Annotated in this window: 52 protein-coding genes, 1 tRNA gene and 1 pseudogene (1 of these 54 cut by a window edge); 33 read left to right on the top strand and 21 right to left on the bottom strand. The window is 63.3% G+C overall.

The window, feature by feature from the left end; all coding sequences use genetic code 11:
* On the top strand, positions 1 to 647 hold the 3' portion of the coding sequence (gene coq7, locus N7333_RS10435) for a 2-polyprenyl-3-methyl-6-methoxy-1,4-benzoquinone monooxygenase (RefSeq protein WP_279858815.1). The gene continues 1 nt to the left of window position 1, outside the view; only the last 647 of its 648 coding nucleotides appear in the window; only part of the start codon is in view: it crosses the left edge, with 2 bases visible at positions 1 to 2; the stop codon is at positions 645 to 647.
* A gap of 49 nt (positions 648 to 696) precedes the next feature.
* On the opposite strand, the gene N7333_RS10430 is transcribed toward coq7, so the two are convergent.
* A complete protein-coding gene (locus N7333_RS10430) occupies positions 697 to 1119 on the bottom strand; it encodes an OsmC family protein (RefSeq protein ID WP_004373482.1) in 423 nt (140 codons plus the stop codon).
* 233 nt (positions 1120 to 1352) lie between these two features.
* On the opposite strand from N7333_RS10430, the gene crp reads away from it, so the two are divergent.
* The gene (gene crp / locus N7333_RS10425; RefSeq protein WP_004373483.1) at positions 1353 to 1997 is read left to right on the top strand and encodes a cAMP-activated global transcriptional regulator CRP; all 645 of its coding nucleotides are present in this window, start codon (positions 1353 to 1355) and stop codon (positions 1995 to 1997) included.
* Positions 1998 to 2041: 44 nt separating this feature from the next.
* Here crp and trpC read toward each other — a convergent pair whose 3' ends face one another.
* The 6 genes and pseudogenes from trpC to rpe all read right to left on the bottom strand — a co-directional run bounded on the left by trpC (position 2042) and on the right by rpe (position 7629).
* Positions 2042 to 2881 carry an indole-3-glycerol phosphate synthase TrpC gene (gene trpC / locus N7333_RS10420; RefSeq protein ID WP_004373484.1) on the bottom strand — a complete coding sequence of 280 codons (840 nt, stop codon included), beginning with the start codon at positions 2879 to 2881 and terminating at the stop codon, positions 2042 to 2044.
* Complete coding sequence (trpD, locus tag N7333_RS10415; protein ID WP_129482591.1) at positions 2878 to 3924, bottom strand: anthranilate phosphoribosyltransferase; 1047 nt, start codon at positions 3922 to 3924, stop codon at positions 2878 to 2880. The genes trpC and trpD overlap by 4 nt, the downstream gene beginning before the upstream one ends.
* Positions 3921 to 4517: an aminodeoxychorismate/anthranilate synthase component II gene (locus tag N7333_RS10410; protein WP_004373486.1), complete on the bottom strand. Its 597-nt coding sequence runs from the start codon at positions 4515 to 4517 to the stop codon at positions 3921 to 3923. Before N7333_RS10410 ends, trpD begins: the two co-directional genes overlap by 4 nt.
* Positions 4518 to 4530: 13 nt before the next feature.
* Positions 4531 to 6021, bottom strand: coding sequence for an anthranilate synthase component I (trpE, locus tag N7333_RS10405; protein WP_129482590.1), 1491 nt, complete (start codon positions 6019 to 6021; stop codon positions 4531 to 4533).
* Positions 6022 to 6087: 66 nt separating this feature from the next.
* A pseudogene (locus N7333_RS10400) lies at positions 6088 to 6958 on the bottom strand (phosphoglycolate phosphatase).
* Positions 6955 to 7629: a ribulose-phosphate 3-epimerase gene (gene rpe / locus N7333_RS10395; protein ID WP_090434731.1), complete on the bottom strand. Its 675-nt coding sequence runs from the start codon at positions 7627 to 7629 to the stop codon at positions 6955 to 6957. Before rpe ends, N7333_RS10400 begins: the two are co-directional and overlap by 4 nt.
* 387 nt (positions 7630 to 8016) lie before the next feature.
* Here rpe and N7333_RS10390 point away from each other — a divergent pair, with 387 nt between their 5' ends.
* Complete coding sequence (locus N7333_RS10390) at positions 8017 to 8994, top strand: alpha/beta hydrolase family protein (protein ID WP_129482589.1); 978 nt, start codon at positions 8017 to 8019, stop codon at positions 8992 to 8994.
* On the opposite strand, the gene N7333_RS10385 is transcribed toward N7333_RS10390, so the two are convergent.
* Genes N7333_RS10385 through N7333_RS10375 form a run of 3 tightly spaced genes read right to left on the bottom strand, consistent with a single transcriptional unit; the run spans position 8991 to position 11446 of the window.
* Entirely contained in the window at positions 8991 to 9752 is a 762-nt protein-coding gene (locus N7333_RS10385; protein ID WP_129482588.1) for a DnaJ domain-containing protein, read from the bottom strand. The genes N7333_RS10390 and N7333_RS10385 overlap by 4 nt on opposite strands.
* A complete protein-coding gene (gene murU / locus N7333_RS10380) occupies positions 9753 to 10424 on the bottom strand; it encodes an N-acetylmuramate alpha-1-phosphate uridylyltransferase MurU (RefSeq protein WP_129482587.1) in 672 nt (223 codons plus the stop codon).
* Positions 10421 to 11446 (bottom strand): phosphotransferase, encoded by a 1026-nt coding sequence (locus N7333_RS10375; protein WP_129482586.1) that lies wholly within the window; start codon positions 11444 to 11446, stop codon positions 10421 to 10423. Before N7333_RS10375 ends, murU begins: the two co-directional genes overlap by 4 nt.
* Before the next feature lie 124 nt (positions 11447 to 11570).
* On the opposite strand from N7333_RS10375, the gene N7333_RS10370 reads away from it, so the two are divergent.
* The 12 genes from N7333_RS10370 to N7333_RS10315 all read left to right on the top strand — a co-directional run bounded on the left by N7333_RS10370 (position 11571) and on the right by N7333_RS10315 (position 26393).
* On the top strand, positions 11571 to 14336 hold the full coding sequence (locus N7333_RS10370; protein ID WP_129482585.1) for an LPS-assembly protein LptD: 2766 nt from the start codon (positions 11571 to 11573) through the stop codon (positions 14334 to 14336).
* A complete protein-coding gene (locus N7333_RS10365) occupies positions 14317 to 15609 on the top strand; it encodes a peptidylprolyl isomerase (RefSeq protein WP_129482584.1) in 1293 nt (430 codons plus the stop codon). Before N7333_RS10370 ends, N7333_RS10365 begins: the two co-directional genes overlap by 20 nt.
* Positions 15610 to 15707: 98 nt before the next feature.
* On the top strand, positions 15708 to 16721 hold the full coding sequence (gene pdxA, locus N7333_RS10360) for a 4-hydroxythreonine-4-phosphate dehydrogenase PdxA (protein ID WP_279858812.1): 1014 nt from the start codon (positions 15708 to 15710) through the stop codon (positions 16719 to 16721).
* A gap of 216 nt (positions 16722 to 16937) precedes the next feature.
* Complete coding sequence (gene rsmA / locus N7333_RS10355; RefSeq protein WP_004373502.1) at positions 16938 to 17747, top strand: 16S rRNA (adenine(1518)-N(6)/adenine(1519)-N(6))-dimethyltransferase RsmA; 810 nt, start codon at positions 16938 to 16940, stop codon at positions 17745 to 17747.
* A gap of 29 nt (positions 17748 to 17776) precedes the next feature.
* On the top strand, positions 17777 to 18157 hold the full coding sequence (apaG, locus tag N7333_RS10350; RefSeq protein ID WP_004373504.1) for a Co2+/Mg2+ efflux protein ApaG: 381 nt from the start codon (positions 17777 to 17779) through the stop codon (positions 18155 to 18157).
* Complete coding sequence (locus N7333_RS10345; protein ID WP_004373506.1) at positions 18157 to 18975, top strand: symmetrical bis(5'-nucleosyl)-tetraphosphatase; 819 nt, start codon at positions 18157 to 18159, stop codon at positions 18973 to 18975. Before apaG ends, N7333_RS10345 begins: the two co-directional genes overlap by 1 nt.
* 41 nt (positions 18976 to 19016) lie before the next feature.
* Positions 19017 to 19346, top strand: coding sequence for a thiosulfate sulfurtransferase GlpE (gene glpE, locus N7333_RS10340; protein WP_004373510.1), 330 nt, complete (start codon positions 19017 to 19019; stop codon positions 19344 to 19346).
* A gap of 282 nt (positions 19347 to 19628) precedes the next feature.
* Positions 19629 to 21551, top strand: a complete 1923-nt coding sequence (locus N7333_RS10335; RefSeq protein ID WP_004373511.1) for a PrkA family serine protein kinase — start codon at positions 19629 to 19631, stop codon at positions 21549 to 21551.
* Between the two features lie 74 nt (positions 21552 to 21625).
* The gene (locus tag N7333_RS10330; RefSeq protein WP_004373513.1) at positions 21626 to 22897 is read left to right on the top strand and encodes a YeaH/YhbH family protein; all 1272 of its coding nucleotides are present in this window, start codon (positions 21626 to 21628) and stop codon (positions 22895 to 22897) included.
* A 10-nt stretch (positions 22898 to 22907) separates the two neighbouring features.
* Complete coding sequence (locus N7333_RS10325; RefSeq protein ID WP_004373515.1) at positions 22908 to 24473, top strand: SpoVR family protein; 1566 nt, start codon at positions 22908 to 22910, stop codon at positions 24471 to 24473.
* A gap of 61 nt (positions 24474 to 24534) precedes the next feature.
* Positions 24535 to 25047 carry a DUF4136 domain-containing protein gene (locus N7333_RS10320; RefSeq protein ID WP_129482582.1) on the top strand — a complete coding sequence of 171 codons (513 nt, stop codon included), beginning with the start codon at positions 24535 to 24537 and terminating at the stop codon, positions 25045 to 25047.
* A 113-nt stretch (positions 25048 to 25160) separates the two neighbouring features.
* Positions 25161 to 26393, top strand: coding sequence for a multifunctional CCA addition/repair protein (locus tag N7333_RS10315; protein WP_129482581.1), 1233 nt, complete (start codon positions 25161 to 25163; stop codon positions 26391 to 26393).
* A gap of 116 nt (positions 26394 to 26509) precedes the next feature.
* Here N7333_RS10315 and folK read toward each other — a convergent pair whose 3' ends face one another.
* Together folK and folB are read right to left on the bottom strand one after the other, a co-directional pair.
* Positions 26510 to 27043 carry a 2-amino-4-hydroxy-6-hydroxymethyldihydropteridine diphosphokinase gene (gene folK, locus N7333_RS10310; protein WP_129482580.1) on the bottom strand — a complete coding sequence of 178 codons (534 nt, stop codon included), beginning with the start codon at positions 27041 to 27043 and terminating at the stop codon, positions 26510 to 26512.
* Positions 27034 to 27390 carry a dihydroneopterin aldolase gene (gene folB, locus N7333_RS10305; RefSeq protein WP_012019870.1) on the bottom strand — a complete coding sequence of 119 codons (357 nt, stop codon included), beginning with the start codon at positions 27388 to 27390 and terminating at the stop codon, positions 27034 to 27036. The genes folK and folB overlap by 10 nt, the downstream gene beginning before the upstream one ends.
* A gap of 75 nt (positions 27391 to 27465) precedes the next feature.
* Between folB and plsY the strand changes: the two genes are divergently transcribed.
* Positions 27466 to 28035: a glycerol-3-phosphate 1-O-acyltransferase PlsY gene (plsY, locus tag N7333_RS10300; protein WP_004373527.1), complete on the top strand. Its 570-nt coding sequence runs from the start codon at positions 27466 to 27468 to the stop codon at positions 28033 to 28035.
* Positions 28036 to 28068: 33 nt separating this feature from the next.
* Here the strand turns inward: plsY and tsaD are convergent, their stop codons facing one another.
* Positions 28069 to 29094, bottom strand: coding sequence for a tRNA (adenosine(37)-N6)-threonylcarbamoyltransferase complex transferase subunit TsaD (gene tsaD / locus N7333_RS10295; RefSeq protein WP_129482579.1), 1026 nt, complete (start codon positions 29092 to 29094; stop codon positions 28069 to 28071).
* 203 nt (positions 29095 to 29297) lie between these two features.
* Between tsaD and rpsU the strand changes: the two genes are divergently transcribed.
* From rpsU to N7333_RS10230, 13 genes are all read left to right on the top strand, one after another.
* Positions 29298 to 29513, top strand: coding sequence for a 30S ribosomal protein S21 (gene rpsU / locus N7333_RS10290; protein ID WP_003290642.1), 216 nt, complete (start codon positions 29298 to 29300; stop codon positions 29511 to 29513).
* 145 nt (positions 29514 to 29658) lie between these two features.
* The gene (dnaG, locus tag N7333_RS10285; protein ID WP_012019873.1) at positions 29659 to 31650 is read left to right on the top strand and encodes a DNA primase; all 1992 of its coding nucleotides are present in this window, start codon (positions 29659 to 29661) and stop codon (positions 31648 to 31650) included.
* Positions 31651 to 31717: 67 nt separating this feature from the next.
* Positions 31718 to 33565 (top strand): RNA polymerase sigma factor RpoD, encoded by a 1848-nt coding sequence (gene rpoD, locus N7333_RS10280; RefSeq protein ID WP_012019874.1) that lies wholly within the window; start codon positions 31718 to 31720, stop codon positions 33563 to 33565.
* A gap of 149 nt (positions 33566 to 33714) precedes the next feature.
* Entirely contained in the window at positions 33715 to 37449 is a 3735-nt protein-coding gene (locus N7333_RS10275; protein WP_279858811.1) for an EAL domain-containing protein, read from the top strand.
* A 16-nt stretch (positions 37450 to 37465) separates the two neighbouring features.
* Positions 37466 to 37542 (top strand) — tRNA-Ile (locus N7333_RS10270).
* Between the two features lie 169 nt (positions 37543 to 37711).
* Positions 37712 to 38107, top strand: coding sequence for a hypothetical protein (locus N7333_RS10265; RefSeq protein WP_096825454.1), 396 nt, complete (start codon positions 37712 to 37714; stop codon positions 38105 to 38107).
* A gap of 201 nt (positions 38108 to 38308) precedes the next feature.
* On the top strand, positions 38309 to 38575 hold the full coding sequence (locus tag N7333_RS10260; protein ID WP_012019877.1) for a helix-turn-helix transcriptional regulator: 267 nt from the start codon (positions 38309 to 38311) through the stop codon (positions 38573 to 38575).
* A complete protein-coding gene (locus tag N7333_RS10255; RefSeq protein WP_279858810.1) occupies positions 38572 to 38883 on the top strand; it encodes a HipA N-terminal domain-containing protein in 312 nt (103 codons plus the stop codon). The genes N7333_RS10260 and N7333_RS10255 overlap by 4 nt, the downstream gene beginning before the upstream one ends.
* Positions 38884 to 38896: 13 nt before the next feature.
* The gene (locus N7333_RS10250; protein ID WP_279858809.1) at positions 38897 to 39904 is read left to right on the top strand and encodes a HipA domain-containing protein; all 1008 of its coding nucleotides are present in this window, start codon (positions 38897 to 38899) and stop codon (positions 39902 to 39904) included.
* A 298-nt stretch (positions 39905 to 40202) separates the two neighbouring features.
* Complete coding sequence (locus N7333_RS10245; protein ID WP_279858808.1) at positions 40203 to 40973, top strand: NERD domain-containing protein; 771 nt, start codon at positions 40203 to 40205, stop codon at positions 40971 to 40973.
* Between the two features lie 30 nt (positions 40974 to 41003).
* Positions 41004 to 41405, top strand: coding sequence for a lysozyme inhibitor LprI family protein (locus N7333_RS10240; protein WP_279858807.1), 402 nt, complete (start codon positions 41004 to 41006; stop codon positions 41403 to 41405).
* Positions 41406 to 41450: 45 nt separating this feature from the next.
* Positions 41451 to 42371, top strand: coding sequence for a restriction endonuclease (locus tag N7333_RS10235; RefSeq protein WP_279858806.1), 921 nt, complete (start codon positions 41451 to 41453; stop codon positions 42369 to 42371).
* A gap of 102 nt (positions 42372 to 42473) precedes the next feature.
* On the top strand, positions 42474 to 43697 hold the full coding sequence (locus N7333_RS10230) for a phospholipase D family protein (protein ID WP_279858805.1): 1224 nt from the start codon (positions 42474 to 42476) through the stop codon (positions 43695 to 43697).
* On the opposite strand, the gene N7333_RS10225 is transcribed toward N7333_RS10230, so the two are convergent.
* A complete protein-coding gene (locus N7333_RS10225; RefSeq protein WP_279858804.1) occupies positions 43694 to 44392 on the bottom strand; it encodes a hypothetical protein in 699 nt (232 codons plus the stop codon). The genes N7333_RS10230 and N7333_RS10225 overlap by 4 nt on opposite strands.
* Positions 44393 to 44526: 134 nt before the next feature.
* Positions 44527 to 45774 carry a type II toxin-antitoxin system RelB/DinJ family antitoxin gene (locus N7333_RS10220; RefSeq protein ID WP_279858803.1) on the bottom strand — a complete coding sequence of 416 codons (1248 nt, stop codon included), beginning with the start codon at positions 45772 to 45774 and terminating at the stop codon, positions 44527 to 44529.
* Positions 45775 to 46333: 559 nt separating this feature from the next.
* Here N7333_RS10220 and egtB point away from each other — a divergent pair.
* Both egtB and egtD read left to right on the top strand, forming a co-directional pair.
* Complete coding sequence (gene egtB / locus N7333_RS10215) at positions 46334 to 47617, top strand: ergothioneine biosynthesis protein EgtB (protein WP_129482566.1); 1284 nt, start codon at positions 46334 to 46336, stop codon at positions 47615 to 47617.
* A 2-nt stretch (positions 47618 to 47619) separates the two neighbouring features.
* Positions 47620 to 48582, top strand: a complete 963-nt coding sequence (egtD, locus tag N7333_RS10210) for an L-histidine N(alpha)-methyltransferase (RefSeq protein ID WP_012019884.1) — start codon at positions 47620 to 47622, stop codon at positions 48580 to 48582.
* A 239-nt stretch (positions 48583 to 48821) separates the two neighbouring features.
* Here egtD and N7333_RS10205 read toward each other — a convergent pair whose 3' ends face one another.
* Positions 48822 to 48980: a YqaE/Pmp3 family membrane protein gene (locus N7333_RS10205; RefSeq protein ID WP_003084988.1), complete on the bottom strand. Its 159-nt coding sequence runs from the start codon at positions 48978 to 48980 to the stop codon at positions 48822 to 48824.
* 197 nt (positions 48981 to 49177) lie between these two features.
* Here N7333_RS10205 and N7333_RS10200 point away from each other — a divergent pair, with 197 nt between their 5' ends.
* Positions 49178 to 49813, top strand: coding sequence for a response regulator transcription factor (locus N7333_RS10200; protein ID WP_279858796.1), 636 nt, complete (start codon positions 49178 to 49180; stop codon positions 49811 to 49813).
* 1 nt (position 49814) lies between these two features.
* Here N7333_RS10200 and N7333_RS10195 read toward each other — a convergent pair whose 3' ends face one another.
* On the bottom strand, positions 49815 to 51446 hold the full coding sequence (locus N7333_RS10195; RefSeq protein WP_129482564.1) for a hybrid sensor histidine kinase/response regulator: 1632 nt from the start codon (positions 51444 to 51446) through the stop codon (positions 49815 to 49817).
* 182 nt (positions 51447 to 51628) lie between these two features.
* On the opposite strand from N7333_RS10195, the gene N7333_RS10190 reads away from it, so the two are divergent.
* On the top strand, positions 51629 to 52000 hold the full coding sequence (locus N7333_RS10190) for a hypothetical protein (protein WP_004373567.1): 372 nt from the start codon (positions 51629 to 51631) through the stop codon (positions 51998 to 52000).
* Between the two features lie 34 nt (positions 52001 to 52034).
* Here N7333_RS10190 and N7333_RS10185 read toward each other — a convergent pair whose 3' ends face one another.
* From N7333_RS10185 to N7333_RS10170, 4 genes are all read right to left on the bottom strand, one after another.
* Positions 52035 to 53135, bottom strand: coding sequence for a GGDEF domain-containing protein (locus N7333_RS10185; RefSeq protein WP_096825449.1), 1101 nt, complete (start codon positions 53133 to 53135; stop codon positions 52035 to 52037).
* A gap of 87 nt (positions 53136 to 53222) precedes the next feature.
* Positions 53223 to 54518, bottom strand: coding sequence for a TRAP transporter large permease (locus tag N7333_RS10180; protein WP_129482563.1), 1296 nt, complete (start codon positions 54516 to 54518; stop codon positions 53223 to 53225).
* On the bottom strand, positions 54508 to 54984 hold the full coding sequence (locus N7333_RS10175) for a TRAP transporter small permease (RefSeq protein WP_012019890.1): 477 nt from the start codon (positions 54982 to 54984) through the stop codon (positions 54508 to 54510). Before N7333_RS10175 ends, N7333_RS10180 begins: the two co-directional genes overlap by 11 nt.
* Positions 54985 to 55141: 157 nt before the next feature.
* On the bottom strand, positions 55142 to 56143 hold the full coding sequence (locus N7333_RS10170; protein ID WP_004373575.1) for a DctP family TRAP transporter solute-binding subunit: 1002 nt from the start codon (positions 56141 to 56143) through the stop codon (positions 55142 to 55144).
* Positions 56144 to 56440 lie beyond the last annotated feature (297 nt).

The following is a 56440-nucleotide window of genomic DNA, read 5'->3' as shown; positions in this document are numbered from 1 at the left end:
TGGCCAGTGAACGCCAGTACTCCCCCGTCGATCGCCTGCTGCTGCAGGCCGATGCTGCGCTACGTACCCTGCTGCCCTTCAGTGGCGCATCCAGCCGTCCGTCTCCGGCCATCGTTCAGGCGGAAACGGATCTGAACCCCGAGGAGAGCCGGCATATCGCCGGGCTGATGCGCATCAACCATACCGGCGAGGTCTGCGCCCAGGCGCTCTACCAGGGCCAGGCGCTGACCGCCAAGCTGCCGGAAGTACGCAGCGCCATGGAGCACGCGGCCGACGAGGAGATCGATCACCTGGCCTGGTGCGAGCAGCGCATCCGCGAGCTGGGCAGTCATCCCAGCGTGCTCAACCCCTTGTTCTACGGCCTGTCCTTTGGCGTCGGCGCCGTGGCCGGCCTGGTCAGCGATCGGGTCAGCCTGGGGTTCGTGGCCGCCACCGAAGATCAGGTGTGCAAGCATCTGGATGAGCATCTGGAACAGATTCCCGAACACGATGCCAAGTCGCGCGCCATCCTCGAACAGATGCGCATCGACGAGGAGCAGCACGCCAACAGCGCCCTGGCCGCCGGTGGCGTGCGCTTCCCGGCGCCGGTGAAGTTCGGCATGACCCTGCTGTCGAAGGCCATGACCAAGAGCACCTACCGCATCTGAAACCAACAAGGGCGCCAATCGGCGCCCTTGTGGTTTACAGCGTAGAGGCCTAGCCCAGCTCGACGATTTCGTAGTCGTGGCTGATAGCCACCCCGGCACGGCCCAGCATGATCGAGGCCGAGCAGTATTTTTCCGCCGACAGCTCCACCGCGCGCTTGACCTGGGCTTCCTTCAGCCCACGGCCCTTGACCACGAAATGCAGGTGGATCTTGGTGAATACCTTGGGCTCCTCGCTGGCGCGTTCGGCGTCGAGGAACACCTCGCAGCTTTCCACCGGCTGACGCCCTTTGCGCAGAATGCTGACCACATCGAAGTTGCTGCAACCGCCCAGGCCGATCAGCAGCATTTCCATCGGCCGAATGCCGAGGTTGCGACCGCCGGCATCGGGCGGGCCGTCCATCACCACGGCATGGCCGCTACCGGACTCGCCGAGGAACAGGGCTTCACCGGCCCACTGCACGCGCGCTTTCATTGATTCAGGCTCCCTGGGTGGAAAGTTCGGCAGGTTAGCACAGCCATGGAATCCCCTGCTGTGTGGCCTGTGCGACAAAGTTCCACGGAGTAGTGTTAGCCAAGTCGCAAAATACGCCCTGGTCATCGTATGTCTGTTAAGCTGACGCCGGAATGCTGGCACACTTGGCCGGATAACCAATAAGAAATTGCCGTTGGATAAAGGCCTTCATTTTTCATATTCGGGACTCGGGCATGGTTGCTATTACCCTCACACCTAAAATCAAGAACCTCGACAAGCTTCTCGCACACTGTCATCGCCGTCGCTACACCGCCAAAAGCACCATCATCTACGCAGGTGATCGTTGCGAAACGCTGTTCTTCATCGTCAAGGGCTCGGTCACCATCCTGATCGAGGATGACGATGGCCGCGAGATGATCATCGCCTACCTCAACTCTGGCGACTTCTTCGGTGAGATGGGCCTGTTCGAGAAGGATGGCGCGGAGAAGGAGCGCAGCGCCTGGGTACGCGCCAAGACCGAATGCGAAGTGGCGGAAATCAGCTACGCCAAATTCCGCGAACTGACCCAGCAGGACCCCGACATCCTCTTCGCCCTCGGCAGCCAGATGGCAGAGCGCCTGCGCAACACCACGCGCAAGGTCGGCGATCTGGCCTTCCTCGATGTCACCGGCCGCGTCGCCCGCACCCTGCTCGATCTGTGCAAGCAGCCGGACGCCATGACCCACCCGGACGGCATGCAGATCAAGATCACCCGCCAGGAAATCGGCCGCATCGTCGGCTGCTCGCGGGAGATGGTCGGTCGCGTACTCAAGTCCCTGGAAGAACAGGGCCTGGTGCACGTGAAAGGCAAGACCATGGTGGTCTTCGGCACGCGCTGAACCCCGCCCCATGAAAAAGCCGGCTTGATTGCCGGCTTTTTCGTTTACTCGGGGTCCTTGCCGACCACCGTCGGCCGCCCACGCTCGGGAAAGAACAAACGCTGCAGCTCGGCCCCGGGGCTCTCAGCCCGCATGAAGGCCTCGCCAACCAGGAAGGCATACACCTCGCTGATCTCCATCAGCTCGACATCGGCGCGGTTGAGAATGCCACTCTCGGTCACCACCAGGCGCTCACGCGGAATGCGCGGCAGCAGGTCCAGAGTGGTTTCCAGACTGACCTCGAAGGTGTGCAGGTTACGGTTGTTGATCCCCACCAGCGGCGTATCCAGAGTATTGAGCGCGCGCTCCAGTTCGTTGCCATCATGTACCTCCACCAGCACGTCGAGGCCGACATCCTTGGCCACCGCGGCCAGTTCGGCCATGCGCACGTCATCCAGGCAGGACACGATCAGCAGCACGCAATCGGCGCCGAGGGCGCGGGCCTCGACGATCTGGTAGGGATCGACCATGAAATCCTTGCGGATCACCGGCAGCGCGCAGGCGGCGCGAGCCTGCTGCAGGTATTCATCGGCACCCTGGAAGAAATCGATATCGGTCAGCACCGACAGGCAGGTGGCACCGCCGGCCTCGTAGCTGCGGGCAATATCGGCGGGCACGAAGTCGGCGCGCAGCACGCCCTTGCTCGGCGAGGCCTTCTTGATCTCGGCAATCACCGCCGGCTGCTTGCGCGCCGCCTGCTCCAGCAGCGCCCGGGCAAAGCCGCGCGGCGCATCGGCGGCGCGGGCGGCCGCTTCCAGTTCGGCGAGGCTGACCTGGACGCGGCGCGCGGCCACTTCCTCGAACTTACGGGCGACGATCTTCTCCAGTACGGTTGGCACGCTCACCCTTCGTTCTCCTGTTTGAATACCGCGGTAAAGGACACCAGCTCCTCCAGCTTCTCGCGCGCCAGCCCGGTGTGCAAGGCATCGTGGGCCAGCTGCACGCCTTCGCGCAGACTACTGGCATGGTCAGCGGCGTACAGTGCAGCGCCTGCATTGAGCACGATCATGTCGGCGGCCTTCTGACCATTCTCGGTCTTGCGCCGCCCCAGCGCGTCGCGGATCAGTTCCAGCGACTGCTCGGCGTTGTCGACGGTCAGGCCGATCAGGCTCTGACTCTTGATGGCGAAATCCTCGGGCTGGATGCGGTACTCGCTGATCTTGCCGTCCTTGAGCTCGGCGACGAAGGTAGGCGCGGCCAGGCTGATCTCGTCCAGGCCATCCTGCGCGTGCACCACCAATACATGCTCGCTACCCAGGCGCTGCAGCACTTCGGCCATCGGCCGACACAACGCCTGGCTGAACACGCCGATGACCTGATGCCTGGCACCAGCCGGGTTGGTCATCGGGCCGAGCATGTTGAAGAGGGTGCGCAGGCCCAGCTCGCGGCGCGGGCCGATGGCGTGCTTCATCGCCCCGTGATGAGACGGCGCGAACATGAAGCCGACGCCCACGCTCTCGACGCAGCGCGCCACCTGCTCGGGCTTGAGCCCCAGGTAGACGCCGGCCGCTTCCAGCAGATCGGCACTGCCGCTCTTGCCGGAGACTGCGCGGTTGCCGTGCTTGGCCACCTTGCCGCCGGCCGCCGCGACGACGAAGGCCGCCGCGGTGGAGACGTTGAAGATATTCATGCCATCGCCGCCGGTGCCGCAGGTGTCGACCAGGCGCTCGGCGTCGATGACCACCGGAGCGGCCAGCTCGCGCATCACGCTGGCGGCACCGACGATCTCGTCGATGGTCTCGCTCTTCATGCGCATGCCCATGAGGAAGGCGCCGATCTGCGCGTCGGTGCACTGGCCGGTCATGATTTCGCGCATCACCGCCTGCATTTCCTCGGTAGTTAGATCGAGCTGGGCGACGATCCGGCCCAGAGCTTCCTTGATATTCATGCGCGCACGCCTCCGGTCTGCTTGAGGAAATTGGCGAACAGTTCGTGGCCCTGCTCGGTGAGGATGGACTCGGGGTGGAACTGCACGCCCTCGACGTTCAGGGTCTTGTGGCGCAGGCCCATGATCTCATCGACCGAGCCGTCTTCGTGCTGGGTCCAGGCGGTGATCTCCAGACAGTCCGGCAGGGTTTCGCGCTTGACCACCAGAGAATGATAGCGGGTCACGGTGAGCGGGTTGTTCAGGCCGGCGAATACGCCCTTGTCCGCATGGAACACCGGGCTGGTCTTGCCATGCATCACCTGGCGCGCACGCACCACGTCGCCGCCGTAGGCCTGGCCGATGCTCTGGTGGCCGAGGCAGACGCCAAGGATCGGCAGCTTGCCGGCGAAATGCAGGATGGCCTCGATGGACACCCCCGCCTCGGTCGGCGTGCACGGGCCGGGCGAGACGACGATGCGCTCGGGCTTCAGTGCTTCGATTTCGGCGATGCTCAGCTCGTCGTTGCGGATCACATGGACGTCGGCGCCCAGCTCGCCCAGGTACTGCACGACGTTGTAGGTGAAGGAGTCGTAGTTGTCGATCATCAAAAGCATGGTACGGCTCCTGTTATTCCTGGGCCTGGACGGCAGTCTGTTCGGCGAGCGCGACGGCGCGGAACATGGCGCGGCGCTTGTTCAGGGTTTCTTCCCACTCCAGCGCGGGCACCGAGTCGGCGACGATGCCGGCGCCGGCCTGCACGTGCAGCTCGCCGTCCTTGATCACCGCGGTGCGGATGGCGATGGCGGTGTCCATGTTGCCGTTCCAGGCGTAGTAGCCGACTGCGCCGCCGTAGACGCCGCGCTTGACCGGCTCCAACTCATCGATGATTTCCATGGCGCGGATCTTCGGCGCGCCGGACAGGGTGCCGGCCGGCAGGATGGCGCGCAGCGCGTCCATTGCCGACAGCTCGGGTTTCAGCTGACCGGTGACGTTGGAGACGATATGCATGACGTTGGAATAGCGCTCGATGACCATCTTCTCGGTGAGCTTGACCGAGCCGATCTGCGACACGCGGCCGGTGTCGTTACGGCCCAGATCGATCAGCATCAGGTGCTCGGCGATTTCCTTGGCGTCGGACAGCAGGTCGTCTTCCAGCGCCTTGTCCGCCTCCTCGCTGGCGCCGCGCGGACGCGTGCCGGCGATGGGGCGCACGGTGACCAGGCCATCCTCGACGCGCACCAGCACCTCGGGCGAGGAGCCGACCACATGAAAGTCGCCGAAGTTGAAGAAGTACATGTAGGGCGTCGGGTTGATGCAACGCAGCGCGCGGTACAGGTCGATGGGCGCGGCCTTGAACGGAATCGACATGCGCTGGGAGATCACCACCTGCATGCAGTCGCCGGCCAGGATGTACTCCTTGATCGCACGGACCGCCGCCTCGTAGTCGCCCTGGCTGTAGCTGGAGCGAAACGCCGGCTCATCGCCCAAAGGCGCAGACAGGTCCACGCCCAGGCGTGGGGTGATCGGCTGGCGCAGCTTGTGCAGGATCTCGCGCAGGCGCGCATGGCCTTGCTCGAAGGCATCCGGCTGCGCCGGGTCGGCCAGAACGATGCCGTGCATCTTGCCGGCCAGGTTGTCGAACACCACCACCGCGTCGGACACCATCAGCAGGATGTCCGGCGTGCCCAGCGCATCGGGATTCACCCCGGCAGCCAGCTTGGGCTCGACGTAACGCACGCTGTCATAGCCGAAGTAGCCCACCAGGCCACCGTTGAAGCGCGGCAGACCAACGATGGTCGGCACCTTGTAGCGCGCCTTGAACTGCTCGACGAACTCCAGCGGGTCGGCGCACTCGTGGCGCTCGACCTCGACGCCGTCGGTGCTGACCACGACATCATGGCCATGCACGCGCAGCACGGTGCGCGCCGGCAGGCCGATGATCGAATAACGGCCCCACTTTTCGCCGCCCTGCACGGATTCGAGCAGGTAGGAGTTGGGCGCATCGGCCAGTTTCAGGTAGATGGACAGCGGCGTGTCGAAATCCACCAGGGTTTCGCAGGCCAGCGGAATGCGGTTGTAGCCTTCGGCGGCTAAACGCAGGAATTCTTCATGGGTCATGATCAGCCTCATGGCTCGGGGAAAACGGTCGGGTGCAAACGGGCCGCGCGCAGCGGCAGGACGAAATCAGGCGCGCCAGCGCCAACGGGCCAGGGCCTTGATGACCTTCATCCAGAGTTTGCAGCTAACCACCACGGTGCGATCTCGACAGGCGGGGGAATAAGGAGAGCGGCCACGGTAGCGCAGCCGCTCGACCTAAGCAACCCGTAGGCGATTCGGCGATTGCCCGCAAGCGGGCTCCTGCGGGCAAATGCAATTACAGCAGCTCGGCCAGGCTATCGACCACCACCGCCGGACGTTCCTCGGCAATCGGCCGGCCATGGTTGTAGCCATAGCTCACGGCGACGCAGGGCACGCCGGCAGCGCGTGCGGCCAGCACATCATTGCGCGAATCGCCGACGAACAGCGCTTGTGCCGCCTCGACCCCAGCCAGATGCATCACCTGCAGCAGCGCAGCCGGGTCGGGCTTCTGCTGCGGCAGGGTGTCGCCGCCAATGATCCAGCGGAAGTAACCGCCCAGGCCGACCTGATCCAGCAGCGGCGCGACGAAACGCTCCGGCTTGTTGGTCACCACCGCCAGCTCCACGGCCGCCGTGCTCAAGGCTTCGAGCAGCTCGTGCACACCGGGGTACAGCGCGGTCAGGTTGTGGCAGTCGGCGTAGATATCGAGAAAGCGTGCCAGCGCCTGCTCCGTCTCGGCCTCGCCCACGGCCGAGTGATCCAGGCCACCAGCCAGGGCGCGCCGAACCAGCACCCGGGCACCGTTGCCGACCCACTCGCGAACCTGTTCCACGCCAGCAGGCGGACGACCCAGCTCGACCAGCATGCGGTCGACCGCTGCGGCCAGATCCGGCACCGAGTCGATCAGCGTGCCGTCCAGGTCGAACATCACCAGGCGCGGCAGCTCACCGCCGCACAGCGCGCGCAGCGGTTTCATCCACGCACCTGGGCCAGTTCGGCGCGCATGGCGTCGATCACCGCCTTGTAGTCCGGCTGGTTGAATATGGCCGAGCCGGCGACGAAGGTGTCCGCGCCCGCCTCGGCGATCTCGCGGATGTTCTGCACGTTGACGCCGCCGTCGATCTCCAGGCGGATCTCGCGGCCGCTGGCGTCGATCAGCGCACGGGCTTCACGCAGCTTGTCGAGGGTACCGGGGATGAACTTCTGTCCGCCGAAGCCGGGGTTGACGCTCATCAGCAAAATCATGTCGACCTTGTCCATCACGTACTTGAGCACGTCCAGCGGAGTGGCCGGGTTGAACACCAGACCCGCCTTGGCGCCGCCGCTCTTGATCAGTTGCAGGCTGCGGTCGATGTGCTCGCTGGCTTCCGGGTGGAAGGTGATGTACGACGCGCCGGCTTCGATGAAGTCGCCGATGATGCGATCCACCGGCTTGACCATCAGGTGCGCGTCGATGGGCGCGGTGATGCCGTACTTGCGCAGCGCTGCACAGACCATCGGGCCGATGGTCAGGTTGGGCACGTAGTGGTTGTCCATGACATCGAAGTGGACGATGTCCGCCCCGGCGGCGAGTACGTTGTCCACTTCCTCGCCCAGGCGGGCGAAGTCGGCGGAAAGGATCGACGGGGCGATGGCGAAGGGTTGCATGGCGCACCTCTGAGTGCTGAATCACGGTGGCGCGCATTGTAGCGGTTGAATGGCTATCTGGCAGCGCCACTGGATCAGGCGCGCCAATTCGTCTCACGGCAGAAAGCCCAGCCGCTTTCCCGGCGTGACCTTTATCCAACTGACAAGACACTGACTCAGGTGGTCACCTTTAACCCTTGGCACCGGACCGTTGCCGCGCTTACTGCCTTCGAGCGCCTCTCGAGACCGCCCGCCCTTACCGCAAGCGCTAATGGGCCAGATTGAATTCATGCGCAGGGAGCATCCCGCCACGTCTTCCCCGACGCTCGAACGCCAATCCTGCGCCAGATGCCTGACAAAAGCCGGGCGCGGCATTAGGCTCAGTTGCAGATCATCGGAGCCTTGAAGATGCGCCCAACTCTGCTTGCCCTACTCGGTTTCTACCTGCTCTCCTGTCTCTCAGCCTGGGCCAAGGAGCCGGCCGAGGACGCGCCGACTGATAGCGCCGACACCCCAGCGGCAAGCGAACGCCCTTTGCTGCCCGAACGCAGCGTCAGCGACGCGCAGACGCTGGAGCAACGCCTGGACAAACGTGAACAGCAAATGCTGCAGGCTGGTGCCGAGAGCTTTCTCGCCCTGTGGCTGCCCGCCAACGTCGGCGAACCCAGCGGCGCGGTGATTCTGTTGCCCGGCGACGTGGAAAACGCCGACGGCGCGGCCGCGGTCGGACCGCTTCGGCGCAAGTTGCCGGATGCCGGCTGGCACAGCCTGAGCATCACCCTCCCCGATCCGGATGGCGACCCGCTGCCGCCGCGTACCGCCAACTCCGAAACGCCCGCACCAGCTGGCGACGAAGCCAGCGACGCGGAGGCGGAAAGCGCTGCCAATGATTCGCCAGAGCCGACAGCCGCACCCGCCGCTCCGGAAATCAGCCCCGAACAGCGGCGCCAGGCGCATGTCGAGCGGGTCATGGCGCGCATCGAGGCGGCCATCGCCTTCGCCGACCAGCAGCAGGCCAAGGAAATCGTGCTGCTGGGCCATGGCAGCGGAGCGTACTGGGCCGCCCGTTACCTCAGTGAACGCAAGCCACAGAACGTGCAGAACCTGCTGATGGTGGCCGCCGAGCTGCCGGCAGGCTTCGCTCCGCCACTGGACGAGTTGGTGGCGCAGCTGCCGGTGGCCACTGGCGATTTCTACTACAAGGATCAGGCGAGCGAGCGCCAGGCAGCCCTCAAGCGCCTGCAGGCCAGTAAGCGTGCCAAGTTGCCTACTTATATACAGGTGGCCATGAAAGCCTTGCCCGGCAACCTGCCGGTTCAGGAGGAACAGTTGTATCGACGCTTGCGCGGCTGGCTGCAACTGCATATCCGCACCAGCGGCGGCTAGCGCAGACCTCGACGCTGGCGCACCACCGCATAGGCCTGATGCAACTGACGGGTGGTTTCGGTCGCCTCGCGAATTCGTTCCGGTGAGGCGCCGGAGCCGGCCAGCTTGTCCGGATGATGGCGGCTGAGCAGGCGGCGATAGGCGCGTTTGATCTGCTCCGGCTCGCTGCCTTCGTTCACCCCGAGCAGGCGCAAGGCCTCCTGGTAACTGCCACCCGCCGGGGTCGGTTGCTGTCCTCGGCGCGGCGCATATTCCTCGCCCAGGACGTCGAGACGGGCACTGTCCCAGCCCAGCCACTTGCCCCACAACAGGATCAATTCACGTTCGCTGGGCGGCACTCGTCCGTCGACCCAGGCCATACGCCAACAGGCACGTAGCAGTTGCTCGGCACGCTCGCGCTGGCGCTGCAGCGGTCGGCGCAGATTGTCGCGCCCGGTCTTGCCACGGGAGAAGGCCTCGATGGCGCGCCGCTGCCCAGCCTCATCGAGCGCCAGACGCTGCATCTCCGAGCGCGCCTGCTGGATGTGGCGCTGCACCACGCGGCCATCGCTCTTGGCCAGACGACCGAGCATCAGAAACAGCAATTCGTCGTCCGCCGGGGCAGCACGTCCGCCAAGGCGCTCGCGCAGATTGTCACAGCCGTGCAGACGCAGGCGGCGATCCAGCGCCTGCCCGAGCAGCCCGCCGAGCAGCGCACCGGGAATGCTGGCCAGCGCCAGGCCTGCGGCAGCCCCGAGCATGGTCGCCGGCCAGAGCACCTAGCGTACCTCCTGCAGCAGGCGTTCCACCTCGGCCAGGCGCTCATGGGTGCCAACGTCGATCCAGCACCCGGCATGGCGCTCACCGCTGACCTGCCCCTGTTGCATGGCCGAGCGCAGCAGCGGCGCCAGCTTGAAAGCGCCTGGCTGGCAGGCGGCGAACAGACGCGGATGCAATACAGCGATACCGCTGTAGGTCAGGCGCTCGCCCAGCGACTCGGCGTCCTGTACCTGACCCATCGCCAGAACAAAGTCTCCGTGCGGGTGATGCGCCGGGTTGTCCACCAGCACCAGATGCGCCAGGCCGCTCATGGGCTTGCGCAGCTCGGCGAACGGGTAATCGGTAAAGATGTCGCCGTTGACCACCAGAAATGGCTCATCACCCAACAGCGGTAGCGCCTTGAAGATGCCACCGCCGGTTTCCAGAGGCTCGCCCTCGGGTGAGTAAACGATGTGCGCGCCAAAGCGCGAGCCATCACCGAGGTAGTCCTCGATCTGCTGGCCCAACCAGGCGTGGTTGATCACCAGCTCGGTGAAGCCGGCGGCGACCAGGGCGCGGACGTGATACTCGATCAACGGTACGCCAGCCGCCTTCACCAGCGGTTTCGGCGTATGCAGGGTCAGCGGACGCAGGCGTTCACCCTTGCCGGCGGCGAGGATCATCGCCTTCATGCAAGTGCCCCTTCTTCTATCGCCAGGCTGGCGAACAGCTCACCCAACTCGGCCAGTTCCGGCCGGCGCGCCAGTACGGCGCGGATGTAAGCGAAGAAGCGCGGCACGTCACCCAGATACTTGGGCTTGCCGTCGCGATGGCAGATGCGCGCGAAGATGCCGATCACCTTGAGGTGGCGCTGCACCCCCATCAGATCGCTGGCGCGCAGGAAGTCCTCCAGCGACGCCTGCACCGGAATACCGGCCGCCCGTGCCCGTTCCCAGTATCCCTGCAGCCAGCCCTGCACCCGCGCCTCGGGCCAGCTGAGAAAGGCATCCTTGAACAGGCAGGTGATGTCATAGGTCACCGGGCCGTATACGGCATCCTGAAAGTCCAGCACGCCGGGATTGGGCGAGCTGTGCATCAGATTGCGCGGCATGAAATCGCGATGCACCAGCACCTTGGGCTGGGCCAGGGCGCTGTCGATCAGCAGTTGGCTGATGCGCTGCCAGGCCGCCTGCTGCTCGGCTTTGAACTCGACCTGCAGGTGGCGCTGCACGTACCACTCGGGAAACAGTTGCAGCTCGCGGCGCAGCAGGGCCTCGTCGTAATGCGGCAGATCGGCGTCCATCGGCAAGAGCTGCTGGGCCAGCAGCGCATCGATGGCATCGGCGAACAGCGAATCGGCATTGGCCTCGTCGATCACCTCGAGATAGGTCTGGCGGCCCAGATCATCCAGCACCAGAAAGCCCTGCTCGAGATTGGCAGCCAGCACCTGCGGCACATGCACGCTGGCACTGGCCAGTAGTGCAGCGATGCGCACGAAGGGCTCGCAGTTCTCCTGCGGCGGCGGCGCGTCCATCAGGATCAGGCTGCGCGCCCCGCTCTGCCAACGGAAATAGCGGCGAAAACTGGCATCGCTGCTTGCGGGGGTCAGCTCGGCAGCCGGCACCGGGCCCCAGCCTCGCTCGGCGAACAGCAGTGGCAATTGCTCGGCGAGCCAGACTTGCAGGTGTTGCAGACGTACATCGTGTTCAGGCATCAAGGGGTCTCCGACGGCGCTAGCCGTTGCGCGGGTCATGCTTTATTATCCAGCATCTTTTTCAGCCCATCGAGAGGCGTGCGGCCCCTGGGCCGGTAGCGCGCAGGAAGCCCGGACTAACAAGATGGCAGTAAAACACCCCGCGTTCCGCAAGAAATTCCCGCTGCTGGTTACCGGCAGTCTTCTGGCCTTACAGCCCGCGTTCAGCCTACAGTCCTTTGCCGCCGAGCAATACGATTGCCAGGCGTCGCCTACGGGCGGCTGGGCCTGTGCGCCAAAGACAGCCACCAGCGCCCTGCCTCCGCGTCCACAGCACAGCCGTAGCGCTGTCAGCACCACCAGCGGCTCTGCCACAGCAACTGCCACCAAGCAGGAACCGGCTCCGGTGTTGGTCACCGAGAGCAAGGGGCGCGCCCTGGCTTCGCGCAGTCCTGATTACAGTCATTTGGACTGGGTCCCGCGCGATAAGTTGACCGCCGCTCAGCTGGCCGAAGCAGGTCCCTACTGCGCGGGCGCCTATATCGAGCCCCTGCGTCCGGGCATGGATGACACCACCCCGCTCGACGAGTCGCCGATGTACGTGTCGGCCAAGGCCTCGCGCTACGAGCAGGAAAAGCAGATCGCCACCCTGGCCGGCGACGTGGTTCTGCGCCAGTCCGGCATGCAGGTCGAGGCCGACGAGGCCAGCCTGCACCAGGCCGAAAACCGCGGCGAGCTGGTCGGCAACGTGCGCCTGCGCGACAAGGGCACGCTGGTGGTCGGTGACCGCGCCGAGCTGCAACTCGACAACGGCGAAGCCCGTATCGACAACGCCGAATACGTGATGCATCAGGCTCACGTGCGCGGCAGCGCGCTCTACGCCAAGCGTGAAGAGACCGCGATCATCCGCCTCAAGGACGGCACCTACACCCGCTGCGAGCCGGGTGACAATGCCTGGCACCTGAAGGGCAACAACGTCACCCTGAACCCGGCGACCGGATTCGGTACCGCGACCAACGTGACACTGCGGGTCAAGGACATTCCGGTGTTCTACACCCCGTACATCTATTTCCCGATCGACGACCGTCGCCAGTCCGGCTTCCTGCCGCCGAGCATGGGCACCTCCAGCGACAACGGCTTCTCGCTGCAGACCCCCTACTACTTCAACCTGGCGCCGAACTACGACGCCACGCTCTACCCCACCTATATGGCCAAGCGTGGCCTGCTGATGGAAGGCGAATTCCGCTACCTGACCGAGAGCAGCGAAGGCCAGGTCGGCGGTGCATGGCTCAACGACCAGGAAGACGAGCGCAAGCTGCAGTCCGAATACGAAGACCAGCGCTGGATGTACAGCTGGCAGCACAAGCAGGGCCTGAATTCGCGCCTGCTGGCCGAAGTCGACTACACCGACATCAGCGACCCCTACTACTTCCAGGATCTCGATACCGACCTGGGTATCGAAACGACCACCTACGTGAACCAGCGCGGCACGCTGACTTATCGTGGCGACAGCTATCGCGCTCGCCTGAATCTGCATGCGTATGAGCTGGCAAACATCACCGACGTAACGCCATACGACCGCCTGCCGCAGATCACCCTCGACGGCAAGCTGCCGTTCAACCCGGGTGGCCTGGACTTCACTTACGGCACCGAGTACGTACGCTTCGATCGCGATCTGCGTTCGGGCTTCTTCATCAACGAAGACGGCGTCGCCGAACAAAGCTGGTATGACACGCGTATTCGCGGCCTGGCGCGTGCTACCGGTGAACGAGTACATCTCGAGCCTGCTGTCAGCCTGCCGCTGGATTGGACCTGGGGCTTTATCAAGCCGCAGGTCAAATACATGCAGACCCATTACGACATCAGCCTGGACCAGCAGGGCAAGAACACTCTGCTTGCCGAGCAGACCTACAAGGGTACGCAAAATCGCGGCGTCGGTCTGTTCAGCGTCGACAGCGGCCTGTACTTCGACCGCAACACCCAGCTGTTCGGCAAGGACTTCCGCCAGACCCTGGAGCCGCGCGCCTTTTATCTCTACGTACCGGAAGAGGATCAGACCGACATTCCGATCTTCGACACTGGCGAGCCGACCTTCAGCTACGCCTCGCTGTGGCGCGAGAACCGCTTCAGCGGCAAGGACCGTATCGGCGACGAGAACAAGCTGTCGCTGGGCGTGACCAGCCGCTGGATCGAGCCCAACGGCTTCGAGCGCCAGCGCTTCAGCATCGGCCAGGCCTTCTACTTCGAGGATCGCAAGGTACAACTGGCAGGTATCGATTACCGCGGCCGCCAGGACGCGACCTCGGACGTATCGCCTTACGCGCTGGAGTACCTGTATCGCTTCAACCGCGACTGGCGCTTCTCCTCCACCTTCAACTGGGATCCGGACCAGCACGCCACCCGCTCGGGCAGCGCAATGTTCCACTACCAGCCGGAAGACAACCCGAACAAGGTGGTCAACCTGGGCTATCGCTATCGTAACGACACCGTGCGCTACGACCGCGACAGCGGCACCTGGACCACCAACCCGGACTATGGCACCCCGGGCAGCCCCAACTACATCAAGAACTACTACAAGATCGACCAGCATGACTTCTCCGTCATCTGGCCGCTGGTTCCACAGTGGAGCCTGATCTCGCGCTGGCAGTACGACTACGGCCGCAACCGTACCCTGGAAGCCTTCGGTGGCTTCGAGTACGACAGCTGCTGCTGGAAGCTGCGCCTGATCAACCGCTACTGGATCGACTACGACGAAGTCAGCCTCAACCCATCGCGCAACGACGAGCCGGACCGCGGCATCTTCCTGCAGATCGTCCTCAAGGGCCTCGGCGGCGTTGTTGGCAACAAGGTGGAAACTTTCCTCGACCAAGGCATTCAAGGTTACCGTGAACGTGAAGACCAAGCTTTCTGATCGCCTGCGCCCCCTGCTGTTGGGCGCGGCGCTGCTGGCGGCAACGGCTCAGGCCCAAGTTCGCCCTCTCGACCGCGTAGTGGCCATCGTCGACAACGACGTGGTCATGCAGAGCCAGCTCGACGCGCGTCTGCGTGAAGTGCAGCAAACCATCGACAAGCGCGGCGGCGCCCTGCCGCCCGAGCACGTGCTGAGCCAGCAGGTGCTCGAGCGTCTGATCATCGAGAACATCCAGCTGCAGATCGGCGAGCGCTCCGGCATCCGCATCACCGACGAGGAACTGAACCAGGCCATGGGCACCATCGCCCAGCGCAACGGCATGTCGCTGGAACAGTTCCGCCAGGCCTTGGCGCGCGACGGGCTGTCCTACGCCGACGCGCGTGACCAGGTACGTCGCGAGATGATCATCAGCCGCGTGCGTCAGCGCCGCGTGGCCGAGCGCATCCAGGTCACCGACCAGGAGGTGCAGAACTTCCTCGCCTCCGATCTGGGCAAGATGCAGCTGTCGGAAGAGTTCCGCCTGGCCAACATCCTCATCCCGGTTTCCGAAGGCGCCTCCTCCAGCGAAATCCAGGCTGCCGACCGCCAGGCCCGCGAGCTGTATCAGCAGCTGCAGCAGGGCGCGGACTTCGCCCAGCTGGCCATTTCCCGCTCGGCCAGCGAAACCGCGCTGGAAGGCGGCGAGATGGGCTGGCGCAAGGCCGGACAGCTGCCGCCACCTTTCGACAGCATGATCAGCCAGCTGAACCCGGGCGAGGTCACCGAGCCGGTGCGCACGCCGGGCGGCTTCATCATCCTCAAGCTGATCGAGAAGCGCGGTGGCGACACCCAGGTGCGTGACGAAGTGCATGTGCGCCACATCCTGATCAAGCCCAGCGAGATCCGCAGCCCCGAGGAAACCCGCCGCCTGGTGGAGCGCCTGTACCAGCGCATCGTCGCCGGCGAGGACTTCGCCGAGCTGGCCAAGAGTTTCTCCGAGGATCCGGGCTCGGCCCTCAACGGCGGCGATCTCAACTGGATCGATCCCAACGCCCTGGTACCCGAGTTCCGCCAGGTGATGAGCGAGACCGCCAGCGGCGAGCTGTCCAAGCCGTTCCAGACCCAGTTCGGCTGGCACGTACTGCAGGTCATGGGCCGCCGCGCCACCGACAGCAGCACGCAGTTCCGCGAGCAGCAAGCTGCCAACCTGCTGCGCAACCGCAAGTATGACGAAGAGCTGCAGGCCTGGCTGCGCCAGATCCGCGACGAAGCCTACGTCGAAACCAAGCTGTAACAGCCGTTCCGAACGCAAGAGCCCGGCCCAGCGCCGGGCTTTTTCGTTCCTGGCCCGGCGGCGTACACTGGCGCCCCGCGTCGTCACCGAGACCGACCATGAATACGCAGCAACGCTTTGCCCTCACCCCTGGCGAGCCAGCCGGCATAGGCCCGGATCTTTGCCTTCTGCTGGCACGCGAGGCCCAGCCCGTACCACTGGTGGCCATCGCCAGCCTGGCACTGCTGGCCGAGCGGGCGCAGCAGCTGGGGCTGGCCATCGAGTTGCTGGCGGTCGGCCCCGAACAATGGCCGGATAGCCCGGCAGCAGCCGGCAGTCTGTATGTCTGGGATACACCGCTTGCCGCCCCGGCGCACGCTGGCCGCCTCGATCCGGCCAACGCCGGTTACGTGCTGGAAACGCTCACCCGCGCCGGACAAGGCTGTCTGGATGGCACCTTCGCCGCGATGATCACCGCCCCGGTGCACAAGGGCGTGATCAACGAGGCCGGCATCGCCTTCTCCGGGCACACCGAGTTTCTCGCCGAACTGACCGCGACCGAGCAGGTGGTGATGATGCTCGCCACCCGTGGCCTGCGCGTGGCGCTGGTCACCACGCACCTGCCGCTCAGGGATGTAGCCGCCGCCATCACCGCCGAGCGTCTGCAGCGGGTGACGCGCATTCTGCATGCCGACCTGCAGGCCAAGTTCGGCATTGCCGCGCCGCGCATTCTGGTATGCGGGCTCAACCCTCATGCGGGCGAAGGCGGTCATCTGGGCCGCGAAGAAATCGAGATCATCGAGCCGACGCTGGAGCGTCTGCGCACCGAAGGCATGAACCTCATCGGCCCGCTGCCGGCCGATACCCTGTTCACCCCCAAGCATCTCGAGCACGCCGATGCGGTGCTCGCCATGTACCACGACCAGGGCCTGCCCGTGCTCAAGTTCAAGGGTTTCGGTGCGGCGCTGAACGTGACCCTGGGCCTGCCGATCATCCGCACCTCGGTCGATCACGGCACCGCGCTGGACCTGGCCGGCAGCGGCAACATCGACACCGGCAGCCTGCAGGTGGCGCTGGAAACCGCCTACCAGATGGCGGCAGCCACCAGCGGCAAGTCACAAGCGGCGAGTTAATGGCGGCCGGCCATAGGGCCCGGCTGCAATCCGGGTCCAGCGCCGCCCTGTTTTCCCGGATTGCATCCGGGCTACGCCTCGCCAGCGTCACAAAATCCGCGCGCGCGACGCGCGTGCCTACAGCCGCAGCGTCTTTCGCTGTTAAACTGCGCGACTTTGCCTTATCGCTCTCGGCTCCTGCTTGATGCTTGCAGCCTGAGGCTTGGAGCTGTCGCCATGTCCGAATACCAACACCGCGCGCGCAAGCGCTTCGGCCAGAACTTCCTGCACGATGCCGGCGTCATCGACCGCATCCTGCGCGCCATTCGCGCCAAGGAAGGCGAGCGCCTGCTGGAAATCGGGCCGGGCCAGGGCGCCATCACCGAGGGCTTGCTCGGCAGCGGCGCGCAGCTCGACGTGATCGAACTGGACCTCGACCTGATTCCCATCCTGCAAGGCAAGTTCGGCGACAATCCGCGCTTTCGCCTGAACCAGGGCGACGCGCTGAAATTCGACTTCGCCCGCCTTGAGGCCGCTCCCGGCAGCCTGCGCGTGGTCGGCAACCTGCCCTACAACATCTCCACCCCGCTGATTTTCCACCTGCTGGACAACGCGCCACTGATTCGCGACATGCACTTCATGCTGCAGAAGGAAGTGGTCGAGCGCATGGCCGCCGGTCCGGGCGGTGGTGATTGGGGCCGGCTGTCGATCATGGTGCAATACCATTGCCGCGTGGAGCACCTGTTCAACGTCGGCCCCGGTGCCTTCAATCCGCCGCCCAAGGTCGATTCGGCCATCGTGCGCCTGGTGCCGCATGAGGTGCTGCCGCACCCGGCCAAGGACCACCGCCTGCTCGAACGCGTCGTGCGCGAAGCCTTCAACCAGCGCCGCAAGACGCTGCGCAACACGCTCAAGCAGTTGCTGCCCGCCGAGGCCATCGAAGCGGCCGGCGTCGACGGCAGCCTGCGGCCGGAACAGCTGGACCTGGCCGCCTTCGTTCGTCTGGCTGATCAGCTCGCCCTGCAGCCCGCGTCCGCACAGGACTAAACTGCCAATACGCTCAACGGATCTCCCGCATGTCCGACCCTCGTTATCAGATCGACGTCAGCGTCACCACCCGCTATCTGGCTGCGCAATCGCAGCCGGAGCAGAACCGTTATGCGTTCTCCTACACCGTGACCATCGTCAACAATGGCCAGCTGCCAGCCAAACTGCTGTCGCGCCACTGGATCATCACCGATGGCGACGGCCGCGTGCAGGAAGTACGAGGCGCCGGGGTCGTGGGCCAGCAGCCCGATATCGCCCCGGGCGCCAGCCACACCTACAGCAGCGGCACGGTGATGGCCACGCAGGTCGGCATCATGCAGGGCAGCTATCAGATGCTCGCCGAAGACGGCAAACGCTTCGATGCGACCATCGCGCCGTTCCGTCTGGCCGTACCGGGAGCCCTTCACTGATGGCCGTCTACGCCGTCGGCGACCTGCAGGGCTGCCTGCAACCGCTCAAGTGCCTGCTGGAACAGGTGGCCTTCGACCCGGCTCAGGATCAGCTGTGGCTGGTGGGCGATCTGGTCAACCGCGGCCCGCAGTCGCTGGAAACCCTGCGTTTTCTCTACTCCATCCGCCACGCCCTGACCTGCGTGCTGGGCAATCATGATCTGCACCTGCTGGCCGTGGCGCACAATATCGAGCGCCTGAAGAAGGGCGACACCCTGCGCGAAATTCTCGACGCACCGGACCGCGACGATCTGCTCGATTGGCTGCGCCTGCAGAAGCTGGTGCACCACGACGCCGAGCGTCAGATCACCCTGGTGCATGCCGGCATCCCGCCGCAATGGAGCCTGGCCAAGGCGCTCAAGCGCGCCGCCGAAGTCGAGGAAGTGCTGCGCGACGATGCCCGCCTACCACTGTTTCTCGATGGCATGTACGGCAACGAGCCGGCGAAATGGAACAAGGACCTGCACGGCGTGACCCGCCTGCGGGTGATCACCAACTATTTCACCCGCATGCGCTTCTGCACCGCCGACGGCACGCTCGACCTGAAGAGCAAGGAGGGCGTGGGCAGCGCACCGCCCGGCTTCGCCCCCTGGTTCAGCCATCCGCAGCGCAAGATGCGCGGCGAGAAGATCATCTTCGGCCATTGGGCGGCGCTCGATGGCAACTGCCAGGAGCCCGGCCTCTATGCCCTGGATACCGGCTGCGTCTGGGGCGGCGCGATGACCCTGCTGAACGTCGACAGCGGCGCGCTTCATCGCTGCACCTGTCCCAAGCAATAAGCGCCCGAGGCACACCCAAGATCACTCGAAGGTCCCCGAACATGAGCGAATTCAAGCGAATTTCCCCGCAACAAGCCCAGGAGCTGCGCAGCAATGGCGCGGTGGTTGTCGACATCCGCGACCCGCAGAGCTTCGCACTTGGCCATATCAGCGGCTCACGGCACCTGGACAACCACTCCTTGCACGATTTCATCACCCACGCCGACCTCGATGCGCCGCTGATCGTCTCCTGCTATCACGGCAACTCCAGCCAGAGCGCGGCCGCCTACCTGGCAGGCCAGGGCTTTAGCGAGGTGTACAGCCTCGACGGCGGATTCGAGCTGTGGCGCGCAACCTTCCCCAGCGAAACCGCGCAAGGCAGCGAAGAATAATTTTCGCCGAACCGGCAGGCCCCGCCCCCTCTGGCCTGCCGAGCTTTCCCGACGCACGGTAACATCCAGTTATCGTTGTCCCCGCCTTGACGCTCGGCAGAACGAACTATTCTGTTACTCAGGCCATCCCACTCAAGGTAGAGCCGGCCAACCGGCATCGGGCCATCGGTAACGACCTTTTAGGGTTTTGGGGGATTCTTCCCGGCTTGTCCTGAGCCGGGGTCATCCAGCACCCGCACGACCGATCCCGAGCCAGCTTTCAGCATCGAGCGAGGTGAAGTCATGAGTATTTTCAGTCACTTCCAACAGCGTTTCGAGGCGACCCGCCAGGAGGAGTACTCGCTGCAGGAGTATCTCGAACTGTGCAAACAGGATCGCAGCGCTTACGCCACTGCGGCCGAGCGCCTGCTGATGGCTATCGGCGAACCGGAGTTGCTCGACACTTCGACCAACTCGCGTCTCTCGAGAATCTTTTCCAACAAGGTGATCCGTCGCTATCCGGCCTTCGCCGACTTCCACGGCATGGAAGAGTGCATCGACCAGATCGTCTCCTACTTCAGGCATGCCGCGCAGGGCCTGGAAGAGAAGAAACAGATCCTTTACCTGCTAGGCCCGGTGGGGGGTGGTAAATCCTCGCTGGCCGAAAAGCTCAAGCAGCTGATGGAGAAGGTGCCCTTCTACGCCATCAAGGGCTCGCCGGTGTTCGAGTCGCCGCTGGGGCTGTTCAACGCCGCCGAGGATGGCGCCATCCTCGAAGAGGACTACGGCATCCCGCGCCGCTACCTCAACTCGATCATGTCGCCCTGGGCCACCAAGCGCCTGCAGGAGTTCGGCGGCGACATCAGCCAGTTCCGCGTGGTCAAGCTGTATCCGTCGATCCTCAACCAGATCGCCGTGGCCAAGACCGAGCCGGGTGACGAGAACAACCAGGACATTTCCGCCCTGGTCGGCAAGGTGGATATCCGCAAGCTGGAGGAATTCCCGCAGAACGACGCCGACGCCTACAGCTACTCGGGCGCGCTGTGCCGGGCCAACCAGGGCCTGATGGAATTCGTCGAGATGTTCAAGGCACCGATCAAGGTGCTGCACCCGCTGCTCACCGCCACCCAGGAGGGCAACTACAACAGCACCGAGGGCCTCGGCGCGATTCCCTACAGCGGTATCCTGCTGGCTCACTCCAACGAATCCGAGTGGCACAGCTTCCGTAACAACAAGAACAACGAGGCCTTCATCGACCGTATCTACATCGTCAAGGTGCCTTACTGCCTGCGCGTCACCGACGAGGTGAAGATCTACGACAAGCTGCTGATCAACAGCTCGCTGGCCAAGGCCCATTGCGCGCCGGACACGCTGAAGATGCTCGCCCAGTTCAGCGTACTGAGCCGACTCAAGGAGCCGGAAAACTCCAACATCTACTCGAAGATGCGCGTCTACGACGGCGAGAACCTCAAGGACACCGACCCGAAAGCCAAGTCGATCCAGGAATACCGCGACGCAGCCGGGGTCGACGAGGGCATGAACGGCCTGTCGACCCGCTTCGCCTTCAAGATCCTCTCCAAGGTATTCAACTTCGACCCGCACGAGATCGCCGCCAACCCGGTGCACCTGCTCTACGTGCTGGAACAGCAGATCGAACAGGAACAGTTCCCTGCCGAAGTGCGCGAGCGCTACCTGCGCTACATCAAGGAGTACCTGGCGCCGCGCTACATCGAGTTCATCGGCAAGGAGATCCAGACCGCCTACCTCGAATCCTACAGCGAATATGGGCAGAACATCTTCGACCGCTACGTGCTGTACGCCGACTTCTGGATTCAGGATCAGGAATACCGCGATCCGGAAACCGGCGAGATCCTCAACCGCGTGGCACTCAACGAGGAACTGGAGAAGATCGAGAAGCCGGCCGGCATCAGCAATCCGAAGGACTTCCGCAACGAGATCGTCAATTTCGTGCTACGTGCCCGCGCCAACAACAACGGCAAGAACCCCACCTGGCTCAGCTACGAGAAGCTGCGTGTGGTCATTGAGAAGAAGATGTTCTCCAACACCGAGGACCTGCTCCCGGTCATCAGCTTCAACGCCAAGGGCAGCAAGGAGGAACAGCAGAAGCACAACGACTTCGTCAAACGCATGGTCGAGCGCGGCTACACCGAGAAGCAGGTGCGCCTGCTGTCGGAGTGGTACCTGCGGGTTCGCAAGTCTCAGTAAGCCCTATCCGGCGCGTAGCCCGCGCCGGGTCATTCGCTGCCTGCCTGTGACTACGGGCAGGCTAGGGAGATGTCATGAGCTATGTGATCGACCGGCGCCTGAATGGCAAGAACAAGAGCACGGTAAACCGCCAGCGCTTCCTGCGGCGCTACCGCGAACATATCAAGAAGGCGGTGGAGGAAGCCGTCAGCCGGCGCTCCATCACCGACATGGAGCACGGCGAACAGATCAGCATTCCCGGCCGCGACATCGACGAGCCGGTGCTGCACCACGGCCGCGGCGGCAAGCAGACCATCGTCCATCCCGGCAACAAGGAGTTCACCGCCGGTGAACGCATCCCCAGGCCGCAGGGTGGTGGCGGTGGGCGCGGCAGTGGCAAGGCGAGCAACTCCGGCGAGGGCATGGACGAGTTCGTCTTCCAGATCACTCAGGAAGAATTCCTCGACTTCATGTTCGAAGACCTGGAGCTGCCCAACCTGGTCAAACGCCACCTGACCGGCGCAGATACCTTCAAGACCGTGCGCGCGGGCATTAGCAACGAAGGCAATCCGTCACGCATCAACATCATCCGCACGCTGCGCTCGGCCCATGCACGGCGTATCGCCCTGTCCGGCTCCAGCCGCGCCAAACTGCGCGAGGCGAAGGCCGAACTGCTGCGCCTTAGAACGGAAGAACCGGACAACTTCAGCGATATTCAGGAAATCGAAGCGGAAATCGAACGTTTGAGCGCGCGTATCCACCGCGTGCCCTTTCTCGATACCTTCGACCTCAAGTACAACCTGCTGACCAAGCAGCCCAACCCCAGTTCCAAGGCGGTGATGTTCTGCCTGATGGACGTGTCCGGCTCCATGACCCAGGCCACCAAGGACATCGCCAAGCGCTTCTTCATCCTGCTTTACCTGTTCCTCAAGCGGAACTACGACAAGATCGAGGTGGTGTTCATCCGCCACCACACCAGTGCGAAAGAGGTGGACGAAGAGGAGTTCTTCTACTCCCGCGAAACCGGCGGCACCATCGTCTCCAGCGCCCTGAAGCTGATGCAGGAGATCATGGCCGAGCGCTACCCGATCAACGAATGGAACATCTATGCCGCCCAGGCGTCGGACGGCGACAACTGGAACGATGACTCGCCGGTGTGTCGGGATATATTGATCAACCAGATCATGCCGTTCGTGCAGTACTTCACCTACGTCGAGATCACCCCGCGCGAACACCAGGCGCTGTGGTTCGAGTACGAGCAGGTGGCCGAAGCCTTCGCCGAAAGCTTTGCCCAGCAGCAACTGGTGTCCGCGGCGGACATCTACCCGGTGTTCCGCGAACTGTTCCAGCGTCGCCTGGTGAGTTGAGGGCCATGCCATGAGTGCCACTGCCAAAAAACGCCAGCCGCTGTCCACCGGCTCGGAATGGACCTTCGAGCTGATCCGTCAGTACGACAAGGAGATCGCGCGCATCGCCGAGCGCTACGCGCTGGACACCTACCCCAACCAGATCGAAGTGATCACCGCCGAGCAGATGATGGATGCCTACGCCTCGGTGGGCATGCCGCTGGGCTATCACCACTGGTCTTACGGCAAGCATTTTCTCGCCACCGAAAAAGGCTACAAGCGTGGGCAGATGGGCCTGGCCTACGAGATCGTGATCAATTCCGATCCCTGCATCGCCTACCTGATGGAGGAAAACACCATCTGCATGCAGGCGCTGGTGATCGCCCATGCCTGCTATGGCCACAACAGCTTCTTCAAGGGCAACTACCTGTTCCGCACCTGGACCGATGCCAGTTCGATCATCGACTATCTGGTGTTCGCCAAGCAGTACATCATGCAGTGCGAGGAGCGCCACGGCATCGATGCCGTGGAGGAACTGCTGGATTCCTGCCATGCCCTGATGAACTACGGCGTCGACCGCTACAAGCGCCCCTACCCGATCTCCGCGGAGGAGGAGCGCAAGCGCCAGAAGGACCGTGAAGAGCATCTGCAGAAGCAGATCAACGACCTGTGGCGCACCATTCCCAGGAGTGCGGACAAGGGCGGCGAAAAGGACAGCAAGCGCTTCCCGGCCGAGCCGCAGGAGAACATCCTCTATTTCCTCGAGAAGCACGCGCCGCTGTTGGAGCCCTGGCAGCGCGAGGTGATCCGCATCGTGCGCAAGATCGCCCAGTACTTCTACCCGCAGCGCCAGACCCAGGTGATGAACGAAGGCTGGGCCACCTTCTGGCACTACACCCTGATGAATGACCTGTACGACGAGGGCCTGGTCACCGACGGCTTCATGATGGAGTTTCTGCAGTCGCACACCAGCGTGGTCTATCAGCCGCCGTTCGACAGCCCCTACTACAGCGGCATCAACCCCTACGCCCTGGGCTTCGCCATGTACCGCGACATCCGCCGCATCTGCGAAGAGCCCACCGAAGAAGACAAGCGCTGGTTCCCCGACATCGCCGGCAGCGACTGGCTGACCACCCTCAAGTTCGCCATGACCAGCTTCAAGGACGAGAGCTTCATCCTGCAGTTCCTTTCGCCCAAGGTGATTCGCGACTTCAAGCTGTTCGGCATTCTCGACGACGATCAGAAGGACGAACTGCTGGTACCGGCCATCCACGACGAATCCGGCTACCGCACCATCCGCGAGCTGCTGGCGGCGCAGTACAACCTGGGCAATCGCGAACCCAACGTGCAGATCTGGAGCATCGACCGCCGTGGCGACCGCTCGCTGACCCTGCGTCACCAGCAGCATGACCGCAAGCCGCTGGGCGACTCCACCGAAGAAGTGCTCAAGCACCTGCACCGCCTGTGGGGATTCGACATCCACCTGGAGGTCTGTCAGGGCGACCAGCTGATCACCACCCAGCACGTGCCGCCGCGAGGAGAGACGGAAGGCGAAGGCGACTATCCGCGCCTCGACCTGGTCATCCCACCCATTTGATCGGTTGCCCGGCATGGCTAGGAGCCTCAGCATCGCAGGCAGACTCTGCGAGACGTCCTGCATGCGCGTATTTCTGGTATTGCTGTTGTGCCTGGGGCTGGCCACCTGTGCCAGCCATATCCCCCAGGCCCAGATCATCACCCCCGCCAACGACGCGCTCACCGGGCGTCACGGTTTCGAGCTGATCGATCCACAGTCTTCCCTGGAGGGTGAAGCGCCCTTTCCGGAGCGCTATCGTCAGCTGCCGCAGTTGCTGCTGCATGGCCTTTCCGCCCGCGGCTACCACGAAAGCCAGCAGCCGCAACTGCGCGTCTATTACTGGCTGGCGGTTCGCGACGAACCGCTGACCTTCAAGGTCGATGTGCCGCCGCCCAACCCGCTTGGTCCCTACCAAGCCATCCATCGCCTGCGTGACGAGACCGGCACGCTGCGCTTGCGCCTCACCGATCTGGACGAGCGCATCCTCTGGGAAGGCGTCATCAGCACCGGCCTGAGCCCCGCGCGCGACAGCGCCGAGTTGCTGGAGCGCGCCACCCGGGCGCTGACCGAGCAGATTCCGCTGGCCACCCGGTAGGGCGTCGCGGGCCGCCCAGGGCAGCGCAGCAATGGCAGGCTGGCGTATCAAGCCGGGGCGCGCGGCGCACCCTACCGATCTTCGGTATCCTCTGCACTCAACGGAGGATTCCCATGCAGATTTACAAAGTCGGCGGGGCAGTGCGCGATCGCCTGCTCGGCCGTCCCGTCAGCGAAGTGGACTGGGTCGTGGTCGGTGCCAGCGCCGAGCAGATGCTCGCGCTCGGCTACCGTCCGGTGGGCGCCGACTTTCCGGTGTTCCTGCACCCGCAGACGGGTGAGGAATATGCCCTGGCTCGCACCGAGCGCAAGAGCGGGCGCGGCTACGGCGGCTTCACCTTTCACGCCAGCCCCGAAGTCACGCTGGAAGAGGACCTGATCCGCCGCGACCTGAGCGTCAATGCCATGGCCGAAGACGAACAGGGCACGCTGATCGATCCCTACGGCGGCCAGCAGGATCTTGCCGCGCGCATCCTGCGCCACGTCTCCCCCGCCTTTGCCGAAGACCCGCTGCGCGTGCTGCGCGTGGCCCGCTTCGCCGCGCGCTATGCGCCGCTCGGCTTCCGCGTGGCGGATGAGACCCTGGGCCTGATGCGCCAACTGGCCGAGTCCGGCGAACTGGCCCACCTCACGGCCGAGCGCAGTTGGAAGGAAATCTCCCGCGCGCTGATGGAGCCGCGCCCGGACGTGTTCATCCAGGTGCTGCGCGACTGCGGCGCGCTGGCCGCCCTGCTGCCGGAGGTGGACGATCTGTTCGGCGTACCGCAGCCGCAGGCGCATCACCCGGAAATCGACACCGGCGTGCATGTGCTGAGCGTGCTGCGTCAGTGCGCGGAACACGACCAGCCGCTCAGCGTGCGCTGGGCCTGCCTGCTCCACGACGTCGGCAAGGGCCTGACGCCGGAGGCCGAATGGCCGCGCCATATCGCTCATGAACACAAGGGGCTGCGCCTGATCCAGGCGATCAACGAGCGCTGCAAGGCGCCGCGCGACTGCGCCGAGCTGGCAATGCTGGTCGGTGAATTCCATACCCACGGCCATCGCGCGCTGGAGCTGCGCCCCTCGACGCTGCTGGAACTGCTGCAGCGCTTCGACGTATTCCGCCGCCCGCAACGCTTCGCCGAATTCGTCGCCGCCTGCGAGATGGATGCGCGTGGTCGACACGGCCTGGAGCAGCGTCAGTACCCGCAAGCCGCGTACCTGCTCGGCGCCGCCGAAGCCGCGCGGCAAGTGCCGGTCAAGCCGTTGCTGGAGAAGGGATTGAAAGGCGCGGAGTTGGGCGAAGCGCTCAACCGCGAGCGCCTGAGGGCACTCAAGGCCTACAAAGCGCAACATGTCCCCTCGTAGGAGCCCGCTTGCGGGCGATCATCGCCGGCAAGCCGGCTCCTACAGAGCGCCGCAGCAACCGTAGCCCGGATGCAATCCGGGGCGATTCTGAGGCCGCCACCCGGATTGCATCCGGGCTACGAAGGGCGCGCCTGCAGCAGCTCCGTCGGGGTCAATTCGGCACCGCGCCACTGGAAGGCCGCCGGCCATAGCTGCTGATCGATCTGCGCCGACGCCCACAGCTCGGCGAACGAACGCCCATCCAGCGGATGCCGCAACTGCGGCGCCAGCAATGCCAGCGGCCAGAGCACGAAGGCGTTCTTTAGAATTTCCGCGCGCGGCAGCACCAGGCCGTTGAAGTTGCCAACCTGCTCGCCGTACAGCAGCACGTCGATGTCCAGCGGCAGGCCCTTGCGGTCCGGCGCGTAGCGGCCGTTATCGGCCTCGATGAATTTCAGCCGACGATCCAGCTCCAGCAGCGGCAGCTCGGTTTCGCCGACCACCACCAGGTTGAAGAAGTTGCCGCTCTTGATGCCCACCGCATGGCTCTCGAAGACCGGCGAGCAACGCATGTCATCGAGCAGACCGGCAAGCGCATCGAGCCCGGCGACAAGGTGAGCCTCGCGCTCGATATTGCTGCCAAGGCCGAGAAAGACCCGAGTCAGAGGCATCCGCGCTCGATCTCCACGCCTACGCCGCCACGCGCGGCCGGCACTGCGCCGGGCTTGGTCAGCTTCAGACGCATCCAGGGGATGTTGAACTCGTCCATCAGGGTCTGCACCAGACGCTCGGCAAAGGTCTCCACCAGAATGAACTGCGATTCGTCGGCGAAGGCCTGGATGCGTGCGGACACACTGGCGTAGTCGAGCGCCAGGTTGAGGTCGTCACCAGCCGCAGCAGGGCGGTTATCCCAGGCCATCTGCAGGTCGAGACGCAGGCACTGGCGAATCTCGCGTTCCCAATCGTAGGCGCCGATCACCGTGTCGACCTCCAGGCCCTCGATAAATACTCTGTCCACCTGCCCTCTCCGCGCCACGACAAGGACGCTGCACCTCGTTAGAATCGGGCCACCCCATGCCCTGGAATGGCCACCATGTTCTGGCTTCTGGCAATCCTTGCCTACCTGCTCGGTTCGTTGTCCTTCGCCATCCTGCTCAGCCGACTTGCAGGCGGGCCGGACCCGCGTGTCAGCGGCTCGGGCAACCCTGGCGCCACCAACATGCTGCGCGTGGCCGGCAAGAAGCTGGCCGTCATGACGCTGATCGGCGACCTGTTCAAGGGCCTGCTACCGATCCTCATCGCCAAGCTGCTCGGCCTCAGCCTGCACCAGCAGGCCTGGATCGGCCTGGCGGCAGTGGTCGGCCACCTCTACCCGCTGTACTTCCGTTTCCGTGGCGGCAAGGGCGTGGCCACTGCCGCCGGCATGCTGCTCGGCCTCTACCCGCCGGCCGCCCTGCTTGCCCTGGCGGCCTGGGCACTGGTTTTCCTGCTGACCCGCACCAGCTCGCTGGCCTCGCTAATCGCCACGCCATTGACGCTACCGCTGCTGGCCTGGCAACAACCGGCAGCCTTGCTGCCGGCCTGCGTGCTCACCGGGCTGATCGTCTGGCGTCACCGCAGCAATCTGCGTGACCTGTTCGCCGGCCGCGAGCGGCGCTTCTGACTGACAAACAACACCTGCCTATACCAGAGGCGCTTACAGCGCCGGCAGCGACTCCATCGGCCAGCGCGCCTGCACCTTGATCGCCAGGTCCTCGTGCTGCCCGGCCAGCAACCGCTGGCAACCGGCGTAGGCGATCATCGCGCCGTTGTCGGTGCAGAACCGCGGCCGCGCGTAGAACACCTTGCCCTTCAGCTCACCCAGCATGCGCTCCAGATGCTCGCGCAGGGCCTTGTTGGCACTCACCCCGCCGGCGATTACCAGGCTGTTCAGGCCGGTCTGCTTGAGCGCACGCTTGCACTTGATGGTCAGAGTCTCAACCACCGCCTGCTGGAAGGCCAGCGCGATGTCGCGGCGGGCTTGGTCGAGGTCGTCGCCGCTGTCGCGGCACTGCTGCCAGGTGTTCAGGGCGAAGGTCTTGAGGCCGCTGAAGCTGAAATCCAGCCCCGGACGGTCGGTCATCGGCCGCGGGAAGATGAAGCGCCCCGGCGTGCCCTGCTCGGCCAGTTTGGCGATCTCCGGCCCACCGGGATAATTCAGCCCCATCAGCTTGGCGGTCTTGTCGAAGGCCTCACCGGCCGCATCGTCCAGCGACTCGCCGAGCAACTGGTACTGGCCGATGCCATCGACCCGCACCAACTGCGTGTGACCACCGGAAACCAGCAGGGCGACGAAGGGAAAGGCCGGCGGCTGCTCCTCAAGCATCGGCGCCAGCAGGTGACCCTCCATATGGTGCACGCCAACGGCCGGCACGCCCCAGGCGAAGGCCAGCGCCTGCGCGCAGGAGGCACCGACCAGCAGCGCTCCGACCAGGCCGGGCCCCGCGGTATAGGCCAGCGCATCGATATCGCTCGGCTCGCGCCCGGCTTCGTCGAGCACCTGGCGGATCAGCGGCAGCATGCGCTTGACGTGGTCGCGCGAGGCCAATTCCGGCACCACGCCGCCATAGATGCGATGCAGGTCGATCTGGCTGAACAGGGCGTCGGCCAGCAGGCCGCGCTCGCTGTCATAGAGCGCGACGCCGGTTTCATCGCAGGAAGTTTCCAATCCCAGTACGAGCATGGAGCTTGAACCTTGGTTTGCCGCGTGGAACAAAGGCGCGCATGATAAGCGCCGCCCGGCGGAGCGGCCAGCGCTTTTCGATCAGAGGGCTTTGCATTCCTCGGCTCGAGGGGGTAACATCCGCAACCCTTAAAAACCGACGCAACCCGAGCCATTTTGCCGGGAACGCGTTCACCCCGGTAATTAATGAAGGTACGACCTGGATGCCAGCCGTCAAAGTTAAAGAGAACGAACCCTTCGACGTAGCCCTGCGTCGTTTCAAGCGCTCCTGCGAAAAAGCCGGTGTACTGGCTGAAGTTCGTAGCCGCGAATTCTACGAAAAGCCGACCGCTGAGCGTAAGCGCAAGGCCGCTGCCGCTGTTAAGCGTCACGCCAAGAAAGTGCAGCGCGAGCAGCGTCGCAGCGTTCGCCTGTACTAATCAAGTACGGCAACGCCCGAATGCCCGGCTCACGCCGGGCATTGCATTTGAAAGACTCCGCCTCGCACCTTAGCGAGTGAGCGGAGTTTTTGCTTTTCTACCAATCGTTGTCCCGCGCTCGCGCCGGACAGTATGCTGAGCGCCTATGGCCGGCCTGATTCCGCAATCCTTCATCGATGACCTGCTCAACCGCACCGACATCGTCGATGTGGTGAGTTCGCGCATCCAGCTGAAGAAGACCGGCAAGAACTACAGCGCCTGCTGCCCGTTCCACAAGGAAAAGACCCCCTCCTTCACCGTCAGCCCGGACAAGCAGTTCTACTACTGCTTCGGCTGCGGCGCCGGCGGCAATGCCCTCGGCTTCGTCATGGACCACGATCAGCTGGAATTCCCCCAGGCGATCGAGGAACTGGCCAAGCGCGCCGGCATGGACGTGCCGCGCGAGGAAGGTGGTCGCGGGCGCACACCGCGCCAGCCGGTGGACTCGCCGCTCTACCCACTGCTGGAGGCCGCCGCCGAGCATTATCGTCAGGCGCTGAAGAGCCACCCGCAGCGCAAGTACGCCGTGGACTATCTCAAGGGCCGCGGCCTGACCGGTGAAATCGCCCGCGACTTCGGCCTCGGCTTCGCCCCGCCCGGCTGGGACAACCTGCTCAAGCAGCTGGGCGGCGACGCCCTGCAGCAGAAGGCGATGATCGACGCCGGCCTGCTGATCGAGAACGCCGACAACGGCAGGCGCTACGACCGCTTCCGCGACCGGATCATGTTCCCCATCCGCGACAGCCGCGGCCGGGTGATCGCCTTCGGCGGCCGGGTGCTGGGCGACGACAAGCCCAAGTACCTCAATTCGCCGGAAACCGCAGTGTTCCACAAGGGCCAGGAGCTCTACGGCCTGTACGAGGCGCGCAAGCACAACCGCGATCTCGACGAGATCATGGTGGTCGAAGGCTACATGGACGTCATCGCCCTGGCCCAGCAGGGCCTGCGCAATGCCGTGGCGACCCTGGGCACGGCCACCAGCGAGGAGCACCTCAAGCGCCTGTTCCGCATCGTGCCCAGCGTGCTGTTCTGCTTCGACGGCGACGCCGCCGGGCGCAACGCCGCCTGGCGCGCCCTGGAATCCACCCTGCCGAGCCTGCAGGACGGCCGCCGCGCGCGCTTTCTGTTCCTGCCCGAAGGCGAAGACCCGGATACCCTGGTGCGTGCCGAGGGCACCGACGCCTTCCGCGCACGCATCAACCAGCATGCCCAGCCGCTGGCCGACTACTTCTTCCAGCAGCTGTCCGAAGAAGCCGACCCGCGCTCGCTGGAAGGCAAGGCCCACCTGGTGACCCTGGCCGCGCCGTTGATCGACAAGATTCCCGGCAACAACCTGCGCGCCCTGATGCGCCAGCGCCTGAGCGAGATCACCGGTCTTTCCGGCGAGGCCCTCAGCCAGGTGGCCAGCGCCCCGCGCAGCCACGCGCCGAGCACCATCAGCCAGGCGCCCAGCAGCGACTATCCGGATTACGGCGATATCCCCGATAGCGCCTATTACGACGCCATGCCGGATCTCGGCGGCTACGAGCAGCCCGCCCCGCCCCAGCAGCAGGCTTACGAGCGCAGCAACGACGGCGGCAAGGGCAACTGGAAGAAAGAAGGCGGCAAGTGGAGCAAGAAGGGCAAGGGCGATTTCGCCCCGCGCGCGCCGCGCACCGCCGTCAGCGTCGAATCGCCGCATCTGAGCGCCCTGCGCACCCTGCTGCACCATCCGCAACTGGCGCAGAAGGTGGAGGATGTCAGCCACTTCGCCGACGAGGAAGACACCTACGCGCAACTGCTGGTGGCCCTGGTCGGCGCCCTGCAGAAGAACCCCGGCATGCGCTCGCTGCAACTGATCGCGCGCTGGCACGGCACCGAACAGGGCCGTCTACTACGGGCCCTGGCGGAAAAGGAATGGTTGATTTCGGCGGACAACCTTGAACAACAGTTTTTCGACACTATAACTACTCTTGCAGCCCGCCAACGCGAGCGCAGCCTGGAGCAGTTGCTGCGCAAGGCCCGCCTAAGTGAGTTGAGCGCAGAGGAAAAAGATCAGCTGCGCGCCCTGCTAAGCCGTAACGCATTACCAGTCTCCCCCTCCCCAACTGGCGCGTAAGGGTCTTATTCAGGTATAATCCGCGGCTTGTTTTCAGCCCGCCAAGACCTTCAGTGGATAGGGTGTTATGTCCGTAAAAGCGCAACAGCAATCTCGTTTGAAAGAATTGATCAGCCGTGGTCGCGAGCAGGGTTACCTGACGTACGCGGAGGTCAATGACCACCTGCCGGAAGACATTTCCGATCCGGAACAGGTGGAAGACATCATCCGCATGATCAACGACATGGGGATCAACGTATTCGAGAGTGCTCCGGATGCGGACGCCCTGTTGTTGGCCGAAGCCGACACCGACGAGGCTGCAGCCGAAGAAGCCGCTGCCGCCCTCGCCGCCGTTGAGACCGATATCGGCCGCACCACCGACCCGGTGCGCATGTACATGCGTGAAATGGGCACCGTGGAACTGCTGACCCGCGAAGGCGAGATCGAAATCGCCAAGCGCATCGAGGAAGGCATCCGCGAAGTCATGAGCGCCATCGCTCACTTCCCCGGCACCGTCGAAGGCATCCTCGCCGAGTACAACCGTGTCACCACCGAGGGCGGCCGCCTGGCCGAAGTCCTCAGTGGCTACATCGACCCGGATGACGGCAGCGTGCCCGACGAAGCCGCCGCCCCCGTTCCCGTCAAGGAAGGCGCCGCCGCTGAAGAGAGCGACGACGAAGAAGACGAAGAGAGCGGCGACGACGAGGAAGAAGAAGGCGATGGCGGCCCGGACCCGGAAGAAGCGGCTCGCCGTTTCAGCGCCGTGGCCGAGCAGCAGGAGAAAGTCCAGAAGGCCCTGAAGAAGCACGGTCGTGGCAGCAAGCAGGCCACCGAAGAGCTGGCCGCCCTGGCCGAGCTGTTCATGCCGATCAAGCTGGTGCCCAAGCAGTACGACGCCCTGGTCACCCAGGTGCGCGACGCTCTCGACCGTCTGCGTGCGCAAGAGCGCGCCATCATGCAGCTGTGCGTACGCGATGCGCGCATGCCGCGTGCCGACTTCCTGCGCCTGTTCCCGGGCAACGAAATCGACATGGACTGGGCCGCCGACCTGGCCAAGGGCAAGGCCAAGTACGCCGAAGCCCTGGGCAACCTGCAGGGCGACATCCAGCGCTGCCAGCAGAAGCTGGCCGACCTGGAAGCCGAGTGCAGCCTGAGCCTGGCCGAGATCAAGGACATCAACCGTCGCATGTCCATCGGTGAGGCGAAAGCTCGCCGCGCCAAGAAGGAAATGGTCGAGGCCAACCTGCGACTGGTGATCTCCATCGCCAAGAAGTACACCAACCGCGGCCTGCAGTTCCTCGACCTGATCCAGGAAGGCAACATCGGCCTGATGAAGGCGGTGGACAAGTTCGAATACCGGCGCGGCTACAAGTTCTCGACCTACGCCACCTGGTGGATTCGCCAGGCGATCACCCGCTCGATCGCCGACCAGGCGCGCACCATTCGTATTCCGGTGCACATGATCGAGACCATCAACAAGCTCAACCGCATCTCCCGTCAGATGCTGCAGGAAATGGGTCGCGAGCCCACTCCGGAAGAGCTGGGTGAGCGCATGGAAATGCCCGAGGACAAGATCCGCAAGGTATTGAAGATCGCCAAAGAGCCGATCTCCATGGAAACCCCGATTGGCGACGACGAAGATTCGCATCTGGGCGACTTCATCGAGGACAGCACCATGCAGTCCCCGATCGACGTAGCCACCGTCGAGAGCCTCAAGGAAGCCACTCGCGAAGTGCTGGCCGGCCTCACCGCCCGTGAAGCCAAGGTCCTGCGCATGCGCTTCGGTATCGACATGAACACCGACCACACCCTCGAGGAAGTGGGCAAGCAGTTCGATGTCACCCGTGAGCGTATTCGTCAGATCGAAGCCAAGGCGCTGCGCAAGCTGCGTCACCCGACGCGAAGCGAGCACCTGCGCTCCTTCCTCGACGAGTAAGACCAGACCCCCCGGCCCAGGCCGGGGGTTTTGCTTCCAGCCCCCCCTATTTCTCTCCCGAGCGCTCGCCGCCAGTGAAGTCAAACTGCCATCCGTGCCGGCAGGGGGCTACACTGCAACGGACACTGGTTGCTATCAAAGAGGCGATCATGCCGCGCTTGCCGGCCATTCTGTTGTTGTGCCTGGCGTACTGGACGACCCCGGCCCTTGCCCTGACTCTCAGCGAGGAGGAACGCACCTGGCTGGCCGCCCAGGCGGAGCTGCGCCTAGGCGTGGATACTTCCTGGCCTCCGTTCGAGTTTCGTGACGATCAGGGCCGCTACCAGGGCCTGACCGCCGACTACGTCAGGCTGATCGAAAGCCGCCTCGGCCTGAAGCTGCAGCCTGTCGAGCCGAGCAGCTGGAGCGAGGTGCTGGACCAGGCCCGAGCCGGCCAGATACATCTGCTACCGGGCGTGATGTCGACGCCCGAGCGCCAGGACTACTTGGTCTTCACGCGCCCCTACCTGGACTTCCCCATCGTCATCCTGGCCCGCAACGGCGGGCCGCAGCCCAGAAAGCTCAGAGACCTCTATGGCCTGAAGGTCGCCGTGGTGGCCGACTACGCCCCGCACGAGCTGCTGCGCCAGCAGCACCCGGACCTCAGCCTGATGCCACTGCCCAGCGTCGCCGCGGCGCTGCAGGCGCTGGCCACCGGCCAGGCGGATGCGCTGGTCGGCGATCTGGCATCCAGCGTCTGGAGCCTGCGCCAGCTCAAGCTCGACGGCCTGTACATCAGCGGTGAAACGCCCTATCGCTACCAGCTGGCAATGGCCGCGCCGCGCAATCACGCGATACTGGCCGGCATCCTCGACAAGCTGTTCGCCGAACTCAGCCCCGCCGAAGTCGCGGCGCTGCAGACACCCTGGATCGGCAGCGTGCTGGACAAGCGCAGCGCCTGGCGCGAAGCCCTGCCCTACGGCCTGCCGGCGCTGCTCGGCCTGCTGGCGATCATCGCCATCATCCTGCGCATTAATCGCCGTCTTAACAGCGAAATGCGCAACCGCGAAGCGCTGGAGCAGGAACTGCGCAGCCGCGAGCAGCATTTTCGCGACATGGTGGAAAGCCTCTCGGCCATCACCTGGGAAGCGGAGTCCAGCGGGCTGACCTACACCTACGTTTCGCCCCACGCCGAGAAGCTGCTCGGTTACCCCCTCGAGGACTGGCTCCAGCCCGGCTTCTGGCAACGCCACCTGCACCCGGATGATCAACAGCGCACCCTGCGCCGCTGCCTGGAGCAATGCGCCGCCGGCGAGGATCACGCGCTGGAATATCGCCTGCTGGCAGCCGACGGTCATGTGGTCTGGGTGCGCGACATCGTCACCCTGCTGCAGCGCGGCGATCAGCAGGTGGTCCGTGGCCTGATGATCGACATCAGCGAGGCCAAGCAGACCGAACATGCCCTGCGCCTGTCGGAGCAGAAGTTCGCCTCGGTGTTCCAGCAGTGCCCGGACATTCTGGTCATCGCCCGCCGCACCGATGGTGTGCTGCTCGAGGTCAACGCCGCCTTCACCGAGCAGACCGGCGTCAGCGTCGAGCAGGCCCTGGGCAAGACCGCCACCGAGCTGGACATCTGGGGCGTTCCCGGCATCGGCCCGAACCTGCTGCTACGCCTGCAGGACCAGAACCTGCGCAACCTGGAGATGCCCTTTCGCCGCGCCGACGGCAGCCTGTTCACCGGCCTGATATCGGCCGAAGCCTTCCAGCTCGACGACGTGCCGGCGCTGGTGGTGGTGGTGCGCGACATCAGCCAGCTCAAGGCCACCCAGCAGCAGCTGCAGATCTCCGAGGAAAAGTTCGCCAGAGCCTTCCACGCCTCGCCCGACGGTCTGCTGATCAGCCGTATGCGCGATGGCTTGCTGATCGAGGCCAACGACGGCTTCACCCGCATCACCGGCTACCAGCTCGACGAAGTGGCCAACCAGAGCACCCTCAGCCTGGGCATCTGGGCCGACCCACAGGATCGTCAGCGCCTGGTCGAGCGGATTCGCCAGCACGGCAGCGTGCGCGACATGATCGCCCGGGTTCGCACCAAGAGCGGCCAGCTGCGCCTCTGCGAACTGTCGGCGCAGCCGCTGCCCGTCGGCGGCGAGGACTGCCTGCTGACCATCGCCCGCGACATCACCGAACGCCAGCAGATGCAGGAAGAACTGCAGCAGGCTGCCACGGTGTTCGAAAGCACCGCCGAAGGCGTGATGATCACCGACCTCGAACAACGCATCACCGCGGTCAACCGCGCCTTCACCGAAATCACCGGCTATGCCGAGGCCGAAGCCCTTGGCCAGCGCCCCAGCCTGCTCGCCTCCGGCCAGCATGACCAGGCCTTCTACAACGCCATGTGGCACTGCCTGGCGACCAACGGCCACTGGCAGGGCGAGATCTGGAACCGGCGCAAGAACGGCGAGCTCTACCCCGAGTGGCTGACCATCAGCGCGGTGCGCAACGCCGATAATCAAATCACCCATTTCGTCGGCGTGTTCGCCGACATCTCCAGCCTCAAGCACGCCCAGGCCCGCCTCGACCATCAGGCCCACCACGACCCGCTGACCGGCCTGCCCAATCGCCTGCTGTTCGAGAACCGCCTGCGCAGCGCGCTGGACGGCTCACGCGCGGAAGACCGCGCCGGCGCCGTGCTGTTTCTCGACCTCGACCGCTTCAAGCAGATCAACGACAGCCTCGGCCACCCGGTTGGCGACCAACTGCTCAGGGCCATCGCCGCGCGCCTGAAACTGCAGCTGCGCGACATCGACACCGTCGCCCGCCTCGGTGGCGATGAATTCATCATCCTGCTGCCGGGCCTGCAGCAGGCAGAGGACGCCGATCAGGTCGCGCAGAAGCTGCTCGACTGCTTCACCGCCCCCTTCGATATCGATCACCACGAGTTCTTCGTCAGCGCCAGCATCGGCATCAGCCTCTACCCCAAGGACGGCGCGGATGTCGCCACCCTGGTCAAGAACGCCGATGCCGCCATGTACCAATCCAAGGCCAAGGGGCGCAACCGCAGCGAGTTCTATACACGCTCGCTGACCTTCCAGGTCAACGAACGCATGGCCATGGAACAGGAACTGCGCCGCGCCCTGGAGCGCGACGAACTGTGCCTCTACTACCAGCCCAAGTTCTGCCTGCGCAGCCAGCGACTGGTCGGCGCCGAAGCGCTGGTGCGCTGGCCGCACCCGGTATTCGGCGACATCCCGCCGGATCGCTTCATCCCCGTGGCTGAAGAAAGCGGGCTGATCCTGCCGCTCGGCGACTGGGTGCTGCAGGAGGCCTGCCGCCAGCTGCAATGCTGGCAGGAGAACAGCCAGGGCTTCGGCACATTGTCGGTCAACCTTGCCGGCGCCCAGCTGCACCAGCCGAGCCTGGTTTCGCGCATCGGCGAACTGCTGCAACAGCACGGTCTGGCGGCCGGGCTGCTGCAACTGGAGATCACCGAGAACTTCATCATGAACCAGGCCGGTGATGCCCTGGACATACTCCACAGGCTCAAGGAGCTCGGCGTGCAGCTGGCCATCGACGACTTCGGCACCGGCTACTCCTCGCTCAGCTACCTCAAGCGTCTGCCGCTGGACGTGCTGAAGATCGACCAGTCCTTCGTCCGCGGCCTGCCGGACGACCCGCACGACCTGGCGATCACCCGCGCCATCATCGCCCTGGGTCAGAGCATGCAACTGACGGTGATCGCCGAAGGGGTGGAAACCAAGGCCCAGGAACTCTGTCTGGCCGCCGAAGGCTGCCTGCAGATCCAGGGCTACGTGATCAGCCGCCCACTCTCGGCAGAAGCCTTCACCCGGAAATTTCTCCCGCCAGGTCAAGCGGTTGGCGCTGGCGAGAACGCGTCGGTATAATCCGCCGGCCTTCTGGGGGCCTATAGCTCAGTTGGTTAGAGCAGAGGACTCATAATCCTTTGGTCCACGGTTCGAGTCCGTGTGGGCCCACCACCTTCAAAGCCGCGCACTGCGCGGCTTTATCATTTCTGCCGCAAGAACAGCTAGGCAAATCCAAAGGTACTAACTCCGTACAGACCAGTACGCGTTGGTAGCAGCGCGCAAGATGGCCACAGCAATCAAAAGCAGAGCCAGTAGACGCACCTGCCAAGGACAAAGGTAAATGAATCTCCGAACGATCCCGATCATTGGATTAACCCTGCTGCTGGCCAGTTGCGAAACAGTAATGCTGGGTAACGTGTTGGTGGGGTGTGCAATACGACCCGAGCCTGAATTTATGCCGAAGGAGCTGCCTACCGCACAGGTGGGTGCGACATATGACGTTCGGATCGATGTCATCAATGCGAGTACCCCGGTTGGGAGGATTCTCGACGATCCTGAAGGTGCTCTGCCGAAGGGGCTGAGCATCATTCATACCGAGCGCGAAAAGTATGGCTTTATCCGCGGCGTGCCGGAGCAGGCAGGAACCTACGAGGTGTTGCTTTACGCCAGCACCTTCGGCACGCAGTGCGCGGGGCAGTATGCAGAAATTACCTATCGGCTCGAAGTTACCGAATAGAGTACGACCGACCGAATTGCCTTCCCCGCTTTCGAAACGGTCGCCTACTCACGCAGCGTAGCCCAAGGGCTACAGATTCAGACTGATACGCCGACTTTGTAGCCCATAAGCCACAAAAAGAATTCTGGCTGCTTGTATAACTGTAGCCCAAGGGCTACATTTTTCTGCATTACCTCTATTCTTGATGCCCAGGGGCTACAAATGACCTCTCTCTACGACGTCTCGGAAATGCTGAAACAGGCGCGCAGTGACGCGAAACTGAGCCAGGAAGCGCTGGCCAGTCGTGCTGGCGTCTCGCGCACCACCGTAGCCCGTATGGAGACCCTGGCCAAAGGCGATATGAGCGTCTCAGCGCTGGTTCGCCTGCTGGAGGCCGCCGGCTATGACCTGAAACTGGTGAAGGCAGGGCACGAGCGCACGATCGAAGACATCCTCGCCGAGCAGCGCTCCGGGCTGGACCGCCCATGATTCTCGACGTGCACGTCAGCTCCAGGCTTGTAGCCAAGCTGTATCGCGAACGGGATGAATATGTCCTGAAGTATCTTCCGGGCACTGCGCTGGAAGATTTCGTCAGCCTCGCGATGCCGGTTCGCGAAGAGCCCTGGCGCTGGCCACGCGACCTCTTCCCGTTCTTTCGGCAGAACTTGCCCGAGGGGTATTTGCTAGGCGTCATCCGCGAAGAGTTCGGCCCACTGCTCGATGGTACTGACCTGTCACTGCTGGGCGTGGTGGGCGGCACCGGTATCGGCAGTCTCGGTCACGCCAGAGGGTGTTGAGCCTGGCGTCGAAATGGCGCCGCTGGAGATAGAACACCTGCTCAAAGCGGAAAACACCAGCGAACGATTCGCCGCACTGATGCGGCAATACGCTCGGGTCGCCGTATCGGGGGTGGTGCCAAAGTTCATTGCCACCGACGCCGTCGCCCCTCGGGAGCCACTGGGCAAACCGACCCTGCGCACCGGCTTTCACATCATCAAGGGCTCTGACGAAACCACCCCTTTTCTGGGCTTCAACGAGTTCTACACCATGCGTGTTCTGGAGCGCCTGAATGTCGTGCCGGTCGCTGCCTGCCGCATGTCTGACGACGGCAAGGTACTGGTAGTGGATCGCTTCGACGTGGACGAACACGGCATCCCCCGCTACGGCGTCGAGGATGCCTGCGAGCTGCTGGGTTTGCCGCCCCATGAAAAGTACGCGCCCACCACCGAGCGGGTGTGGAATGCCACACGCGCCTATATTCCCGCTGACCGCCTACAAGCGCAGCGCGAGCACCTGGGCTGGCACCTGCTGACCAACTACGTGGTGCGCAATGCCGACTGCCACGCGAAGAACATCGCGCTGTTCTACTCCTCCCGAGCGGACGTGGGCTTCACGCCCGTCTATGACCTGGTGACCACTCAGGCCTACCCGCGCTTCGCCAGCAACCCGCCTGGCCTGTCCGTTGGAGGCAGGCAAACCTGGACACCGGGTCGATCTCTGGAAACCTTCTTCAAGGCCGTGCTGGGCATTACCCCGAGCAAATACGCAGCCATGCTCGAGCAACTCTGCGAATCCGCCGTAGAGGTCGGCAAGGAAGTCATCGAAGCCGCAAAGAACGAGCCCGCCTGGCGCGACGTAGCCAAGCATATGGTGCATGCGTGGAACGAAGGTATGGAAACAGTCCGCTGCCCCAAGGCCGCCCCGCACTTTCGTGGCCTCGATAGCGCCATCGAAGACGCCGGCTTCTCCGGCCCGCGCAAACCTGAGCGCAGCAGAGAAGTGATTGGCCGCTCCGAATTACTGGCGAAGAAGCGCTGACCAGCAAGCGACACAACAGTCCAACGAACATCAGGTAAGAAGACGGTGAGCCAGATAGTCCTTATTCGGCTCACCAAATGAGCCGAATAGATGCGCTAATCGGCTCATGAACAAAAGCCGCGCTCAGCCCTGCGCAATGCCCCCAAACCTGGCGCAACCGCCTAGCGGCCATAAAACAATGGTCGCAACCCCCTTGAGCCTTTAAAGGCAATTAGCCATTATCCGAATCAGTGCCAGGCAACTGGATTTCGGCACATCTGCTCGCCCAGCCATCAAGCAGCTCTGCTCAAGGAAGAAAATGGATTACAGCCCGATAGTCGCCCAGGTCTGGGGCATGCTGACCTGGTTTATCCCAGCAGCCCTGCTGATCGGCCTGCTCAAATCGCCCTGGGCCAAGGGGCAGATCGGTGAACTGCTGGTGCGCCTGTTCGCCCACTGGCAGCTGGACAAGCAAACCTACCGCCGCCTGCATAACGTCACCCTGAATACGCCGGACGGCACCACGCAGATCGACCACGTATTCCTCTCGCCCTACGGCATCTTCGTGCTGGAAACGAAGAACATGAGCGGCTGGATCTTCGGCAGCGAGAAGCAGGCGCAGTGGACGCAGAAACTCTACAAACGCACCTTCAAATTCCAGAACCCGCTGCGGCAGAACTACAAACACCTCAGGGCTCTGGAAGCCACCCTTGGCGTCAGCCCTGAGCACCTGCACTCGGTCATCACCTTTGTCGGCGGCAGCACCTTCAAAACCGAAATGCCGGCCAACGTGACCCAAGGCATTGGCTTTATCCGCTATATCCAGTCATTCCAGCAGGTGGTATTCGGCGAGGCTGAAGTCGACGCCATGCTGCAAGCCCTACAAACCGGCCGCCGCGCGCCGACCCTCGCTACGCACCGAGAGCATGTGCAGAACCTCAAGCGACGAAGTGATCCGACAGCCGAGCGGCAATGCCCGAAATGCGGCAGTGCGTTGCTGATTCGCACCGTGAAATCAGGATCGAAAGCGGGGCAACAGTTTTGGGGATGCTCAGGCTTTCCGAAGTGCCGGACGATGCAGAGCCTTTAACACCATCTATCGATACGCAGGATGCTAATCATGCAATCAATCAGAAATTGGCTTCTGGCTATTGTGACTACGACGCTCGGTATTGGTACGTACGCAGCGGAGGATGGCTACAGCACGGCCTATACCGCGTGCATGGATGCGTCCGGTGGCGTGACGTCGAATATGCTCGATTGCATAGGTACCGAGATCAAGCAGCAGGATGCCCGTCTCAACCAGAATTACAAATCAGCCACGCAAGCCCTAATGCCAGCCCAGCAAACACATTTACGCGATGCGCAACGGCTTTGGATCAAGTTCCGAGATACCGACTGCACCTTACTGGGCAACCTGACCGGCGGCACCATCGACGGCCTTAACCAGGCATCATGTTTCTTGGATATGACTAAGAAGCGTGCCGACGATCTCGCATGGCTTGCAGAGCAAGGCCAATAGCTGCAAAGAAGCCGAAACGTCAGCTACTCAGCAACTGGAGCAATGATGTCTGTCCCAACCTACGACCAGTTTATTGAGCCGATCTTGCGCTACCTAGCCGCCACGCCCGAAGGCGCGACAGCACGTGACGCGCATGAGGCCGCTGCTGATGCGCTGGACCTGTCGGAAGCACAGCGCCAAGAACTAATTGCCAGCGGCCAAGCTATGTACAAAAACCGCGCAGGGTGGGCCCATGACCGCCTCAAGCGTGCCGGCCTATCTAGCAGCGCAAAGCGCGGCTATTGGAAGCTGACTGACGCAGGTATTGCCTATGCAGCCCAGCACCCCGCCCCGCTAACTGCGGACAAGATCGAACAGCTCGCCATTGGCTTTATGGACGTAAAACTCAAGAGCCCAACCGACGCGGCTCCCCTTGACGGGCAGGAAATACCTGCACCGGTACCCAGTTCAGCCACTGTTAGCCCTGACGACCGCCTAGAACAGGCTCTACGTGAGCTACGCGAGGCAACGGCTGCAGACCTGCTGGATAACCTCCTGCAAGTCAGCCCAAACCGCTTTGAAGTGATCGTACTGGACGTGCTGCATAGCCTTGGCTACGGCGCTAGTCGGAATGATCTGCAGCGCGTAGGCGGCAGCGGGGACGGCGGTATCGACGGAGTGATCTCACTCGACAAGCTCGGTCTGGAAAAGGTCTACGTCCAAGCTAAGCGCTGGCAGAGCACGGTTGGCCGACCAGAGTTACAGGCTTTTTATGGCGCACTCGCTGGGCAGAAAGCAAAGCGTGGTGTGTTTATTACCACCTCAGGCTTCACAGCCCAGGCAATCCACTTTTCTCGTTCTGTGGAAGGCATGGTTTTGGTAGACGGTAATCGTCTGGTCAATCTGATGATGGATCACGAGGTTGGTGTGACTTCACGCTTACTCAGGTTACCGAAGTTGGATAGCGACTACTTTTACGAGGAATAACTGAGGGAGAGTGAATCTTCCCCAACCTAACTAATAAAAGCTCCACTTACGCAATAGGAACGCTGCGGCACTGGAGCATTCAGCACTTAAAAGGAGAAATTAATGGAGCTGATGACCCAGCCCTTTTCCGGACAGCTAGGAAACCGTCTAATCGAGCTGCTCGACTCAACAGATTATCACACCCTAAACATCGCAGTTGCTTTTGCAAAGAACAGCGGAGTCCTCAGAATTAAGGATTCAATCGAAAGATTCAGAGAGCGGGGAGGAAAAGTAAATGTTTACGTCGGTGTCGACCTTGGCGGAACGTCATATGAGGCTCTTACAGCTTTACTACTTCACACCGACTCGTTGAATGTTGTCCACTCTGAAAAGGGCCAGACATTCCATCCAAAAATCTATCACTTCGTAGGGAATGATAAAGGACTGGCGGTAGTTGGTTCACACAATTTAACAGCAGGAGGCCTGTGGACAAACTTTGAAAGCTCAGTACTCATCCCTTTAGACAGACTAGGGGCTAGCAAGGCAGAACTAGCGGAGGGACTGGAAGAGTATTTAAAGAACTTAACCCTGCTCAAAGATTCATTTAGGTCGATATATACGCAAGACGACATAGATACGCTCCTTAAAAATGGCTACATTTTTAAAGAAGTGACCGAACAAGTTCGTAGAGCAAAAGCCGCCAAACAGAATAGCACTAAGGAGCGCCTATTCGGCAATGGAGCCCCAGCAAAACTACCAGACGCCGTTATGCCGAAAAAGCAGAAGACGGCGACTCCCGTGGCACCAGTCGCTCCCATATCTATTATCCCAAGCGATGACGGCCAAACTATTTGGTTCGAAACCAAGAGACTGACTGGCGGATCACGAAACATCCTCGATCTGTCAATGAAATCCTTGGTTGAGCGAGGGGACCCTAAAGGTACCCCCTTTGATCTTGGCGACCCTTCGTTCATGCGCGGAGGGGTAGAGTTTTTCGGCCTTAACCCTACAGCTACCGACCAGATCAAGAATATAACCCTCAACTTCGAAGGAGTTGACTACACAGGCAACGCAATACTTTTTCCTGCAGGAGAAAACGCAAACGGCACCTGGCGGCTCCAGATCAAGGGAATCAGCTCCTCTGGAGTGAAGATCACTGACGCCTTTAGACATAAAGGCGAGGAGCACTATTTGGTCGAGAAAATAATAACCTTTACCAAGCTTCTGGATGACTATTACTTTATGTCTGTATTCCCGGAATCTGAGCTTGAGAATTTCAAAGCAGCCTCACACATCTTGGCTCGAAATGGATCCACAAGAAATGCTAAGCAGCTAGGGCTTCTCTAGAAGAGACTTAGCCATTCTTGGTGCTTCACTTTCCGAACCCCACTAATACCACCGTTTGCACCACCAAAGTTGAGCATCAAGGCATTGTCACTCAACGGAATACCTTCCGAGACGAATAGTGGAATCTTATTCATAGCACGAAAACGATTAACGAATGATGTAACATCGAAGTTGAATGCATAGCTCGTCGTACTTTGATATGGCGGATCCATGTACACGACAGCATTACTGGGAAAGGGGTCATTCAGAACAGTTACGATATCCATGTTGAGACAAGTTACCCCTCTCATTCCATTAACGAGGGAATCTATTCGGCGACGCAGCTCGGTCGGAGAGGGCTGCATCGGATTGGCAGGGCTGCGACGTATGCTAGTCGCGGTTGGCTCCCAGTAATCTCGAAAGCATGCATTCACCCAACGTTGTCCCTGACGCCAAATTTGCTTCCCTCCAAAGGAGCAAGCCTGAAGCACCGGATAAAGTTCTACTTCATGATCACCCACAGGGCGTGCCGATAGTGCCAACATGTGAGCCTTAAAGTCGCGCTTATCACTCGGCAGCTCGGATAAAAACTTATCAAACACGTCCATGTTGAACGTGCCGGAGCCAATTGCGGACCAGAAAGAGCCCCAAGAACTAATGTCGAGCATCCAAATACGTGACGGGTCAACGCCTCTGTTAACCAGTTCGATTGACACTGCGCCAGATCCACAACACAAGTCATAGAATCGCGAGTCCGGCCCAGGAGCAGCTTCAAGAAGAAGGTCGACGATCTGAGAAGCTACGCGCTGCTTGCCGCCCTGATATGCGCAGGGTACGCGCATTCGACAGCTCATAAGAATTTCTTGCGGATTAGGATTCGCGCATAAACGCGCCGACCGTTGATTATACCAACACCTCCCCGATCCTCAGGATGTGGACGATACCCTACCTCTGCAAGGGTATTGGGAGATACGTTGGTGCGTGCATTGCCATTGGCAAGCATAACTATCTCGAACTGATCCGGATTGTATTTATCAAGAAATGTGATTGGCACCCCCATAATCCCATCGTAGTCGGCAGGAATATTTTGCGTGCGTCCAACGTCGATAGCATCGTAGTTTTCGTAGCGTGGATATTCATCCGGGGTGAAGCGACAGGTCAATGCTATGGGCTCATGGCGCCTGCTAGTATCCAAGTTGGTAAACCAGCGTACGCCCTTCACTCGGATGAAGCGGCGCCCTTTCTCGTCTATACCGCAGCCGGCGGCATTTAGCGGGTAGCAATCTGGCACATAAAACTTGCGATCCCCAGAGCGGATGGACTCCCCATACCAGACTTTATTGTCTCGGAAGAAGGGGAAGATTTCCTTGCATGTTGCAGCGTTCATGTTCCCGAGGATAATAAAATCCTTACCATGACGTTCAAGCTGGCTAATGTACTCGCGGAACAGGCTGAAGGGTGGATTAGTCACCACTATATCTGCTTCCTTAAGTAAAGCCTCACATTCGCCTGACCGAAAATCACCGTCGCCTGCGAGACGCACTAAAGAGTTACCAGGCATGGCAAACAAGGACTCTAAATCTAACGAACCATCTGGCCTCACCAGACTCTCGTCTGGCACCTCGGTTACTACCGCTTTGTAGGCCCCTGTCTCTCCATCTAATGGATATTCCTGCCCCGCCATTGGGGACTCGGCATAACAGGTGGATGTAAGCCCCGCGAGCCCAATATTATTAAAATGAAGTACAAAAAAACGGAAGAACGCCGACTCAAAGGGATCATCACAGTTACAAAGTATGGTCTTTCCCTTTAGCTGCTCTCGATGCTTCACCATTTCTCTGGCGACGTCCTCATACTGCGTATAGAACTCGTCTTTCTTGACGATAAATGCACGATTGAGTGTCGCGTTCCCGGATGTCGAGTCTAGTTTTTGGCGTTCTATCTTCATATCAAATGGCATGGTGCCCTCGCGAACCACCGCTTTGAGAAAACTATTAATTGCGGCAGACATGCTGATGCCAATCTCGTCAAACACCTCGCCAGCGCGCCTCTTGACGTCTAGGTCTATTCGTATGGTCGTAGTTGGCTTGATCGACATATGTGGCCCCTCGCGCGAGCTACAATGTAGCACACATTGAAAGTGGCGGGTTCACCATTTCTTCACCTAGGTCGGAAGCGGACGGCATTAACCTTTAAGGCGGGTACCTAGCATTGCGGCAGCAACTCGACTAGAGCACTGGTCATCGCATCGACAGTCGTGGCAGCCTAGCCCTAGAGTTATTAGTCAGACGCTTGAAGCGGCTTGAAGCTTCACCGATGTTGCTGCAAAACAGTACACCTGCGGTACAGTGCCCAGCTTTTGCAAATTTCGTAAGATTACGCTCAAGCCCAGTAACGACGCTGCTTTCAGCTTATTTTACTTGCGCGGAGCTGCTCACGGTTTTACTGGGTTTGCCGCGCTTCTAGGCAACTCATAATCCCTTGGTCCACGGTTCGAGTCCGTACCTTCAAAGCCGCGCATTGCGCGGCTTTCGTATTTCTCGTCCCCCTCTTAGCTGCGTTTCGCAGCCATTCAATTTTCCCTGAACCTTTCCCCTTTCCGCCCGGTCGGCTTAAAGAACCGTCGCGCTTCGCGACGCCAGCAAAGGATGCGCGATATGCCGAACCGCGCCAGCAGGATCGACGTTTCACAACTGCAACTCGAACAGCTATGGCAGCGTTATCAGCGGGTGCGCGCTGCCACGGAACGGCTCTGCGAGCCGCTGGAGCGTGAGGATTACGTGATCCAGAGCATGCCGGACGTCAGCCCGCCGAAGTGGCATCTGGCACATGTGACCTGGTTCTTCGAGGCCTTCGTGCTGCAGCCCTTCCTGCGCGGCTATCGCCCGCTGGATGAGCGTTACGACCATCTGTTCAATTCCTACTACAAGACCCACGGCACGCCCTTCGAGCGGGCGCGGCGGGGGTTGTTGTCGCGGCCGACGGTAAGCGAGGTGTACGCCTATCGCAGCCATGTCGATCTGGCCATGGAGCAGTTGCTCAACCGGATGGGCAGCGAGCTCGACGACGAGGTGCTGCAGCGGGTCGAGCTGGGGCTGGAGCACGAGCAGCAGCATCAGGAGCTGCTGCTGATGGATATCAAGCACATCCTGGCGCAGAACCCGTTGCGCCCGGTCTATCGCCGCGACCTCAAGCCGGGTGGCACTGAGGCAGGCAAGCTGCGCTGGATCAACTTTCCCGCCGGCCTGCGCCATGTCGGCCATGCCGGCGAGGACTTCGCCTTCGATTGCGAGCGGCCGCGGCATCGCGTGTTCGTCGAGGCCTTCCGGCTCGCCAGCCGGCCGGTGAGCAATGGCGAGTATCTGGAGTTCATCCGCGATGGCGGTTATCGCAGCACGGCGCTGTGGCTGGCGGACGGCTGGGACCATATCCAGCGCGCCGGCTGGCAGGCGCCGCTGTACTGGCAGCGCGAGGGCGACGACTGGCTGGAGCTGACCCTGGGCGGCCCGCGCGAGCTGGATCTGAATGCACCGGTCTGTCACCTGAGCTACTTCGAGGCCGAGGCCTTCGCCACCTGGGCGCAGGCGCGCCTGCCGCGCGAGGAAGAGTGGGAAGTGGCCGCGCAGGACGAACCGCTGTGGGGCAACTTCGTCGAGAACGATCATCTGCAGCCGGTGGCCGCGGGCACCGGCGATGGCCTGCAACAGCTCTATGGCGATGTCTGGGAATGGACCGCCAGCGCCTACCGGCCCTACCCCGGCTTTCGTCCGCTGGGCGGCAGCCTGGGCGAGTACAACGGCAAGTTCATGTCCGGGCAGATGGTGCTGCGTGGCGGTAGCTGCGCCACCCCTGAAGACCACGTTCGCCCCACCTATCGCAACTTCTTCTACCCCACGATGCGCTGGCAGTTCTCCGGCCTGCGCCTGGCCAAGGAGCTCTGAGCATGGCATTGGCAATCCGTACCCACGAACAGTCGATCAGCCCGGAACAGGAGGCGTTGCGCGAGGAAGCGCTGCGCGGCTTCGCCGCCCGGCCGAAGGCGATGTCGCCGAAGTTCTTTTACGATCACAGCGGCTCGCAGCTGTTCGAGCTGATCTGCCAGCAGCCGGAGTACTACCTGACGCGCACCGAGGAGACCATTCTGCGCCTGGCTGCGCAGGATATCGCCGCGCTGGCCGGGCGCAACGCCAGCCTGGTGGAACTGGGCAGCGGCGCCAGCCGCAAGGTCCGCCTGCTGCTGGAAACCCTGCGCCCGGCGCGCTACCTGGGCATCGATATTTCCCGCGAGTTTCTGCAGATCTGTACCCGCCGCCTGGCCGCCGACTATCGCTGGCTCGACGTGCACGCGCTGTGCGCCGACTTCAGCCAGCCCCTGACGCTGCCCGCCGAGGCGCTGGGGCAGCGCCCGTTGGCGTTCTTCCCCGGCTCCAGCATCGGCAATTTCGACCCGGATCAGGCCCGCGCCTTTTTGCGCAATCTGCATCAGGCCCTGCCGGCAGGCAGCGGTTTGCTGATCGGCGTGGATCTGATCAAGGATCGAAAGGTACTGGAGCGCGCCTACAACGACGCGGCCGGGGTCACCGCGCTGTTCAACCTCAACCTGCTCGAGCGCATCCGCAACGAGCTGGACAGCGACATCGACCCGCGCCGCTTCCAGCACCGGGCCTTCTACAACGAGGCGCAATCGCGCATCGAAATGCATCTGGTCAGCCGGCAGGCGCAGCAGGTGCGCATCGAGGATCGCGTGTTCGACTTCGCCGCGGGCGAGACCCTGCACACGGAGAATTCCTACAAGTACACGCCCAGCAGCTTCCGCGCTCTGGCGGGCGAATGCGGTTTCGCCTGCGCCGCCATGTGGCGCGACCCGGCGCAGCTGTTCAGCGTGCACTTTCTGCGGCGGGAGTGAGAGGCGGCGAGACATCCACCGCTGCGCAGGGTGGTTTGGCGGCGCCGACTGCCGGGTAGTCCAGGCGCAGAGGAGGCTGGTGCGCCGCGTAACCCACCAGACGAGGGACGGCGTTGCGCCGATGGTGGGTTACGCCGCCTCCGCTGCTGCGAGTCGCTCGGCAAGGTCACAGGCGGCTAACCCACCCTGCGAGAGCGGCGTTCGGCGTCTGTTGCGCAAACGCAGCGGCCACTGGGGTTTCAGCGTTTGGCGATGATGTACACCGCGTGGACGATGCCGGGGATGTAGCCGAGCAGGGTAAGCAGGATATTGAGCCAGAACGCGCCGCCGAAACCCACCTGGAGAAACACGCCCAGCGGCGGCAGGAGGATGGCGATGAGGATACGGATAAGGTCCATGGGGCACTCCTTGAGGTCGTACTGAAACAGACCCAATGGCGCGCCGTGCAGTTCAGCTAGTCGCACCGCCCCGATGCGCGCCGGGCGCTACGGACATGCGATCGCCCTTCGGCCGCGCCGCGGCTCGGACTGCGAACCAGGCGCTGGCGCCTCGCCGGATATGCCCCTAGTCTGAGGCCAGGATGGAAGCGCCCACTATGCCCGAACGATTCCAACAAGAACGCATCATCGTGGCCGACGATCACCCGGTGTTTCGCGACGGTCTCAGCCGTATCGCGCAGCGCGTGTTTGCGCAGGCGCAGGTGTGCGAGGCGGGGGATATGGATGAGGTCCTGAGCCTGGCCAATGCCGGGGCGGCGCCTTGCCTGTTCGTCCTTGATCTGCTGTTCCCCGGACAATCGCCGCAGGCCATTGGCGCGCTGCGCCAGCACTTCCCCTGCAGTTCGATCGTGATCGTCTCGATGGTGGATAACCGCGAGCTGATCGACGAGGTGATGGCGGCGGGCGCCGATGGCTTTATCGGCAAGGCGACGCCTCCCGATGACATCGCCGAGGCGCTGTTGGCGGTACGGGCGGGCGATTTCGTGATGACCCTGGGCCCGCCCGGCATACCGACCTTCGCCGAGGACAGACACCTGCTGGAGCAACTGACGCCGCGCCAGCAGGAGGTGCTGCAACTGGTGGTGCGCGGCCTGTCGAACAAGGAAATCGCCCGCCAGCTGGATATCTCGCCGTTCACCGTGCGTATCCACGTGTCCTCGTTGCTGCGCACGCTGGATGTCGGGACCCGCGCAGCGGCTGCCGCCAAGGGCGCCAAGGCCGGCCTGAGCTAGGCTAGCCGGCCTGCTCCCTGAGCTTGAAGGTCACCAGTAGCGAGCGCAGCTGCGCCGGTTGCACCGGCTTGGGCAGTACCGGAATGTCCGTGTCGGCCAGCTCTTCCTGCACGCGGCGCACGTCGTGCCCGGTCATGACGATGGCCGGCACCCTCTGGCCGCTGACCGCCCGCACATGGCGGATGCAGTCGGCGCCGGAGACTTCGCTGCCGAGATCGAAGTCGGTGATGAGCAGATCGAAATTCGCCGACGCCTCGGGCAGCGCACTGTAGGTGGCCACCTCGCAGCCCCATTTCTGCAGCAGGGTCGCGGTGGCCAGCAGCACGTTCCGATCATCCTCGATCAGGCACACGCGCATGCCATCGAGCATGCGCGGTGCCTGCATGCCGCTGCGCTGCGCGGCCACCGCGCGGGCTGGCGCCGCTACCGGCTGCAGACCATCGATTGCGGCGAGCGTGCCGCGCCCCTCGACGGAACGGATGCGCACCTGCATGTGCATCAGCGCGCCCAGGCGCCTGACGATGGCCAGGCCCAGCCCCATGCCCTCGATATCGCTGTCGCGCGCCTGTCGCACGCGGTAGAACTCTTCGAAAATGCCGTCGAGATGCTCCTCGGCGATCCCCCGCCCCCGGTCGTACAGCTCGACCGAAAGCGTCTCGCCGTGGCGTCGGTAGCCAATCAGCACGGGGCGCCCCGGCGCGTACTTGAGGGCGTTGGACAACAGGTTCTGCAGCATGGTGGTCAACAGCCCCTGGTCGGCGAGCACGTAGACCGACGGGCAGCGCAGGCGAATCTCGACACCGGCCCAGCGTGCGGCCTCGGCATTCTGCTCGAGCAGTTGGCGCAGCACTGCGTGCAGCGCCAGCGGCTCCATCTGCGGCACCACCTTGCCGCTGTCGAGCGAGTACATGTCGAGAATCGAGCGGAACAGCCGCGCGACGCTGTGCAGGGACTTGTCGATGTTCTCCACCAGTTGCCGCTGCTCGGCGCCCAGGCTGCTGTCGCGCAGGCAGGCGGTGAACAGGCTGATGGAGTGGATCGGCTGACGCAGGTCGTGGCTGGCCTGGGCGAGGAACTGCGACTTGGCCAGGATCGCGGCCTGCTCGGCCTCGGCGGCCAGGCGCGAGCGTTTGAGCAGGGCATGCATGTACGCCGGCACGCTCAGGGTGGTCAGTGCCAGTGTGATCACCAGGTAGGGCTGGGTCTGCCAGTAGGGGGACGTGGCCAGGGTCACGGCCAGGGACATCATGGCCATGCAGGTCGCCAGCAGCAGATAGCCCGAGCCGTAACGCAGGCCGTAACCGACGGTGACCCAGACCAGAATGGCATAGACCGGCAGCATGGCGGCGCCGCCGGCGGCTATCACCAGGGTGATGCACACGTAGTCGTTGAGCATGGTGAACAAGCGCCGCGCAGGGCGATTGCCGGGACGGCGCCGAATGTCGTGCCACAGCAGCAGGGAAACGACGCAGAAGATCACCGCGAGCGTGAATATCTGCCCAGCCAGCCTCGTTTCGATCAGGGCCAGCTGGTAGAGCAGCAGTGTGTAGCCGATCGCGATTGGCGCGATGATCAGGCGCACTACCGCTTGGGCACGCTCGGTGTCGTAGGTGGGGGAAGCGGGCGCGAACATGGCAAATCCCTGCAGCGGCATCGATCCTGTGGCACCCACCATAGGCCGTAGCGGATGCCAGGCACAAGGCGGGCAATAGGCCGCTAGCACACCCGTACTATTTCGCCGCGTACCTGCCCTTCTTACACTCCGGACCATCGCTTCGACACCGGGTCGAAGCCCGGTGATCGAAGGGAGTTCACATGAACATCAAAGGAAGGTTAGGCGCTCTGTTCATCGCACCGATGCTGGCCACGCTCGCGGGATGCCTGCCGCAGAACGCGCAGAACCAGGGCCTGCACAACACCCAGATGGCCAACGACCCCTGCGCACCGAGCGCGACCAGCAGCCTGGTCGCCACTGGCCGCAGCCTGCTGGATATCGCCAACTCCGTGCTGGAAACCCAGCAGAGCTTCAACGGCAGCTCCACCAACTACGCGCAACGCGTGCAGGCCATGGAGAACGCGCAGAAGCTCAACCAGGGGCACAACGTGCTCAACAACGTGGAAAATCTCGCCGGCACCGCCAACGCGCCCTGCGTCCCGGCCGCCGCACCGGCCAGCGCGTCGCGCTGACCGATCCTCTCGCGCCGCAGCCGGGCGTTGACGTTCAGAAGCGCACGTCGAACTTGTCCAGCAGCAGCTCGGCCGGCAGGTCGCTGCTGACCAGCTGATTGCGCCCGCGCTGCTTGCCGCTGTACAGGCGGCGATCAGCGCTGCGGTAGAGCTCGGCGGCGCTGCGGCCATCCTCGGGCCAGGCGGCCAGACCGAAGGTGGCGGAAAGCGCGATCGGCTGGCCGTGGTATTCCAGCGGGCGTTCGGTGAGCTGCCGGCGCAGCGTTTCCACCAGCGGGCCGGCGCCGGCACTGTCGGTATGACGCAGCAGCAGACCGAACTCTTCACCACCCAGCCGCCCGAGAAAATCGGTGACGCGCAGGCGCTGCTGGAGCATCTGGCAGATGTGCTGCAGCGCCATGTCGCCCGCCTCGTGTCCCCATCGGTCGTTGACCTCCTTGAAGTGGTCGACGTCGAGCAGCACCAGCACCAGATGCCCGTTGCTGCGCTCGGCCTCCTGAATGCTGCGCTGCAACGCATGCTGGAAGCTGCCGCGGCTGGCCACGCCGGTCAGCGAGTCGGTCTGCGCCAACCGCTCCAGCTCCTCATGGGCCTGCATGCGCAGGCCATCGTAGATGTGCACGAACACCAGGATCAGCACGCCGCAGAGCGTGGCATTGCCCAGGTCGATCAAGCCGTGGGTGTCCAGGGTCAGGTGGTTGCCGGAGAAGTACAGCAGCAGGCCGGCAAGCATGAAGGGTGCGGTGAGCAGGAAGGCGCGGCGCTTGCCCAGCAGCAGGTAGGCCAGCAGCGGGATCATGTACAGCCACACGAAGGCGGCCGAGGACGCGTCCGGCATGACGATGATGTAGAGGATGAAACAGAAGGTCGGGATCAGGTACAGGTAGATCCACAGATACAGATGCCGCGCGCGCTCGATGCGCCAGGCGCCGAACAGCAGCAGCGCGGTGCACAGCACTTCGAGGATGGCGAAGGGGTAGTTGCCGGCCAGGGCCTGCAGCACGGCGAAGCCGCCCAGGGTCAGGCCGGTGGCGAGCAGGATGGTGCGCATCAGCGTGCGCTTGCCCGACTCGCGCAGCCCTTCGCAGTGCCCCGTGCCTACGTCCCTGTCATCGTTATGTTTGCCATCCACCATCTTCGCGCCTGTGCCGCCCCCGGAAATGCGCCCCCACCGCGCACCATCCGGCAACTATAGACGGCAAAGCGCAAGCACCCGCCGCTCTTACACCGCATAGCCGAGCACGCGCGGCAGCCACAGGGCGATTTCCGGGAAGATGGCCACCAGCAGCAGGGCACTGGACATCACCAGCACGAACAGCAGGGCCCAGCCCACGGTCTGCTCCAGCCGTATCTTGGCCACTTCCGCCGTGACCATCAGGTTGATCGCCACCGGTGGCGTGAACTGACCGATGGCGATGTTCATCGCCAGCAGGATGCCGAACCACACCGGGTTCCAGCCGAAGTGCTGCATCACCGGAATCAGGATCGGCATCAGGATCAGGTAGATGGAAATGGCATCGAGCAGCATGCCGGCCAGCAGCACCGCGAGCATCACCAGCGCCAGCAGCACCCAGCCGTTGTCCGACAGCGAGATCAGCCATTCGGCCAGATGACGGAAGGTGCCGAGCATCGTGCCGGCCCAGGCGAAGATGCCGGCCAGGGCGATGATCAGCATGACCACGCCGGAGATCACCCCGGCCTCGCCGCACAGGCGCCAGAGGCTGCGCCAGTCCAGTTCGCGGGTGACGAACAGGCCGATCAGCACGCCGTAGGTCACGCCGACCACAGCGGCTTCAGTGGGCGTGAACAGGCCGCTGCGCAGACCGCCGAGAATCAGCACCGGGGCGAACAGCGCCGGCAGCGCCTGCCTGAAGCTCGCGCCCAGCGGCGGACGCTCGCCCTGCTCCGGGGATTCCCAGCCATAGCGACGCGACAGCAGCCAGGCCGGCAGCAACAGCACCAGGCCGGCGAGAATGCCGGGGAACAGGCCGGCGGCGAACAGCGCGCGCAGGTCCACACCCGGCACCACGATGGAGTAGAGAATCAGCGCGATGGATGGCGGAATCAGAATCGCGGTGGCGGCCGAGGCGGCGATCAGCGTGGCCGAGAACGGCTTGGGATAGCCCGCCTTGGTCATGCTCGGCAGCATCACCATGGCCACCGCTGCCGCATCGGCAGGGCCGGAGCCGCTCATGCCGCCCATGATCAGGCACACCAGCACGGCGACGACGGCCAGGCCGCCATGACGCGGGCCGATCAGCGCCTGGGCGAAGCGCACCAATCTGAGCGCCACACCGGCCTTCTCGAACACCAGGCCGGTGAGGATGAACAGCGGGATGGCGATCAGCGGGTACTTGGCCACGCCGTTATAGGTGTTGGTGCCGAGGGTGGCGAGCATGTCCGGCGACAGCCCGGCGATGATGCCGATGGCGCCGGACAGGCCGAGGGCGAAGGCCACCGGCACGCCGAGCGCCAGCAGCACGGCGAAACTGAGGATCAGCCAGAGATCAGGGCTCATCGCTGATCCTCCCGCGCAGGCGATCGAGGGTCATCTGGGTCAGGCGCACGAACACCAGCAGCGCCAGGATCGGCAGCCAGATCACGTACCACCAGTTGGGCAGGCCCAGACCGGGCGACTCGGAATCCCACTGGAATTCCTCCCAGGCGAACTGACCGCCGAACCAGCACACCAGAGCCAGCACCAGCACGCCGGCCAGCCACTGCAGCAGGATCAGCGGCGTGCGCAGGCGCGGGAACAGGCGCTCGAGCAGGCCGATACGAATGTGCCGGTTGCTGCGCATGGCCACCGAGGCACCAGCGAAGGTGAGGATGACCAGCAGGAACACCGAGATTTCCTCGGTGAAGGCGAAGGATGCATCGGTGAAATAACGCACCACCACGTTGGCCAGGCTGATCAGGCTGATGATCACCAGGGCCAGGGTGGCGAGCACGCGCTCCAGCGGCGCGTCGACTTGCTTGCTCATAGGGACCTCGAATGACCGGGCAATACCATCGAGCGGTGGCGCCCCCTGCCCTCTCCCCCGGCCCCTCTCCCGCATGCGGGAGAGGGGAGCAGAGCAGGATGAGGGGGGCAAGCACCACTACGCCCCGTAGTGAGGGCTTGCGGTCAGATGGAACGAATCAGGGCTGGGCCACGGCCTTGCGCGCGGCGTCCATCAGCGCGTCGCCGATGCGCGGTGCCCATTTCTCCTGCACGCTGGCAGTGGCTTCGACGAAGGCGGCGCGCTCGGCGTCGCTCAGCTCGATCACTTCCACACCGCGCTCGCGCACATCGGCCAGGCGCTGGGCCTGGGCGCCACGCGACAGCTCGATCTCCCACTTGCCGGCGTCGATGGCCGCCTGGCGCAGCAGTTCGCGATCTTCCTCGGGCAGGCCTTTCCACACGCGCTGGTTGACGGCGAATACCAGCGGGTCGGCCATGTAGTCCCACAGGGTCAGGTACTTCTGGCCAACCTGGTCGACGCGCGCCACGTCGAAGACCGACAGCGGGTTTTCCTGGCCGTCCACCGCGCCGGTGGTCAGGGCCGGCTTGGCGTCGGCCCAGCTCATCTGCGTGGGGTTGGCGCCGAGCGCGGTGAAGGTGTCCTGGAACAGTGGCGAGCCGACCACACGGATCTTCAGGCCGGCCATGTCGGCCGGGCTGCGCACCGGCCTGGCCGAGTTGGACAGCTGGCGGAAACCGTTCTCGCCCCAGGCCAGCGGCACGATGCCGCGCTGCTCGATGGCGGCGAAAGCCAGCTTGCCGGCCTCGCCCTGGGTGATGGCGTCGAGGTCGGCATCGCTCTTCATCAGAAACGGCAGGGAGAACAGGTTGAGCTCCGGCACCTGCGGCGACCAGTTGATGGTCGAGCCCACGGCCATGTCGATCAGGCCCGAGCGCATGGCGGAGAATTCCTTGGTCTGGTCGCCGGCGACCAGTTGCGCATTGGGGTACACGCGCAGGGTGATGCGCCCTGCGGAGCGCTCGTTGACCAGGTCGGCCCACTTCTGCGCGGCCTGGCCCCAGGGGAAGGCGTCGGAAAGCACGGTGGAAACGGAGTATTCACGCGCCTGCGCGGTAGCGCAGAGGGCAGTCAGCGCAGCGCCGGCAGCGAGCGCGGAGAAGAGTCGCTTGAGTTTCATCGGGGCGTCCTTGTATGGATCTTGGTCGTTGTCGTTGTGGCACCGCAAAGCGGTGCGGATCCAGCGGTGAGCGGTTGGCTCGCCTGGCGCGCCTGGTCGGCACGCGAGAGGGACACGGCAGGTGTCACGACTGCCGGGCAGGCCTTGTGGGCGATCGGCAGGTGCCGGCGGGTTACGCGCAGCCGCCCAACTATTCCAGAAGCGCGCAGCGAATACCATTGTCCGATGTCTGTTGACATTGCCCATGCCAACGGCCGCTGCCCATAATCGCCGACACCTGACTTCGGACCTTGATTG

It is taken from the genome of Pseudomonas sp. GD04158, assembly GCF_029834875.1.
GTDB lineage: Bacteria > Pseudomonadota > Gammaproteobacteria > Pseudomonadales > Pseudomonadaceae > Aquipseudomonas > Aquipseudomonas hydrolytica.
This window is presented reverse-complemented; position numbering and strand designations above follow the sequence as displayed.

Excerpts from the sequence above, each read along its gene's own strand:
- N7333_RS10430 (WP_004373482.1), bottom strand. The coding sequence starts at position 1,119 with ATGAAAGCGCGCGTGCAGTGGGCCGGTGAAGCCCTGTTCCTCGGCGAG.
- crp (WP_004373483.1), top strand. The coding sequence starts at position 1,353 with ATGGTTGCTATTACCCTCACACCTAAAATCAAGAACCTCGACAAGCTT.
- trpD (WP_129482591.1), bottom strand. The coding sequence starts at position 3,924 with ATGAATATCAAGGAAGCTCTGGGCCGGATCGTCGCCCAGCTCGATCTA.
- N7333_RS10410 (WP_004373486.1), bottom strand. The coding sequence starts at position 4,517 with ATGCTTTTGATGATCGACAACTACGACTCCTTCACCTACAACGTCGTG.
- trpE (WP_129482590.1), bottom strand. The coding sequence starts at position 6,021 with ATGACCCATGAAGAATTCCTGCGTTTAGCCGCCGAAGGCTACAACCGC.
- rpe (WP_090434731.1), bottom strand. The coding sequence starts at position 7,629 with ATGCAACCCTTCGCCATCGCCCCGTCGATCCTTTCCGCCGACTTCGCC.
- N7333_RS10390 (WP_129482589.1), top strand. The coding sequence starts at position 8,017 with ATGCGCCCAACTCTGCTTGCCCTACTCGGTTTCTACCTGCTCTCCTGT.
- murU (WP_129482587.1), bottom strand. The coding sequence starts at position 10,424 with ATGAAGGCGATGATCCTCGCCGCCGGCAAGGGTGAACGCCTGCGTCCG.
- N7333_RS10375 (WP_129482586.1), bottom strand. The coding sequence starts at position 11,446 with ATGCCTGAACACGATGTACGTCTGCAACACCTGCAAGTCTGGCTCGCC.
- N7333_RS10370 (WP_129482585.1), top strand. The coding sequence starts at position 11,571 with ATGGCAGTAAAACACCCCGCGTTCCGCAAGAAATTCCCGCTGCTGGTT.
- pdxA (WP_279858812.1), top strand. The coding sequence starts at position 15,708 with ATGAATACGCAGCAACGCTTTGCCCTCACCCCTGGCGAGCCAGCCGGC.
- rsmA (WP_004373502.1), top strand. The coding sequence starts at position 16,938 with ATGTCCGAATACCAACACCGCGCGCGCAAGCGCTTCGGCCAGAACTTC.
- apaG (WP_004373504.1), top strand. The coding sequence starts at position 17,777 with ATGTCCGACCCTCGTTATCAGATCGACGTCAGCGTCACCACCCGCTAT.
- N7333_RS10345 (WP_004373506.1), top strand. The coding sequence starts at position 18,157 with ATGGCCGTCTACGCCGTCGGCGACCTGCAGGGCTGCCTGCAACCGCTC.
- glpE (WP_004373510.1), top strand. The coding sequence starts at position 19,017 with ATGAGCGAATTCAAGCGAATTTCCCCGCAACAAGCCCAGGAGCTGCGC.
- N7333_RS10335 (WP_004373511.1), top strand. The coding sequence starts at position 19,629 with ATGAGTATTTTCAGTCACTTCCAACAGCGTTTCGAGGCGACCCGCCAG.
- N7333_RS10330 (WP_004373513.1), top strand. The coding sequence starts at position 21,626 with ATGAGCTATGTGATCGACCGGCGCCTGAATGGCAAGAACAAGAGCACG.
- N7333_RS10325 (WP_004373515.1), top strand. The coding sequence starts at position 22,908 with ATGAGTGCCACTGCCAAAAAACGCCAGCCGCTGTCCACCGGCTCGGAA.
- N7333_RS10320 (WP_129482582.1), top strand. The coding sequence starts at position 24,535 with ATGCGCGTATTTCTGGTATTGCTGTTGTGCCTGGGGCTGGCCACCTGT.
- N7333_RS10315 (WP_129482581.1), top strand. The coding sequence starts at position 25,161 with ATGCAGATTTACAAAGTCGGCGGGGCAGTGCGCGATCGCCTGCTCGGC.
- folK (WP_129482580.1), bottom strand. The coding sequence starts at position 27,043 with ATGCCTCTGACTCGGGTCTTTCTCGGCCTTGGCAGCAATATCGAGCGC.
- plsY (WP_004373527.1), top strand. The coding sequence starts at position 27,466 with ATGTTCTGGCTTCTGGCAATCCTTGCCTACCTGCTCGGTTCGTTGTCC.
- tsaD (WP_129482579.1), bottom strand. The coding sequence starts at position 29,094 with ATGCTCGTACTGGGATTGGAAACTTCCTGCGATGAAACCGGCGTCGCG.
- rpsU (WP_003290642.1), top strand. The coding sequence starts at position 29,298 with ATGCCAGCCGTCAAAGTTAAAGAGAACGAACCCTTCGACGTAGCCCTG.
- dnaG (WP_012019873.1), top strand. The coding sequence starts at position 29,659 with ATGGCCGGCCTGATTCCGCAATCCTTCATCGATGACCTGCTCAACCGC.
- rpoD (WP_012019874.1), top strand. The coding sequence starts at position 31,718 with ATGTCCGTAAAAGCGCAACAGCAATCTCGTTTGAAAGAATTGATCAGC.
- N7333_RS10275 (WP_279858811.1), top strand. The coding sequence starts at position 33,715 with ATGCCGCGCTTGCCGGCCATTCTGTTGTTGTGCCTGGCGTACTGGACG.
- N7333_RS10265 (WP_096825454.1), top strand. The coding sequence starts at position 37,712 with ATGAATCTCCGAACGATCCCGATCATTGGATTAACCCTGCTGCTGGCC.
- N7333_RS10260 (WP_012019877.1), top strand. The coding sequence starts at position 38,309 with ATGACCTCTCTCTACGACGTCTCGGAAATGCTGAAACAGGCGCGCAGT.
- N7333_RS10255 (WP_279858810.1), top strand. The coding sequence starts at position 38,572 with ATGATTCTCGACGTGCACGTCAGCTCCAGGCTTGTAGCCAAGCTGTAT.
- N7333_RS10250 (WP_279858809.1), top strand. The coding sequence starts at position 38,897 with ATGGCGCCGCTGGAGATAGAACACCTGCTCAAAGCGGAAAACACCAGC.
- N7333_RS10245 (WP_279858808.1), top strand. The coding sequence starts at position 40,203 with ATGGATTACAGCCCGATAGTCGCCCAGGTCTGGGGCATGCTGACCTGG.
- N7333_RS10240 (WP_279858807.1), top strand. The coding sequence starts at position 41,004 with ATGCAATCAATCAGAAATTGGCTTCTGGCTATTGTGACTACGACGCTC.
- N7333_RS10235 (WP_279858806.1), top strand. The coding sequence starts at position 41,451 with ATGTCTGTCCCAACCTACGACCAGTTTATTGAGCCGATCTTGCGCTAC.
- N7333_RS10230 (WP_279858805.1), top strand. The coding sequence starts at position 42,474 with ATGGAGCTGATGACCCAGCCCTTTTCCGGACAGCTAGGAAACCGTCTA.
- N7333_RS10220 (WP_279858803.1), bottom strand. The coding sequence starts at position 45,774 with ATGTCGATCAAGCCAACTACGACCATACGAATAGACCTAGACGTCAAG.
- egtB (WP_129482566.1), top strand. The coding sequence starts at position 46,334 with ATGCCGAACCGCGCCAGCAGGATCGACGTTTCACAACTGCAACTCGAA.
- egtD (WP_012019884.1), top strand. The coding sequence starts at position 47,620 with ATGGCATTGGCAATCCGTACCCACGAACAGTCGATCAGCCCGGAACAG.
- N7333_RS10205 (WP_003084988.1), bottom strand. The coding sequence starts at position 48,980 with ATGGACCTTATCCGTATCCTCATCGCCATCCTCCTGCCGCCGCTGGGC.
- N7333_RS10200 (WP_279858796.1), top strand. The coding sequence starts at position 49,178 with ATGCCCGAACGATTCCAACAAGAACGCATCATCGTGGCCGACGATCAC.
- N7333_RS10195 (WP_129482564.1), bottom strand. The coding sequence starts at position 51,446 with ATGTTCGCGCCCGCTTCCCCCACCTACGACACCGAGCGTGCCCAAGCG.
- N7333_RS10190 (WP_004373567.1), top strand. The coding sequence starts at position 51,629 with ATGAACATCAAAGGAAGGTTAGGCGCTCTGTTCATCGCACCGATGCTG.
- N7333_RS10185 (WP_096825449.1), bottom strand. The coding sequence starts at position 53,135 with ATGGTGGATGGCAAACATAACGATGACAGGGACGTAGGCACGGGGCAC.
- N7333_RS10180 (WP_129482563.1), bottom strand. The coding sequence starts at position 54,518 with ATGAGCCCTGATCTCTGGCTGATCCTCAGTTTCGCCGTGCTGCTGGCG.
- N7333_RS10175 (WP_012019890.1), bottom strand. The coding sequence starts at position 54,984 with ATGAGCAAGCAAGTCGACGCGCCGCTGGAGCGCGTGCTCGCCACCCTG.
- N7333_RS10170 (WP_004373575.1), bottom strand. The coding sequence starts at position 56,143 with ATGAAACTCAAGCGACTCTTCTCCGCGCTCGCTGCCGGCGCTGCGCTG.